The organism is Microbaculum mangrovi (assembly GCF_051390635.1).
Taxonomy (GTDB): Bacteria; Pseudomonadota; Alphaproteobacteria; order Rhizobiales; family Tepidamorphaceae; genus Microbaculum.
In genome coordinates this window covers 280,475-335,739 of record NZ_JBPODT010000005.1, presented here as the reverse complement: position 1 = coordinate 335,739, position 55,265 = coordinate 280,475, and the positions used below count along the sequence as shown (strand labels likewise).

53 protein-coding genes (2 of these 53 running past the window's edge) are annotated in these 55,265 nt (G+C 67.0%); 24 read left to right on the top strand and 29 right to left on the bottom strand.

The features are described 5' to 3' along the window. The 3 genes in view from ACSF9G_RS22295 to dsbD are tightly spaced (at most 17 nt apart) and all read right to left on the bottom strand, a layout consistent with a single transcriptional unit that may run on beyond the window. A protein-coding gene (locus ACSF9G_RS22295) for a DsbA family protein (RefSeq protein ID WP_436644416.1) crosses the window boundary here: on the bottom strand, positions 1-120 show its 5' end (the start). 486 nt of this gene lie to the left of the window's left edge; the window shows 120 of its 606 coding nt (coding positions 1-120); the start codon lies at positions 118-120; its stop codon lies off the left edge, out of view. A gap of 17 nt (positions 121-137) precedes the next feature. Continuing rightward, positions 138-944 carry a prolipoprotein diacylglyceryl transferase family protein gene (locus ACSF9G_RS22290; RefSeq protein WP_436644353.1) on the bottom strand — a complete coding sequence of 269 codons (807 nt, stop codon included), beginning with the start codon at positions 942-944 and terminating at the stop codon, positions 138-140. Next, on the bottom strand, positions 941-2,872 hold the full coding sequence (gene dsbD, locus ACSF9G_RS22285; protein ID WP_436644352.1) for a protein-disulfide reductase DsbD: 1,932 nt from the start codon (positions 2,870-2,872) through the stop codon (positions 941-943). The genes ACSF9G_RS22290 and dsbD overlap by 4 nt, the downstream gene beginning before the upstream one ends. 126 nt (positions 2,873-2,998) lie before the next feature. On the opposite strand from dsbD, the gene ACSF9G_RS22280 reads away from it, so the two are divergent. From ACSF9G_RS22280 to ACSF9G_RS22270, 3 genes are all read left to right on the top strand, one after another. Continuing rightward, a complete protein-coding gene (locus tag ACSF9G_RS22280; protein WP_436644351.1) occupies positions 2,999-3,751 on the top strand; it encodes a L,D-transpeptidase in 753 nt (250 codons plus the stop codon). Between the two features lie 66 nt (positions 3,752-3,817). Beyond that, on the top strand, positions 3,818-4,483 hold the full coding sequence (locus ACSF9G_RS22275) for a response regulator (protein ID WP_436644350.1): 666 nt from the start codon (positions 3,818-3,820) through the stop codon (positions 4,481-4,483). After that, entirely contained in the window at positions 4,480-5,838 is a 1,359-nt protein-coding gene (locus ACSF9G_RS22270) for an ATP-binding protein (protein WP_436644349.1), read from the top strand. Before ACSF9G_RS22275 ends, ACSF9G_RS22270 begins: the two co-directional genes overlap by 4 nt. Before the next feature lie 101 nt (positions 5,839-5,939). Here the strand turns inward: ACSF9G_RS22270 and ACSF9G_RS22265 are convergent, their stop codons facing one another. The 10 genes from ACSF9G_RS22265 to ACSF9G_RS22220 all read right to left on the bottom strand — a co-directional run bounded on the left by ACSF9G_RS22265 (position 5,940) and on the right by ACSF9G_RS22220 (position 17,677). Next, entirely contained in the window at positions 5,940-7,325 is a 1,386-nt protein-coding gene (locus ACSF9G_RS22265) for an aspartate aminotransferase family protein (RefSeq protein WP_436644348.1), read from the bottom strand. Further along, positions 7,291-8,886 (bottom strand): M81 family metallopeptidase, encoded by a 1,596-nt coding sequence (locus tag ACSF9G_RS22260; protein ID WP_436644347.1) that lies wholly within the window; start codon positions 8,884-8,886, stop codon positions 7,291-7,293. The genes ACSF9G_RS22265 and ACSF9G_RS22260 overlap by 35 nt, the downstream gene beginning before the upstream one ends. Continuing rightward, the gene (locus tag ACSF9G_RS22255) at positions 8,883-10,403 is read right to left on the bottom strand and encodes an aldehyde dehydrogenase (RefSeq protein WP_436644346.1); all 1,521 of its coding nucleotides are present in this window, start codon (positions 10,401-10,403) and stop codon (positions 8,883-8,885) included. Before ACSF9G_RS22255 ends, ACSF9G_RS22260 begins: the two co-directional genes overlap by 4 nt. Further along, complete coding sequence (locus ACSF9G_RS22250; protein WP_436644345.1) at positions 10,400-11,158, bottom strand: ABC transporter permease; 759 nt, start codon at positions 11,156-11,158, stop codon at positions 10,400-10,402. The genes ACSF9G_RS22255 and ACSF9G_RS22250 overlap by 4 nt, the downstream gene beginning before the upstream one ends. Then, a complete protein-coding gene (locus ACSF9G_RS22245) occupies positions 11,155-11,853 on the bottom strand; it encodes an ABC transporter permease (RefSeq protein ID WP_436644344.1) in 699 nt (232 codons plus the stop codon). The genes ACSF9G_RS22250 and ACSF9G_RS22245 overlap by 4 nt, the downstream gene beginning before the upstream one ends. Positions 11,854-11,938: 85 nt before the next feature. Further along, on the bottom strand, positions 11,939-12,718 hold the full coding sequence (locus tag ACSF9G_RS22240) for a transporter substrate-binding domain-containing protein (RefSeq protein WP_436644343.1): 780 nt from the start codon (positions 12,716-12,718) through the stop codon (positions 11,939-11,941). A 38-nt stretch (positions 12,719-12,756) separates the two neighbouring features. Then, positions 12,757-13,557, bottom strand: coding sequence for an ABC transporter ATP-binding protein (locus ACSF9G_RS22235; RefSeq protein ID WP_436644342.1), 801 nt, complete (start codon positions 13,555-13,557; stop codon positions 12,757-12,759). A gap of 136 nt (positions 13,558-13,693) precedes the next feature. Further along, complete coding sequence (locus ACSF9G_RS22230) at positions 13,694-14,491, bottom strand: IclR family transcriptional regulator domain-containing protein (RefSeq protein ID WP_436644341.1); 798 nt, start codon at positions 14,489-14,491, stop codon at positions 13,694-13,696. A 60-nt stretch (positions 14,492-14,551) separates the two neighbouring features. After that, entirely contained in the window at positions 14,552-16,168 is a 1,617-nt protein-coding gene (locus tag ACSF9G_RS22225) for a phytoene desaturase family protein (protein ID WP_436644340.1), read from the bottom strand. Positions 16,169-16,186: 18 nt separating this feature from the next. Beyond that, positions 16,187-17,677 carry a M81 family metallopeptidase gene (locus tag ACSF9G_RS22220; RefSeq protein WP_436644415.1) on the bottom strand — a complete coding sequence of 497 codons (1,491 nt, stop codon included), beginning with the start codon at positions 17,675-17,677 and terminating at the stop codon, positions 16,187-16,189. Between the two features lie 170 nt (positions 17,678-17,847). Between ACSF9G_RS22220 and ACSF9G_RS22215 the strand changes: the two genes are divergently transcribed. Then, the gene (locus ACSF9G_RS22215; protein ID WP_436644339.1) at positions 17,848-19,170 is read left to right on the top strand and encodes an aspartate aminotransferase family protein; all 1,323 of its coding nucleotides are present in this window, start codon (positions 17,848-17,850) and stop codon (positions 19,168-19,170) included. A 102-nt stretch (positions 19,171-19,272) separates the two neighbouring features. On the opposite strand, the gene ACSF9G_RS22210 is transcribed toward ACSF9G_RS22215, so the two are convergent. The 3 genes from ACSF9G_RS22210 to ACSF9G_RS22200 are packed head-to-tail and all read right to left on the bottom strand — an operon-like array spanning position 19,273 to position 22,237. Further along, complete coding sequence (locus tag ACSF9G_RS22210) at positions 19,273-20,628, bottom strand: TRAP transporter large permease (protein ID WP_436644338.1); 1,356 nt, start codon at positions 20,626-20,628, stop codon at positions 19,273-19,275. Next, positions 20,625-21,164, bottom strand: coding sequence for a TRAP transporter small permease subunit (locus tag ACSF9G_RS22205; protein ID WP_436644337.1), 540 nt, complete (start codon positions 21,162-21,164; stop codon positions 20,625-20,627). The genes ACSF9G_RS22210 and ACSF9G_RS22205 overlap by 4 nt, the downstream gene beginning before the upstream one ends. Before the next feature lie 32 nt (positions 21,165-21,196). After that, the gene (locus ACSF9G_RS22200; RefSeq protein WP_436644336.1) at positions 21,197-22,237 is read right to left on the bottom strand and encodes a TRAP transporter substrate-binding protein; all 1,041 of its coding nucleotides are present in this window, start codon (positions 22,235-22,237) and stop codon (positions 21,197-21,199) included. A gap of 220 nt (positions 22,238-22,457) precedes the next feature. Between ACSF9G_RS22200 and ACSF9G_RS22195 the strand changes: the two genes are divergently transcribed. Further along, positions 22,458-23,222 carry an SDR family oxidoreductase gene (locus tag ACSF9G_RS22195; RefSeq protein WP_436644335.1) on the top strand — a complete coding sequence of 255 codons (765 nt, stop codon included), beginning with the start codon at positions 22,458-22,460 and terminating at the stop codon, positions 23,220-23,222. Positions 23,223-23,231: 9 nt separating this feature from the next. Here ACSF9G_RS22195 and ACSF9G_RS22190 read toward each other — a convergent pair whose 3' ends face one another. Further along, on the bottom strand, positions 23,232-23,768 hold the full coding sequence (locus ACSF9G_RS22190; protein WP_436644334.1) for a winged helix DNA-binding protein: 537 nt from the start codon (positions 23,766-23,768) through the stop codon (positions 23,232-23,234). Between the two features lie 65 nt (positions 23,769-23,833). Between ACSF9G_RS22190 and ACSF9G_RS22185 the strand changes: the two genes are divergently transcribed. Genes ACSF9G_RS22185 through ACSF9G_RS22175 form a run of 3 tightly spaced genes read left to right on the top strand, consistent with a single transcriptional unit; the run spans position 23,834 to position 27,965 of the window. Next, entirely contained in the window at positions 23,834-25,519 is a 1,686-nt protein-coding gene (locus tag ACSF9G_RS22185) for an AMP-binding protein (RefSeq protein ID WP_436644333.1), read from the top strand. After that, entirely contained in the window at positions 25,516-26,685 is a 1,170-nt protein-coding gene (locus tag ACSF9G_RS22180; protein WP_436644332.1) for a thiolase family protein, read from the top strand. Before ACSF9G_RS22185 ends, ACSF9G_RS22180 begins: the two co-directional genes overlap by 4 nt. Positions 26,686-26,693: 8 nt before the next feature. Then, positions 26,694-27,965, top strand: a complete 1,272-nt coding sequence (locus tag ACSF9G_RS22175) for an SDR family NAD(P)-dependent oxidoreductase (RefSeq protein WP_436644331.1) — start codon at positions 26,694-26,696, stop codon at positions 27,963-27,965. A gap of 58 nt (positions 27,966-28,023) precedes the next feature. Here the strand turns inward: ACSF9G_RS22175 and ACSF9G_RS22170 are convergent, their stop codons facing one another. After that, positions 28,024-28,779, bottom strand: a complete 756-nt coding sequence (locus ACSF9G_RS22170) for a LuxR C-terminal-related transcriptional regulator (protein ID WP_436644330.1) — start codon at positions 28,777-28,779, stop codon at positions 28,024-28,026. 556 nt (positions 28,780-29,335) lie between these two features. Here ACSF9G_RS22170 and ACSF9G_RS22165 point away from each other — a divergent pair. The 4 genes from ACSF9G_RS22165 to ACSF9G_RS22150 are packed head-to-tail and all read left to right on the top strand — an operon-like array spanning position 29,336 to position 32,495. After that, a complete protein-coding gene (locus tag ACSF9G_RS22165) occupies positions 29,336-30,577 on the top strand; it encodes an acyl-CoA dehydrogenase family protein (protein ID WP_436644329.1) in 1,242 nt (413 codons plus the stop codon). Positions 30,578-30,593: 16 nt separating this feature from the next. Then, complete coding sequence (locus ACSF9G_RS22160) at positions 30,594-31,160, top strand: NAD(P)H-dependent oxidoreductase (RefSeq protein ID WP_436644328.1); 567 nt, start codon at positions 30,594-30,596, stop codon at positions 31,158-31,160. A 27-nt stretch (positions 31,161-31,187) separates the two neighbouring features. Then, the gene (locus tag ACSF9G_RS22155; RefSeq protein ID WP_436644327.1) at positions 31,188-31,991 is read left to right on the top strand and encodes an alpha/beta fold hydrolase; all 804 of its coding nucleotides are present in this window, start codon (positions 31,188-31,190) and stop codon (positions 31,989-31,991) included. Between the two features lie 60 nt (positions 31,992-32,051). After that, positions 32,052-32,495: a cupin domain-containing protein gene (locus ACSF9G_RS22150; protein WP_436644326.1), complete on the top strand. Its 444-nt coding sequence runs from the start codon at positions 32,052-32,054 to the stop codon at positions 32,493-32,495. A gap of 294 nt (positions 32,496-32,789) precedes the next feature. Here ACSF9G_RS22150 and ACSF9G_RS22145 read toward each other — a convergent pair whose 3' ends face one another. The 4 genes from ACSF9G_RS22145 to ACSF9G_RS22130 all read right to left on the bottom strand — a co-directional run bounded on the left by ACSF9G_RS22145 (position 32,790) and on the right by ACSF9G_RS22130 (position 36,665). Further along, positions 32,790-33,605 (bottom strand): ABC transporter permease, encoded by an 816-nt coding sequence (locus ACSF9G_RS22145; RefSeq protein WP_436644325.1) that lies wholly within the window; start codon positions 33,603-33,605, stop codon positions 32,790-32,792. Next, entirely contained in the window at positions 33,602-34,486 is an 885-nt protein-coding gene (locus ACSF9G_RS22140; protein ID WP_436644324.1) for an ABC transporter permease, read from the bottom strand. Before ACSF9G_RS22140 ends, ACSF9G_RS22145 begins: the two co-directional genes overlap by 4 nt. After that, positions 34,483-35,544: an ABC transporter ATP-binding protein gene (locus ACSF9G_RS22135; RefSeq protein WP_436644323.1), complete on the bottom strand. Its 1,062-nt coding sequence runs from the start codon at positions 35,542-35,544 to the stop codon at positions 34,483-34,485. The genes ACSF9G_RS22140 and ACSF9G_RS22135 overlap by 4 nt, the downstream gene beginning before the upstream one ends. 71 nt (positions 35,545-35,615) lie before the next feature. Next, on the bottom strand, positions 35,616-36,665 hold the full coding sequence (locus ACSF9G_RS22130) for an ABC transporter substrate-binding protein (protein WP_436644322.1): 1,050 nt from the start codon (positions 36,663-36,665) through the stop codon (positions 35,616-35,618). 153 nt (positions 36,666-36,818) lie between these two features. Here ACSF9G_RS22130 and ACSF9G_RS22125 point away from each other — a divergent pair, with 153 nt between their 5' ends. Both ACSF9G_RS22125 and ACSF9G_RS22120 read left to right on the top strand, forming a co-directional pair. Next, positions 36,819-37,586, top strand: a complete 768-nt coding sequence (locus ACSF9G_RS22125) for a FadR/GntR family transcriptional regulator (protein ID WP_436644321.1) — start codon at positions 36,819-36,821, stop codon at positions 37,584-37,586. A 1-nt stretch (position 37,587) separates the two neighbouring features. Continuing rightward, positions 37,588-39,306: an AMP-binding protein gene (locus tag ACSF9G_RS22120; RefSeq protein WP_436644320.1), complete on the top strand. Its 1,719-nt coding sequence runs from the start codon at positions 37,588-37,590 to the stop codon at positions 39,304-39,306. Positions 39,307-39,319: 13 nt separating this feature from the next. Here the strand turns inward: ACSF9G_RS22120 and ACSF9G_RS22115 are convergent, their stop codons facing one another. After that, positions 39,320-40,129, bottom strand: a complete 810-nt coding sequence (locus ACSF9G_RS22115) for an enoyl-CoA hydratase/isomerase family protein (RefSeq protein ID WP_436644319.1) — start codon at positions 40,127-40,129, stop codon at positions 39,320-39,322. Between the two features lie 230 nt (positions 40,130-40,359). Between ACSF9G_RS22115 and ACSF9G_RS22110 the strand changes: the two genes are divergently transcribed. Continuing rightward, positions 40,360-41,766, top strand: a complete 1,407-nt coding sequence (locus ACSF9G_RS22110) for an FAD-binding oxidoreductase (RefSeq protein WP_436644318.1) — start codon at positions 40,360-40,362, stop codon at positions 41,764-41,766. Between the two features lie 228 nt (positions 41,767-41,994). Here the strand turns inward: ACSF9G_RS22110 and ACSF9G_RS22105 are convergent, their stop codons facing one another. After that, positions 41,995-42,507: a MarR family winged helix-turn-helix transcriptional regulator gene (locus ACSF9G_RS22105; protein ID WP_436644317.1), complete on the bottom strand. Its 513-nt coding sequence runs from the start codon at positions 42,505-42,507 to the stop codon at positions 41,995-41,997. Positions 42,508-42,711: 204 nt separating this feature from the next. Here ACSF9G_RS22105 and ACSF9G_RS22100 point away from each other — a divergent pair, with 204 nt between their 5' ends. Genes ACSF9G_RS22100 through ACSF9G_RS22060 form a run of 9 tightly spaced genes read left to right on the top strand, consistent with a single transcriptional unit; the run spans position 42,712 to position 50,237 of the window. Beyond that, positions 42,712-43,359, top strand: coding sequence for a cysteine hydrolase family protein (locus tag ACSF9G_RS22100; RefSeq protein WP_436644316.1), 648 nt, complete (start codon positions 42,712-42,714; stop codon positions 43,357-43,359). A 24-nt stretch (positions 43,360-43,383) separates the two neighbouring features. Further along, entirely contained in the window at positions 43,384-44,556 is a 1,173-nt protein-coding gene (locus ACSF9G_RS22095; RefSeq protein WP_436644315.1) for a substrate-binding protein, read from the top strand. Positions 44,557-44,559: 3 nt separating this feature from the next. Beyond that, positions 44,560-45,321: an ABC transporter ATP-binding protein gene (locus tag ACSF9G_RS22090; protein WP_436644314.1), complete on the top strand. Its 762-nt coding sequence runs from the start codon at positions 44,560-44,562 to the stop codon at positions 45,319-45,321. Continuing rightward, positions 45,314-46,021, top strand: a complete 708-nt coding sequence (locus tag ACSF9G_RS22085; protein WP_436644313.1) for an ABC transporter ATP-binding protein — start codon at positions 45,314-45,316, stop codon at positions 46,019-46,021. The genes ACSF9G_RS22090 and ACSF9G_RS22085 overlap by 8 nt, the downstream gene beginning before the upstream one ends. 11 nt (positions 46,022-46,032) lie before the next feature. Beyond that, positions 46,033-46,878, top strand: coding sequence for a branched-chain amino acid ABC transporter permease (locus ACSF9G_RS22080; RefSeq protein WP_436644312.1), 846 nt, complete (start codon positions 46,033-46,035; stop codon positions 46,876-46,878). Continuing rightward, entirely contained in the window at positions 46,875-47,870 is a 996-nt protein-coding gene (locus tag ACSF9G_RS22075; RefSeq protein ID WP_436644311.1) for a branched-chain amino acid ABC transporter permease, read from the top strand. Before ACSF9G_RS22080 ends, ACSF9G_RS22075 begins: the two co-directional genes overlap by 4 nt. 5 nt (positions 47,871-47,875) lie before the next feature. Further along, entirely contained in the window at positions 47,876-48,457 is a 582-nt protein-coding gene (locus ACSF9G_RS22070; RefSeq protein ID WP_261617322.1) for an amino acid synthesis family protein, read from the top strand. Next, positions 48,454-49,038: an amino acid synthesis family protein gene (locus ACSF9G_RS22065; protein WP_436644310.1), complete on the top strand. Its 585-nt coding sequence runs from the start codon at positions 48,454-48,456 to the stop codon at positions 49,036-49,038. The genes ACSF9G_RS22070 and ACSF9G_RS22065 overlap by 4 nt, the downstream gene beginning before the upstream one ends. A gap of 23 nt (positions 49,039-49,061) precedes the next feature. After that, a complete protein-coding gene (locus tag ACSF9G_RS22060; RefSeq protein WP_436644309.1) occupies positions 49,062-50,237 on the top strand; it encodes an amidohydrolase family protein in 1,176 nt (391 codons plus the stop codon). 204 nt (positions 50,238-50,441) lie between these two features. Here the strand turns inward: ACSF9G_RS22060 and ACSF9G_RS22055 are convergent, their stop codons facing one another. The 5 genes from ACSF9G_RS22055 to ACSF9G_RS22035 all read right to left on the bottom strand — a co-directional run. Then, entirely contained in the window at positions 50,442-51,764 is a 1,323-nt protein-coding gene (locus ACSF9G_RS22055; protein WP_436644308.1) for an aspartate aminotransferase family protein, read from the bottom strand. 35 nt (positions 51,765-51,799) lie between these two features. Beyond that, a complete protein-coding gene (locus ACSF9G_RS22050; protein WP_436644307.1) occupies positions 51,800-52,840 on the bottom strand; it encodes a C-terminal binding protein in 1,041 nt (346 codons plus the stop codon). Between the two features lie 21 nt (positions 52,841-52,861). Continuing rightward, entirely contained in the window at positions 52,862-54,148 is a 1,287-nt protein-coding gene (locus tag ACSF9G_RS22045) for a TRAP transporter large permease (RefSeq protein ID WP_436644306.1), read from the bottom strand. Continuing rightward, positions 54,145-54,636 carry a TRAP transporter small permease gene (locus ACSF9G_RS22040; protein ID WP_436644305.1) on the bottom strand — a complete coding sequence of 164 codons (492 nt, stop codon included), beginning with the start codon at positions 54,634-54,636 and terminating at the stop codon, positions 54,145-54,147. Before ACSF9G_RS22040 ends, ACSF9G_RS22045 begins: the two co-directional genes overlap by 4 nt. Before the next feature lie 66 nt (positions 54,637-54,702). Next, a protein-coding gene (locus ACSF9G_RS22035) for a TRAP transporter substrate-binding protein (RefSeq protein ID WP_436644304.1) crosses the window boundary here: on the bottom strand, positions 54,703-55,265 show its 3' portion. 466 nt of this gene lie beyond the right edge of the window; 563 of the gene's 1,029 nt are visible here — the last part of the coding sequence; its start codon lies beyond the right edge, outside the window; its stop codon occupies positions 54,703-54,705.

The following is a 55,265-nucleotide window of genomic DNA, read 5'->3' as shown; positions in this document are numbered from 1 at the left end:
TTCGGAGTCGAACAGGACTTCCTGCACGCTCGGGTAGGCCTGCGCGTGCGACAGCGAGGGCAGCAGCATGGCGGCCGTTCCCGCGGCCGTGGTCGTCAGCATCTGTCTCCGGTTCATGATCGTACTCCGTTTTCGGTTCATTCCTGCTGGTCCCGCATCCCGGCGATACGGTCCATGAGCACCTCGCGCGAGATCTCGCCGACATGGGCGTGCGACAGCGTTCCCTCGGCGTCCAGGAAAAGCGTGGCCGGCAGGCCCCGCGCCGCGTAGTGCCGGGCCAGCGCGCCGGAGCGGTCGAGCAGGACGGTTTCGAGCGAGATCCCGGCATCCGCCAGATAGCGCCGGACCTGATCGGCGGTCTCGCCCTGGTTGGCAAAGACGAAGCCGACGCCGTCGGTCGTGGCGGCGACGTCGGCCATCATCGGCATTTCCCGTCGGCAGGGCGGACACCAGGTGGCCCACAGATTGATCACCTGCGGCGTGCCCCGGCCGGCGAGGAAGCTGTGGTCCGCGCCGGCGAGCGTTTCGAACGTCTCCGTGGGCAGCGCGATCGCCCTGGTGCCTCCGACGAGCTGCCAGGTGGTGTTCCAGACGATGAAAGCCGCGGCTAGCGAGGCGAGGGCCCAGGCGCGCTGGCGATTGGTCCGCAGCACCAGGAGGACGCTGAGCGCGATGGCCGCCAGGCCCGCCGGCCAGTAGAACCCGCCCTGCCACAGCGCGAAGGCGCGCAACGGGTCGTCGGCGAAGCTGCGCCAGTTGATCGCCACGTGGCCCAGCCGCGCGGCTGCGACGCCGCCGATCAGCACCCACCAGGTCCAGGCATCGAAGCGGCGATCGATCCGGCGCGCGATCGCTCCCGCGACGAGGATGAAGACAAGGGCGCCGAGAACTGTCGCGAAGCGGTCCGCGGCAAGGACGAACGGCCCGAGCGAGACGGCGTTCATCGGCCGGCCTCGCCGAGGCGTTCGGCCGACCGGGTCAGGAGGGCGACGGTGACGTCGCCGACGAGCCGCGTGCCCGGCACCTCTTGCGCCCGCGCGTCGAAGAACACCATGGTCGGGGGGCCGGCCACGTTTAGTTGCTCCATCAGCGCCGTATTCGTCGCGTTGACGTCGGTGAGATCGGCCTTCACCAGCTGGAACCCCGACAGGCCCCGCCTGACGGCGTCGTCAGGCAGGACGGAGCGCTCGATGGTGAAACAGGTCACGCACCAGTCCGCGGTGAAGTAGACCATCGTCGGCTTGCCGTCGGCGGACGCCAGCCGTACGCGCAGGTCGTCGGCGGACAAGACGGTCGCGAAGTCCAGGGGCTGTGCGGCCGGCGTCGTGGCGCCGCGTTGCGCCAGCGGCGCGAGCGGCTTCAGCGGATCCGTCGCTCCCGACGCCGCGCCGACCATCAGGATCGCCCCGTAGATCGATGCCACCGCGCCGGCGGCGCGCGTTGCGGCCAGGGCCGGGCCGGAGGCAAAACGGGCAGTGAACGCGAAACTCGCCGCGGCAATGAGCAGAATGGCCCACAGGGCGAGGTCGAGGCCGACCGGCAGCAGCGGGGTCGCCATCCAGATCGCGGTCGCAAGGAAACCGAAGCCGAACACCCGGTTGACGCTTTCCATCCAGGCGCCGGCCCGCGGCATTACCCGGCCGCCGAGCGTTCCCAGTACGATCAGGGGAATGCCTTTGCCGACGGCCAGACCGAACAGCGCCGCGGCGCCGAGCGCGATGTCGGCGGTCTGGGCGATGTAGAGGAGCGCGCCCGCCAGCGGGGCGGTCACGCAGGGGCCGACGATCAGCGCGGACGAGAAGCCCAGCGCCGCCGCCGCGCGTTTCGACCCGCGCGTCGACCCGTTCGGGCCGCCGGTGCGCGTCGCGACCCAGTTCGTCCAGCGGGCCGGCAACTGGAGCCTGAACAGCCCGAACATGGGCAGGGCCAGCACGACGAACAACGCCGCCAGCACGCCGACCGTCACCGGGGATTGCAGGGCCAGTTGCAGGTTGCGGCCGGACCATCCGGCGATGGCGCCGAGGATCGCGAAGGCGGAGGCCAATCCGGCGACGTAGACGGCGGACAGCGTGAAGCCGCGGCGCGCCGTCAGCCCTTCGCCCTCTCGGCCAAGCGCCGCCGCGAGGATCGGGTACATCGGAAAAACGCACGGCGTGAAGGCGAGCAGCAGGCCGAAGAGCGGGAACATGGCCAGGACCATGAGGGTGCCGCCGTCGCCCAGGAGCGACTGGACGAGGCCCGGGTCGTCCGCCAGCGCGAAGCCGGCCGGGGCCGTCGTGTCCTGTCGGGGGGCCTCGTCGGCCGCGTCGGGCGCCATGTTCCACGTGACGTCGGGCGATGCCGCAGGGGAGGAAAGGCCGGAGGACAGGCCGGGGGAGAGGCCGGGGACCAGACCGAGAGCCCGGCTGGGGGCCGGGCGCGCCGCCGGGTCGGTGATCGCCAGCGTGGAGACGTCGATACGGCGGGTTTGCGGCGCGTAGCAGATGCCGCCGTCCTGGCAGCCCTGGTAGACGAGTTCGATCTCGCCGCCGCCGGGGTCGGCGATGACGGCCTCGGCCCGTTCGAGATAGATCTCCGTCTGGCCAAAGGTCGGGTCGTCCTTGCGGATTCCCGGTGCCGTTACGATGGACAGCTGCGCGCCGTCGGCGGCGCGGGCCGCGATCTGATCCCGGTAAAGGTAGTAGCCGCTGGCGATGTCCCAGCTCACCACGATGGAGCCGGCGTCGCCGCGCGACACCTCGAGGGCAAACGCCTCGTCGGCGGCCAGCGGGGTTCCCGGCGATGCCGCCGAAGGAGCCGCCGTCCAAATCGCGGTTGCGGCAGCCACCGCCAGCGCCAGCGGTCCGATCGCGGCCAGAATCGCCTTTTTCATCACCTCCGCCTCGCAACGTGTCTGATCACAAATCCGTTCGCGTCGTCTGCTGGGGCGCGCAGCTTAAGGCAGCCTTAAGCTTGAGGCGGTTCGGAGCGCATCCGAGAAATCTAAAGAGGTAGCGAGATGACGCAGGATGCCGAGAACCCGGCGATCACGGTGGAGACCGGACGGACGGGAGCGAAAATCGGCCGGCGCGCGTTCCTGCTGGGCGGAGGCGCGCTGGTGGTTTCGGGATGCGTCGCGTCGCCGGCCAAGCCGCCTTCGGCCGATGTCGCGCTGGCGGCGCCGGCCGTGCCCGCCAGGCCGCCCATGTACGACGCCGTGCCGACCGAGCCGTTTCCGATCCCCGCGGTTGACGTCGGCGAGATGGACCAGCGGTTCTGGCGCGCGGATGTCGACTATGCAATGTCCTACGCCCCCGGCACGGTCGTCGTCGATACGCCGAACCGGTATCTGTACCACGTCAAGGCGAACGGCCGTGCCACCCGCTATGGTATCGGTGTCGGCAGAGAGGGCTTCTCCTGGTCCGGGCGGGCGATCGTCGCCTACAAGCGCGAATGGCCGCGCTGGACCCCGCCGGACGAGATGGTGGCGCGTCAGCCGGAACTGGAACCGTATAGCATCGCCAATGGCGGGATGGGCCCGGGCCTCAAGAATCCACTCGGGGCGCGCGCTCTCTATATACACGAGGGCGGCCGGGACACCCTGTACCGGGTCCACGGCACGCCGGAGGCCTGGAGTATCGGCAAGGCGGTGTCGTCCGGGTGCATCCGTCTCGTCAACCAGGACATCATTCACCTGCATGGAGAAGTCCGGGACGGCAGCCCGATCGTCGTGATCCCCGATCCGTCGATGGGGCATCTGCTGGTCGGATAGCGGTCTGCCGGCGGTGCCGTTAGGATGAAAACAGGGTGGTGAGGTCGCTCCCTTGGAGATCGCTCAATGAGGATTCTCGTCGTCGAGGACGACACCGTGCTGCTCGACGGCCTGACCGTGGGGCTCGGGCTGAGCGGTTTTACGGTCGATGGGGTCGCGACCTGCGAGGACGCGCGGATCGCGCTCGAGACGCAGCCCTATGATGCCGTGGTGCTCGACCTGATGCTGCCGGACGGATCGGGTCTGGACGTCCTGACCGCGCTGCGGCAGCGCAAGGACGGCACGCCGGTGGTGCTGCTGACGGCGCGCGACCAGGTGGCCGACCGCATCGCCGGGCTCGACGCCGGGGCCGACGATTATGTCGGCAAGCCGTTCGATCTGGACGAGCTGGCGGCGCGCGTGCGGGCCGTCGCGCGGCGGGGGTCGGGCCGCTCGACGCCGACGCTCGAGTGGCGCGGTGTGATCCTCGACCCGGCGCGCCAGGAGGCGACGGCAGACGGAAAAGCGCTGCCTCTCACCCGGCGCGAATTCGGCGTGCTGCGCGCGCTGATGGAACGTCCGGATGTCACGGTATCGCGCGCGACGCTCGAGGAGACCCTCTACGGCTGGCAGGAGCAGGTCGAGAGCAACGCCGTTGAAGTGCATATCCATCACCTTCGGGCGAAGCTCGGGACGGATTTCATCCGCACGGTGCGCGGCCTGGGATACCGCCTGTCGGGGGAAGCGCCATGAGGTCGATACGCGCGCGGCTGCTGGCGATCCTGCTCGGTTCGACCGGGCTGGTCTGGGTGCTGGCGGTGATCTGGATCTATCTGGGGACGCAGGCCGAGGTCGAGCGCGTCCTCGATGCCCGCCTGATGGAAGCTGCCCGGATGGTGAACTCGCTTCTGGCGGACCAGCGGATCGAACTGGCCGCAGCGGATGTCGACGGAAACCGGCCCGCGGTTTCGTTCGAGTTCGGCTCGCCGCCCTATGAAAGGCAGTTGTCCTGCCAGATCTGGTCGCTCGACGGGACGCTCGTGGGGCGGTCCGAGCACGCCCCCGAAGGGCGTCTGACGGAGGCGGTCGACGGGTTCTCCGAAACGGTCGTCGGCGATGAGACCTGGCGCGTCTACACGATCGAGAATCCCATTCTCGGCGTTCGCGTCATGGTCGGTGACAGCATCAGCATCCGGGACCGGCTGGTGGGCGACGTAATCACGGGGCTGGTGGTGCCAGCCGCGCTGATCCTGCCGTTCCTCGCGACCGCGATCTGGCTCAGCGTCAGGCGCGGAATGGCGCCGCTGAACGCGATGGCCGAAGCCCTGTCGTCGCGCGCCGCCAACGATCTGCGTCCGTTGCCGGATAGCGATCTGCCGCAGGAGATCGCGCCGGCGGTCCGCGCCCTCAACGGCCTGTTTACGCGCGTCTCCGACGCCCGGGAGCGCGAGAAGAGCTTCACCGCTGTTGCGGCGCACGAGCTGCAGACGCCTCTGGCGGGCCTCAAGACGCAGGCCCAGGTCGCGCTCGCCAGCGGCGACGGCGACGTCCACGCGAACGCGCTTCGCCAGATATCGACGGGCGTGGACCGTACCTCGCGCCTGGTCAAACAGCTGCTCGATCTCGTCGCCGTGGAGGCGGAGGGGCAGGTGCGCGCGACGATCGCCGGACGTCCGATCGAGACCGTCGAGCGGATCGTGGCCGAGTTGCCGCCCGCGGCGTCCGGCAGGGTCGAGGTCGCGGGCAGCGGGGCGGATCTGGAAGCGTCACTGGACCCGGTCCTGCTCACCCTTGCCCTGCGCAATCTCATCGAGAATGCGATCAACCACTCTCCCGACGGCGCAAAGGTGGTCGTTCACCTGTGCGAAACCGCCGGCGGCGTCGATATCGTCGTCGAGGACACCGGGCCCGGGATGCCCGAGAACGAACTGCCAAGGGCCGCGGACCGTTTCTTTCGCGGTCGCGCATCCGCCGGCGCGGGAAGCGGGCTGGGCCTGGCCATCGCCAAGGAGGCGGCGGACCGCATGGGGGGCGCGCTGCATCTGGAGAACCGCCAGCCGCACGGGCTCAGGGCCGTGCTGTCGCTGCCGGCGAAGGGCGCGGCGTAAGGCCGGCGACGGCGATGCCGCCGCCGGGTTGACGCATCAGGCCTGCCGCTCGAGGAGCCGTGCCGGCCTCCCGCTTCCGGGGGGCCGTGCCGGGACGCCGATCAGAGCGCCTGGTCGATGGAGCGCCGCAGGATCGCGACAAGTTCGTCGACCTCGGCGCGCGTGATCACCAGCGGCGGCGAGAACACGAGGCAGTCGCGCACCGCGCGCGTCACCAGGCCGTTCTCGAAGCAGGCGTTGCGTACCGGCGTCGCCATGCTGCCGACCGGCTCGACCGGGGCGCGGCCGGTCTTGTCGCGGGTGAGTTCGACGGCGGCCATCAGCCCGACGCCGCGCACCTCGCCCACCAGCGGATGGTCGAGCAGGGTCGCGAGCCGCTCCTGGAAATAGGGGCCGATGTCATCGCCGACATAGTCGACGATGCCCTCGCGTTTCATGATGGCGATGTTCTCGCGGGCGACGGCGGCGGCGACGGGATGGCCGGAATAGGTGTAGCCGTGCGGGAAGCGGCCCGGGGCGTCGAACACGACCTCCGCGACGGCGTCGTGGACGACGCTGGCCGAGATCGGCAGGTAGCCGGAAGACATGCCCTTGGCGATCGTCATGATGTCGGGGGCGATGTCGAAGGTCTGGCTGCCGAACCATCGTCCGGTGCGGCCGAAGCCGCAGATGACCTCGTCGACGATCAGCAGAATGCCGTATTTCCGGCAGATGCGCTGGACCTCGGCCCAATAGGTCTCGGGCGGAACGATGACGCCGCCGGCGCCCTGTACCGGCTCGCCGATGAAGGCGGCGACGCGCTCCGGTCCGACCGCGCGGATCGTCTCCTCGAGACCCCGCGCCGCCTCGATGCCGAATTCGTCGGCGGACAGGTCGGCGCCATTCGCCCACCAGAACGGGGCCGGCGCGTGGACGATGTCGGGGATGGGGACGCCCGGGATGTCGTGCATGCTCTCCAGCCCCGTCAGGCTGGCCGCGGCGATGGTGCTGCCGTGATAGGCGAGCTTGCGGCTGACGATGACGGTGCGCTGGGGCTCGCCGCGCTTCTGCCAGTAGCTGCGCGCGATCCGGATATTGGTATCGTTCGCCTCGGAGCCGGAATTGGAGAAGAAGACGCGGTTGAGCCCGTCCGGCGTCAGGGCCGCCAGCTCCTCGGCGAGCAGGACGGTCTCCGGCATCGTCGTCTTGAAGAAGCTGTTGTAGTAGGGCAGCTCGTTCATCTGCCGGGCGGCGACCTCGGCCAGTTCCTGCCGGCCGTAGCCGATGTTCACGCACCAAAGGCCGCCCATGCCGTCGAGCAGGCGCTGGCCGTCGGTGTCGGTCAGGTGGCAGCCCTGGGCCGACGCGATGACGCGCGCCCCGCCCTCCTGCCGCAGTTCGCCGTGATCGGTGAACGGGTGGAGATGGTGCGCCAGGTCGAGCGCCTTGAGCGTGGCGGTCGCGGGGACGGGATCATTCCTCAGATCGGGATGCGGTGTCGAAGACATGAGCGTTTTCCAGCTTGCGGGACGGGTCCACGGGGGTCAGGGGCCAGACGGATCTGTCTATACGGCGATAGGGGATGTGCGACAGCCGCATCGTGGCAATGCCGCCGGCGTCGACGAGCACGACGCCGCGGGCGATCGGGCCGAAGGCGGCGCGCAGATGGTTGCGGCTCTTCAGGCCGATGGTGCGCAACGAGGCGGGTTCGATGCCCACTGACCGGAACAGGTTCAGGTCGGTGACGGCGAGCGCGCGGCTGGCGACGACGATGCGCAGGCCGCCGGCTTCCAGAACCGCCATCGCGCCCATGTCGACGGTGAGGCCCCGCAGCATCGGCCCCTCGCATTCGAAGCGGCCGTCATGCAGGCGCGCGACCCTGACGCGGATATCGAGCGGCGGGCCGATTTCCGGCGCATGCCGGCCGCCGAGCGACAGGTCGAGCGTCGCGCCCTCTCCGGCCTCCGCCGCAAGGCGCACCGCCTCGGGATCGGCAAGTGTCGCGAACGCGGCGTTCTCCAGCCCCGCATCGACCATCGCCCGCAGCAGGTTGGGGGAATCGCCGTAGGCGCCGCCGGCGGGATTGTCGGCGAAATCGACCAGCAGGAGCGGGCGCGCGTCGTCGCTGTCCCGTTTCGCGAGGGCGATCGCGTCGGCGACCCCGGGGAAATCGAGCTGGGTCTGCGCTCGGCTCTCCCACAGGCGTTCGGCCAGGTCACGCGCGAACGCCACGGGATCCGGCGGGACGGGATCTTCCGGTGTCGGGGCGGTCTCTGTATCGGCGCGTACGGTCACGATCGCCGCCGGGCCGGCCTCGGCAACGTCGGACCAGGGGAAGCCGATCGTCAGGCCCGCCGAGACGACGCCGGGATGTTCCGCGATCTCGCTTGCGCGGGCAAGCAGCGCGTTCATCGGACCGGGCGGGTTGGTGCGGCCGTGATCGGCGGCGTCCAGCATCGGCGGGCGGGCGAGAACGCTTCGGGTCAGCCGACCGTTTCCGGGCCGCCGCGCCGCCTCCATCAAGGCGTCCAGGGCCGTGGCGGCGTCGATCGCGCAGTCGGCGTGGTCGATGTGCGGATAGGTCCGATAGGGAAAGAAGGCGTCGGCGGCCGCGACCATCCGCGTGGAGACGTTGGCGTGCATGTCGAGCGTGGCGACGATGGGAACGCGGGCCCCGTGCCGGAGGCGAAGGCCGTCCAGCAGCTCGCCTTCGGGATCGAGGCTGTCCTCGGTGACCATGGCGCCGTGGAGCGCCAGCGCGACGCCGTCGAATGGCCCGTCGATATCGAGGAGACGTGCCTTGAGCGCCGCCCAGTCGGGTGCCGCGAGCGGTCCGGACGGGCCGCCGGCCGCGGCGACGGCGACGACGATGTCCCAGCCGTGCAGGTCCGCGGCGCGCAGCAGGCCGCCGATCTCGGTCGCCGTGCCGGCGAGCCGCGCCCGCGCCGCGTCGGTGCCGTACAGGAGATAGCGCCCGGCGAAATCGGCAAGGCGGGTGGGAATGGCGTTGAAGGTGTTCGTCTCATGCAGGATGGCACCGGCAAGGACGCGTTTCTGCTTGAGGCTCATGAACTTGCCGAAAGGTCGACCCAGACGCTCTTGCGGTGGGTCACGTTGTCGAAGGCATGCAGGGACTTGTCGCGGCTCGTGCCGGAGGCCTTGGTGCCACCGAAGGGCACGGTGATGTCGCCGACCCTGAGGGTGTTGATCCAGACGAAGCCGGTATCGAGCCGGCTTTCGGCGTCCAGCGCCTTGGCGATGTCCCGCGTCCAGATCGCGGCGGCGAGGCCGTAGTCGCTGTCGTTGGCGATGTCGATCGCCTGGTCCATGGTCTCCGCGTCGATGACGCTGAGGACGGGCCCGAAGATCTCCTCGCGCGCGATGGTCATGGAATTGTCGACCCCGGCGAACAGGGTGGGGAGGATGCAGGTGTCGGGCGAAAGGCCGTCCGGCGCGGGGCCGTCGCCGGTGAGCCGGGTCGCACCGTCCACGAGGCCGGCCTCGATATAGCCGCGAACCCGTGCGGCATGTTCGGCCGACACCATCGCGCCGAACCGGGTCTCGGGCAATAACGGGTCCCCGGGCACGAACGACCGCGTCAGCGCGGTCAGCTTTTCCAGGAACGCATCGCGGATCGGCGTCTGAAGGATCAGGCGCGTTCCCGCGTTGCAGATCTGCCCCTGGTTCTGGAAGGCGCCCATGGCGCTCGCCTCGACGGCGCGGTCGAGGTCGGGGCAGTCGGCGAGCACGATGTTCGCCGACTTGCCGCCGCACTCCAGGCTCACCTTCTTCATGTTCGACTGGCCGGCATAGGTCAGCAGCAGCTTGCCGACTGCGGTGGAGCCGGTGAAGGTGAGCGCGGCGACGTCGGCGTGCAATGCCAGCGCCTTGCCGGCTTCGGGGCCAATGCCCGGGACGACGTTGAAGACGCCGTCGGGCAGGCCGGCGGCGCTGGCCAGCGCACCGAGCCGGAGGGCGCTCAGCGGCGACAGCTCCGACGGCTTCAGGACCACGCTGTTGCCGGCCGCCAGCGCCGGCGCGATCTTGGTCATCGCGGTGACCAGCGGGAAGTTCCAGGGCACGATCGCGGCGACCACCCCGACCGGCCTGCGCCGGACCATGGCGAGCGTGCCGGAGGTGGTCGGGGCGATCTCATCATAGAGCTTGTCGATCGCCTCGGCGAACCAGCGAAGGCAGCGCACGGCGGCGGGTACGTCGATCGACAGGCTGTCGCGGATCGGTTTGCCCATGTCGAGGGTCTCGAGCAGGGCGAACGTGTCGGCGTCGGCCTCGATGAGGTCGGCGAAGCGCAGGAGGGCGGCCTTGCGCGCCGCCGGCGCGGCGGCCGACCAGCGTCCGGACGCGAACGCCCGCACCGCCGAGGCGACCGCATCGTCCACGTCCGCCTCGCCGCAGGCGGCAACCTCGGCGATGATCGCGCCGGTGGCCGGATTGACGGTGGCGAAGGTGGCGCCGGAGCGGGCGGGGCGATGATCGCCGTCGATGAAGGCGCGCGTCTGCGGTGCCAGGGCGCGCGCCTCGGCATGCCAGTCCTTGCCGGAGGCGGGGTGATGGGGAGCGTTCATTTCGTCTTGCCGGATGCAACGGGAAGGGATTGGTCGGGAACGGGCTGATCTGGAAGGGGGACGGCCGCGCGCGGCTGACGGCGGTCTCCCGACAGGAGGTATTCGATGACCTTGAAGGCGCGGGTGACCACGAAGGTCATCGCGAGATAGATCAGCGCGGCCACGGAGAGCAGCTCGACCGGCATGTAGTTCACCGAGCTAATGGTGCGCGCGACACCGGTGAGATCGAGCAGGGTGACGGTGCTGGCGAGCGAGCTCGCCTTGATGAGCAGGATCACCTCGTTGCCATAGGCCGGCAGGCCGATGCGGACCGCCTGCGGCATGACGATGCGGCGCAGGCGGGTCAGGCGCGACATGCCGATCGCCATTGCCGCCTCGATCTGGCCGCGGGGGACGGCCTGGACGGCGCCGCGCACGATCTCGGCGCTGTAGGCGGCGGTGTTCAGCGAAAAGGCGATCAACGCGCACCAGAACGGTTCGCGCAGGATGACCCAGAGCGCGCTGTCCCGCACGGCGGAGAACTGCGACAGGCCGTAGTAGATCAGGAAGATCTGCACCAGCAGCGGCGTGCCGCGGAAGAAGAAGACGAAGCCGTAGGCGGGCAGCCACAGGAGCGGAGACCGCGACAGGCGCGCCAGCGCCACCAGGACCGCGATCACGAAGCCGATGACCACGGCGAGCCCGACCAGCTGGAGGGTCAGCCCGGCACCGCCCAACAGGGCCGGGATGCTGTCGATCATGACGCCGATATTCATGCCGCATCCATCGGCTGATTGCCGCGCGAGGCCCGCTGCTCCAGCGCCTGCAGCACCAGCATGCTGACGATGGTCATGGCCAGATAGATGAACGCGGCGGCGAGGAAGAAGGTGAACGGCTGGCGGGTGAAGCCGACGGCGTATTCGGTCTTGCGCATCAGTTCCTCCAGGCCGATGACGGACACCAGCGCGGTCTCCTTGAGGATGACGAGGAAGATGTTGCCGAGGCCGGGAAGGGCGATCCGCCAGACCTGCGGCAGCGATATGCGGCGAAAGGTCAGCCAGCGTCCCATGCCGAGCGCCCGGGCGGCATCGATCTGGCCCTTCGGAATGGACTGGAACGCGCCGCGGAACACCTCGGTGGCATAGGCGCCGAAGGCCAGCGACAGGGCGAAGACGCCGGCGACGAAGGCATTGAGTTCGATGTGCTGTTCATGGCCGAGCGAACGGGCGATCTCGTTGACCAGCCGGATGCCGCCGAAATAGATCAGCAGGATGAGCACCAGCGCCGGCACGCCGCGGACGATGGTCGTGTACACGTCGCCGGCGATCTGCGCGGTACGGCTCGAGGACAGCTTCATCATCGCAACGGCGATGCCGATGAGAACGCCGAAGAACGCGCTGAAGAGCGTGACCTGGATGGTCATCAGCGCGCCTTGGGCGAGCATGGGGCCGAAGCCTTGCAGGTCGGGCATGAGGCGGTCCTCGGCGGTTATCTGAGATCGACTGGCGCAAAGACGCGACCGGCGCGACGGCGCGGTCGCGTCGCTGCAACCCGTGTTACTCGGCCGGCTTCATGCTGAAGGGGAAGAAGCCGTCGTTGATCTCGTCATAGACGCCGTTCTCCTTGATCGTGGCGAGCGCGGCATCGAGCTTCGCCAGCAGCTCCTCGTCGCTCTTGCGCACGGCGATGCCGGCGCCCTTGCCCAGGATATCGGGATCGAGCATGGCCTTGCCCTTCATCTCGAACGCCTTGCCGTCCTCGGATTCCAGCCAGCGCGACAGGGCGATGCGCTGGGCGATCACGCCGTCGATGCGGCCGGTCACTAGGTCGAGATTGTGGTTTTCGACCTTGTCGTAGAGGCGCACGCTCGCGTCCGGAAAGCGGCTTTCGATCAGCGCGGCGTAGGTGCTGGCGCGCTGCACGCCGATGGACTTGCCGGCTAGGCTCTCGGCGGTCGGTTCGAGGTCGGAGTCCTTGGGAGCAACCAGCACGGCGCCGGCCTGGTAGTACGGCTCGGTGAAGTTCACGGCTTCCAGACGGGCCGGCGTGATCGACATGCTGGCCACGATGACGTCGTACTGGCCGGCATTCAGCCCGGCGATCATGCCGTCCCAGGCCTGGGCGGAGATCGTGCACTCGGCTTTCATTTCGGCGCAGAGGGCCTTGGCGATCTCGACGTCGAAGCCCTGAAGTTCGCCCTTCGCGTCGACGAAGTTGAAGGGCGGGTAGGCGCCCTCGGTGGCGATGCGCAGCGGCTCGGCCTGGACCGCCGCGGCGGTGAGGCCGACGCTGCAGGCGGCGACGATCGACAGAAGCGATTTCCTCAACTTGGACATTCCATTTCTCTCCGATTGGCTTGTTGGCGTTGTGGTCTTCAGGCGTCCGCGTAGGACTGTCTGACGAACTGCCGGCAGCGCTCCGAGCGCGGATTGTCGAAGACCTGGGCCGGCGTTCCTTCCTCCTCGACGCGCCCCTGATCCAGGAAGACGACCTTCGAGGAAACCTCGCGCGCGAAGCGCATCTCGTGGGTGACGATGATCATGGTGCGATGCTCTTCGGCGAGCGCGCGCATGACACGCAGCACCTCGCCGACCAGCTCGGGGTCGAGCGCGGAGGTGGGCTCGTCGAAAAGCAGGACGTCGGGCTCCATCGCCAGCGCGCGGGCGATGGCCGCCCGCTGCTGCTGTCCGCCCGAAAGATGGCTGGGATAATGATCCCGCTTGTCGTAGATCCCGACCTTCTCGAGCAGTGCCCCGGCCTTCTCGATGGCTTCGCTGCGCTTCATGCCGAGCACATGCACCGGCCCCTCGATCAGGTTCTCGATGACGGTGAGGTGGGACCAGAGGTTGAAGCTCTGGAACACCATTCCGACGCGGCGTCGGATGCGATCGGCCTGCTTGTTGTCGATCCTGCCCTTCGGCCCGACCCGCAGGGGCTCGCCGTAGATCCGGATGGTGCCGGAATCGTACCGCTCCAGCAGGTTGATGCAGCGCAGGAAGGTGCTCTTGCCCGAGCCGCTGGAGCCGATGATCGAGATCACGTCGCCCTTATCGGCGCGCAGTGAAATCCCCTTCAACACTTCCAGTGTGTCGAAGCGCTTGTGGAGGTCTTCCACGACAATCGGCGTGTCGGCTTCGGGCGTTTCGGCGTTCATGCGGGTCCCCTTGTTCCGCATCGTATCGCGACCCGATATGTTCGCCTAGCGGTCAATGGTTCACTGTACGTACACCGTAAGAAGGATGAGCGAGGCTGTCAAGCGCACGGCCGTGTTCTCCGGCGCCAGGGCGTCGAACCGGCGGATGGCGGGCGGATCAGGGCTTGGAGCGGATCGCGAATTCGATTTCGCTGGCCGCGTCGCGAAGGATCGGCAGCAGGTGCGTGGTCAGGCTTTCCATGGTGTGCCGTGTCGCCGGGACGCCCATGTTGATCGCGGCAATGAGCTTGCCGTCGCGCCCGCGCACCGGGACGGCGATGGAGCGGATGCCGATCTCGAGCTGGCCGTCGGCGGTGCAGTATCCGTCGGACCGGCCCTGCACGATGATGTCGCGCAGCTTGCGCTTGTCGGTCACCGTCTGTGCCGTGACCGGGCGGATCTCCACCGTGTCCAGCAGCGCGTCGAGCTCGGCATCGGACAGACCGCCGAGCAGCACGCGGCCGAGCGACGTGGACGTGGCCGGGTACCGGTTGCCCAGGGCGATGCTGATCGACATCATCCGATTGGCCGTGTGGCGCGCCACGTAGACCAGCTCGGTGCCGTCGAGCACGCCCATGGAGCAGGGCTCGCCGGCTTTCTTGGCCGCCGCTTCGAGAATCGGATTGGCGATGTCGATGAACGAGAAGGAGCTGAAATAGGCCATGCCCAGCTCCAGCACGCGCGGGCGCAGGCGGTATTCGCGCCCGTCGAAGCTCGCGTATTCGAGCGTGACCAGGGTCTTCAGGAAACGCCCGGCGGCCGCGCGCGGCAGCCCGGTCTTGCGCGCCACGTCGCTCAGCGTCATGGCGGGGGTGAAGCGGTCGAAGGCCTTGATGACGCTCAGCCCGCGCGCCAGCGAGCGGACGAAATCGGCACTGTTGTCCGATTGCGCGGCAGCGCCGTCGTCTTCGGCCATGGCGGGGTCTCCGAGAATCGTTATCCGACGGTCCTCGTTATCATGGCGCCCGCATGTTCGCTAGGTGAACTGCCGTCGCCGCTTGAGGATTTCCCGCGCCGCGTTCCGGCCGGGAAGGCCGGTGACGCCGCCGCCGGGATGGGTGCCGGATCCGCACTGGAACAGTCCCCGTATCGGGCTCGTGTAGGCGGCATGGCCGGCGGCCGGCCGCAGGCTGAAGAGCTGGTCGAGATGCATCTCTCCGTGAAAGATGTCGCCGCCGACCAGCCCGTATTCGGTTTCCAGGTCCAGCGGTGTCAGCGCCGAGTAGCCGAGCACTGATCCGGGAAAATTCGGCGCGTAGTCGCCAATCGTGTCGATCACCAGTCTGGCGACCTCGTCGCGATGGTCGTCCCAGCTCCGGCCGTCGGGGAGGTCGGGATTGAAATGCTGGCAGAAGAGGCCGGCGATATGGGCGCCGTCCGGCGCGAGCTCGGGCTCGATGGTCGTGGGGATGCACATCGAGATCACGGGGCGGCGCGACCATCCCTGGTGCCGCGCGTCGTCGTAGGCGCGCTCGAGATAGTCCAGTGACGGCGCGATGGCGATGGTGCCGGTGTGGTGGGCCTGTAGGTCGCGTCCGGGCCGCGCGGTGAAGTCGGGCAGTTCCGACAGCGCGACGTTCATCCGGAAGGTCCCCGAGCGACAGCGCCAGTTGCGCAGCCTACGCACGAACGTGCTGTCGAGCGTGCTGGTGTCCAGCATCTCGAGAAACAGCAGGCGGGGATTGACGCTCGACGCCACGATCGGCGCGCGCAGGACGGTTCCGTCGTCCAGCGCGACGCCCGCGGCGCGGCCCTTCTCGACGATGACCTCGCGAACGCCCTTGCCGAGCCAGACGTCGCCGCCGCGCGCCTCGAGCGACGCTTGCATCGCCTGGGTTATGCCGCCCATGCCGCCGCGCGGCTGGCCCCACTTGCCGCGCTTGCCGTTGACCTCGCCGAAGACGTGATGAAGCAGCACGTAGGCGGAGCCGATGGCATAGGGGCTGGCCATGTTGCCGACCAGGCCCTTGAAGCCGTAGACGCCCTTGAAGGCCTCGTTGTCGAACCGCTCGTTCAGGAAGTCGGCGAGGCTCTTCAGCATGAGCGCGGCGAAATCGGCGCGCTGCCCGGGCGAGAGGTGGCGCAGGTGCAGCCCGACCTTGCCGGTCTGCAGCAGCTGGCCCCAGCCGCCCGTCATTTCCGGAGGCCGTTCCCGCGCGACCGCGCGCATCACGGTGGCGGCGACATCGAGCAGGCTGGACAGCTCGGCATAGGCGTCGGCGTCGGACGGACTGGTGCGCGCCAGCTGGTCCATGATGCCGGCCTTGTCGCTGGTCAGCTCGATCGAACCGCCGTCGGGCAGGACGCTGAGCGTTCCTCCGGTCCGTTCCAGAATCTCCAGGCCGTGACGGTGCAGCTCCAGGTCGGCGATCACCTCGGGCGCCAGCAGGCCGACGAGATAGGAGCAGGAGGAGTTGCGGAAACCGGGGTGAAATTCCTCCGTGACGCAGGCGCCACCGACGATGTGCCGGCGCTCCACGACCGCCACCTTCATGCCGGCCTTGGCGAGATAGCCTGCGCAGGTCAGGCCGTTGTGTCCGCCGCCGATGATGACGGCGTCATAGGTGTGGTTCCCGGGAGACGGGGAGTTCATGGCGGGCAGGGCTCGCTGTCAGGATGGGACGAGAAAACGCGGGGGGACGTGCCGATAGGGCAGACGGGTCAGGTCCGTGGGGGCGGGCCCGGGGGTCTCGACGTCGACGATCGCGCCGCACAGGTGCTCGAAGCTCGCGCGGAAATGGTTCTTGGCCTTCGCGCAGAACAGCGCGATGTCGCCAAGGTCGATCCCGTGCAGGGCGCACCATGCCGGATCGTTGACGCTCTGCGGCGTCTCGCCGACGACCACCGAAATGTTGCCCGACCGCAGCAGCACGGTGCGCCCGATCGCCTCCGGCCGGCCGTATTCCATCGGGCCGGTGTTGGAAAAGCGGCCGTCGGTGAGCCGGACGATCTCGCCTTCGAAGGCAACGGGCGGACCGAATGCGTCGCTCAGCCGGCCGCCGAGGGTGACGTGCAGGGTCGTCCCGGTTCCCGCAGCGTGGGCCCTGGCGACGAGCTCCGGGTCGTAGAAGCTGGCGAAGAGGGCGGGCCACGGCGGCCGCATGTCGACCAGGGCCTGGAACAGGCCGGGGGTATCGCAGGCACCGCCCGAAAGCGGGTTGTCGGCGTTCTCTAGCACGGCGACCGGCCATGCCGTGCCGCGGTCGAGCAGGTCGCGGGCGTGCTGCAGGCCGTGCGCTGCATCGGGAAGCGTCAACACGAAGTCGGGGTGGCGGCGCTTGAGTTCCGCCGCGACCTCCCGGGCGGCCGCATGCGCGTCCAGGCCGGACGCCTCGGCTTCGTCGCGATAGCACACGGTCACCGAGGACGAGGTCCAGGGGGTATCGGCATAGGCGAAGCCGCCGAACACGGTGATGTCCTTCAGGCCTCGCGCCGTCTCGGTCTCCGCCGCGAGGCGTACCAGCGCGCCCATCGGATCGCCTGCCGTGCGCATGGCGTGGCTCAGCGGCAGCATCGGCACGGGCAGGATCAGGGATTTCAGCCGTTCGCCGCCCCGCGCCATGCGATCGAGCAGGTTGAGGGCCTTTGCCGCCGTCTGCGCCATGTCGACATGCGGATAGGTCTTGTAGCCGACGATGATATCGGCGCATTCGGCGATGCGCGGGTCGAGGCAGGCATGCATGTCGAAGGTGACCGCGACGGGCACCTGCGGCCCGACCGCTGCGCGGACACGCTTGAGAAGCGTGTAGTCGGGGCCGAGATCTTCCGTTCCGGCGATGGCGCCGTGCAGCGAGATGTAGACCGCGTCCCAGGGGCCGTCGGACACCCCCCGGACGATCTCGTCGATGATCGCATCCAGGGCCGCCTGCTCGACCGGGCCACCCGGCATGGCGGAGGTGCAGCGCAGGAAGGTCCCGTCCCACGACGGGTTGGCCTCCAGAAAGGCAACGGCTGCGCCCATTTCCGTCGCGGTGCCGCGGAAGACGTCGCGCGCTTCCGGCCCGGCCTGCCACTCGCGCAGGCGAAATCTGTCCAGTCCCGTCGGGAGGGGGGAAAACGCACTGGCTTCGTGCCAGAGCCGCGCAATCGCCAGACGCCGCATCGCGCTCACGCTCGACTTCCTTCGTGTCTGCCACCGTGAAGCCGGCTGCTTGGTGGCGATGGTTGTCCGTTCAGTGAATTTATGTTCACTATGCGGATAACCCTAATGACGAACCCGCGTCGCTGTCAATCGGCGCCGGCGTCGCCATGCCATTTCTGCGAGCCCTTGCGATGAGCCACGTCTTCCACCGTTCCGCCCGTTCCGTCCCGCCACTCGCCCAGTCCGCCGAGGGCAGCTTCATCCTGGGCGCCGACGGCCGGCGCTATCTGGATGCCTGCGGCGGCGCGGCGGTCTCCTGCATCGGCCATGGCCGCGACGAGGTCGCGGAGGCGATCGCGGCGCAGGCGCGCGGGCTCGCCTATGCGCACACCGGCTTCTTCACCAGCGCGCCGGCCGAGGAACTGGCGGACCTTCTGGTCGCGGGCGCGCCCGAGGGCATCGACAAGGTGTATTTCGTGCTGAGCGGGTCCGAGGCGGTCGAGACGGCGCTGAAGATGGCTCACCAGTATCACCGCGAGCGTGGCGAGCCCGGCCGCCGGCATGTGATCAGCCGTTGGCAGAGCTACCATGGCAACACGCTGGGCGCGCTTGCGGCCGGCGGCAATCGCGGCCGACGGACGGCCTATCGGGATCTTCTGGTCGAGATGCATCATATCCCGCCCTGCTATCCCTATCGCGGGATGGCGCGGGGCGAGAGCGCGGAGGAGTACGGCCGCCGCGCCGCCGACGACCTGGAACGGGCGATCCTGGACATCGGTCCGGAAACGGTTTCGGCCTTCATCGCCGAGACCGTCGTGGGGGCGACACTTGGCGCGGTCGCGCCCGCGCCGGGGTATTTTTCCCGGATACGCGAGATCTGCGATCGTTACGGCGTGCTTCTGATCCTCGACGAAGTGATGTGCGGCATGGGGCGGACCGGCCATCTGCACGCCTGTTTCGCCGAAGGCGTGGCGCCCGATGTGATGACGCTCGCCAAGGGGCTGGGCGCGGGATACCTGCCGCTCGGCGCGGTCTTGGTGTCGGGCCGGGTACATCAGGCGTTCGCGGACGGATCGGGCGGCTTTCTGCATGGCCAGACCTTTTGCGGCCATCCGGTGGCTTGCGCCGGTGCGCTGGCGACGCAGACGATCGTGCGCCGCGAGGGCCTGGTGGAGTGTGTGCGGGCGGAGGAACCGTTCCTGGAGGGCCTTCTGCGGGATGCCTTCGCACAGCATCCGCATGTCGGGGACATTCGCGGGCGCGGATATTTCTGGGCGCTCGAACTGGTCGAGGACCGGGACAGCAAGGCCCCGTTTCCGGCCGGCGCGCGCCTAGCCGCGCGCGTCAAGGCCGAGGCGCAGCAACTGGGCCTGCTCTGCTACCCGGGTTCGGGCACCGTCGACGGCCAGGTCGGCGACCATGTGCTGCTGGCGCCGCCATACACCGCCACGAGAGGCGAGCTGGAACAGATGGCGTCGTTGCTCGCGGAGACCTTCGATACCGTTTTCGACTGAGCGCCTACACGGTCGTAGCCGCCAGGCGGCGCGGCTTTCGGACGTGCGAACGGGGACGCGCGCGCACCCGCGTCGTTGCCGTGGTGGCGGCGAACCGCCCGGTCAGTAGGCGATTTCCGGCAGCCAGAGGGCGATCTGCGGAAAGAACCAGACGAGCGTCAGGCCGATCAGCTGCAGGATGACGAAGGGGATGATGCCGCGATAGATCTGTCCGGTCGTCACCTCGGAGGGCGCCGCGCTCTTGACGTAGAACAGCGCCATGCCCACCGGTGGCGTCAGGAACGACGTCTGCAGGCAGATGGCCATCAGCATCGCGACCCAGACCGGATCGAAGCCGAAGGAGACGACCACGGGGACGGTGAGCGGCGCGATGATCAGCACGATCTCCATCCAGTCGAGGACGAAGCCGAGCAGGAACACCGTCAGCAGCACGACGGCCAGGATGCCTTCAGGCGGGAAGGGCAGCGCCGACAGCGATCCCTCGATGACTTCGTCGCCGCCGTAGCCGCGCAGGACGACCGAAAAGCAGCTTGCGCCGAAGATCAGGGCGAACAGGAACGCCGTGGTGCGGCCGGTGGCCTCGCTGACCTCCCGCAGGGTGGTCCAGGTCAGCCGGCGGTCGATCGCCGCCAGGATGGTCGCGCCGAGTGCGCCGACCCCGGAGGCCTCCGTCGGCGAGGCGATGCCGAAGAAGATAGAGCCGAGCACGGCGAGCATCAGCGCAACGGGCGGCGCCAGCGCGCGCAGCAGTTCGTAGGCCGCGCCGATGTCGTCCGCCGTGTCCTCGGGCCTGGCACGCCCCCGCGGCGCGGCCGACGGCCGCAGAGTGGCCACCGCGACGATATAGACCGTGTAGAGCAGCGCCAGCATCGCTCCGGGGATCACCGCGGCCATGAACAGGTCGCCGACCGACAGGCGCAGCTGGTCGCCCATCACGATCAGCATGATCGACGGCGGGATCAGGATGCCGAGACAGCCGGAGGCGGCGACCGTGCCGAGACCGAGCGGAATGTCGTATCCGGCGCGGTTCAGCGCCGGCAGCGCGACGGTGGCCAGAAGAATGACGGACGCGCCAATGATTCCCGTCGATGCCGCCAGCACGAGCCCGATCATGACGACGGCGAGGCCGAGGCCGCCGGGCACGTTGCGCATGATGCGCGACATGGCGGCCAGCAGCCGCTCGGCGACGCCGGACCGTTCCAGCATGTAGCCCATGAACACGAACATCGCGATCGGGACGAGGCTGTAGTTGGACAGCGTCGAGAAAATTCGGTCGGTGGCGAAGCCGATGAAGTTCGTGCCCGCCAGGACCTTGATGCCGAACATCGGCAGGACGTCGCCCAGCAGCGCGAACAGCACGCCGACGCCGCCCAGTACGAAGGCCACCGGATAGCCGGCGAACAGGCCCGCCGCGAAGGCGGCGAACATCGCGATGACGAAGATGACGTCCTGGGTCACGAGTCGGCTTTCTGGCGCGATACGCGCGGCGGCGTGTTGAGAACGCGGATGCTGCGCAGGATCGCGGCGATGCCCTGGAGGCCGAGCAGCACGAAACCGGCGAACAGCACGAACTTGATGACGTAGCGCGCCGGCAGGCCGCTGGGCATCGGCGAGCCTTCGCCGATCGAATAGGAGTAGACGAAGTTGCCCCACGCGAACCAGGCGACGCCGATCACGAAGGGCAGCAGCAGCACCAGCCCGCCGATCAGTTCGATCCAGGCCTTGCGCCGGGTCGAAAACCGGGAGTGCCAGACGTCGACGCGCACATGGGCGTCATCGCGATAGGCATAGGCCAGGCACCCCAGCACGACGATGGCGTTGATGTGCCACTGAAGTTCCTCGAACTCGACGAAGCCGAGGTCGAGGCCGTAGCGCAGGCCAACGTTGAGAACGATGACCGCCATGAGCAGCGGAAGCAGAAGCGACGACGCGCGCCCGATCGGAACGGTCACCCGGTCGATCAGGCTGGCGATGCGGACGAGCGCGCGCGTCATGGTTGGATCCTAACGGATTCGGATGGCCGGCATCAGTTCGAACGTGTGTCCGACCAGTCGGCGTTGCCGGCGCGGTAGGCCTGGAGCGACTCCCAGACGCGCTTGAAGCTCTCGTCCTTGTCCGCCTGTTCCTGCATCACCTCGCCGGTGGCCGTGCGGAATTCCTCGATCAGCGCGGGCGGGAACTGCCGCACCTCAACGCCGTTCGCCTTGAAGGCGGTCACGGCTTCGGCGTTCTCGCGGAAGGTCGAGGTGACGCCCCACAGCATCGTCTCGCGGCAGGTCAGCTCGATCAGCGCACGCTGCGCGTCGCTCATGCCGTCCCACTTGGCCTTGTTGACGATCAGCTCGTTGATCGCGGCCGGCTGGTGCCAGCCCGGCAGGTAGTAGTTCTTCACGATGTTGTCGAAGCCGATCACCTTGTCGATTGCCGGCATGGAGAATTCCGTGCCGTCGATGACGCCGCGCTCGAGGTTCGGGTAGATATCGCCGCCGGACAGGAGGACCACCGAGGCGCCCATCTTCTTCATCACCTCGCCGGCCAGGCCCGCGAAGCGCAGCTTGAGGCCTTCCAGGTCGGCTTTCGACTCGATCGGGTTCTTGTACCAGCCACCGGCTTCCGGCTCCATCAGGCCGCAGGGGATCGTCACGACGCCCTGCTGGCCATAGATGTCGCGCCAGATGTCCAGGCCGCCGCCGTTGTATATCCAGCCGATGTACTCGATCGCGTTCGGGCCGAACGGCACGCCGCCGAACAGCTGAACCGCCGGGAACTTGCCGGCCACATAGAGCGGGCTGGTGTAGCCGGCATCGAGGGTGCCGCGCTGAACGGCGTCGAAGATCTCAAGCGTCGGAACCAGCTTGCCGGCGCCGTAGAGGTCGACTTCCAGCGCGCCGCCGGACGCCGCGTTGATCGTGTCGGTGAAATGCTGGGCGTCGCGGCCGCTGGCCGGCAGGGTGAGCGGCCAGGCGCTCTGCACCGTCAGGCTCGCGGTCTCCTGGGCCAGAAGCGGCGTCGAAATCAGGCCGGCCAGCGCGACGGCGAGCCCGGCGGTTTTCATGGTGCTGATCATGGTTCCTCTCTAGCGTGTTCGATCCGGTCCGGCGGATGGCCGAAGACCGCGTATCTCTCTGGGTGTCTCTCTGGCAGGCTGTCGTCCAATCGGACAAGCTCCTCCCTGCCGGCGGACGCTGCTAATTTTCATATCATAATTTAACTTTTGACAAGTGCATTTTGTTCGGTAATTTTTTCAATGAGTTTTTCGGCACGTACTTACAACCGAGGGTCTCCCCGTGAGCGAATCAAATCCCGCCGTCGCCCTGGTTACGGGCGCGGCCGGCGACATCGGCCGCGCCTGCGCTGCCGCGCTTGCAGGCGCCGGACACCGGGTGGCGTCGGCGGACCTGGCGTTCGGCCTGTCCCAGGCGCGGGAGGGGGCGGCAGGTGGTGCGGCCGGGCGATACGCCATAGATGTCGCCGACGAAACGTCGGTCGAGTCCGTCTTCGCGGCCGTGGAAGCCGATCTCGGTCCGGTCTCCATCCTGGTCTGCTGCGCCGGCATCATGGCCGAGGGCAAGGACGCCGCGCCCACGATCGCAGACCTGTCGGTGGAGACGTGGGACCGCATTCATTCCGTCAATGCGCGCGGGACGTTCCTCTGCGTTCGCGAGATGCTGCGCCGGCGCGCGCGGGTTCCCGTTGCGGACGGACGGATCGTCACGTTTTCCTCGGCGGCCGCGCAGCTCGGTGGCTACCGGGGTGATGCCTGCTACGTCTCCTCCAAGGCGGCCATTCTCGGCTTCACCAAGATCGCCGCGCGGCAGGCCGCAAGCCTCGGCATCACGGTGAACTGCGTCGCCGCCGGTCCCGTCGAGACGGGCATGTTTCACCGCGCGATGTCCCCGGACGCGGTTCCGGGGCTGGTCAGGAAGATCCCGCTGGGGCGCGTCGGCCGACCGGACGACGTGGCGGACGCGGTTCTGTACCTGACAAGCAAATCGGCCGGCTGGGTGACGGGGGCAACCCTCGACGTCAACGGCGGCTACCGGATGCAGTAGGCGATGCGCTCAGGGCTGACGACTCATAACCATGTCGCTGGATTGATCGTAGAGCCCGATCATGACGTGCATCTGCATGATCATGTCGTCCAGGTCTCGCGACGAGGGGGCGACATGCTGGAACAGGCGCAGCAGCACCTCGCGCCGCTTGCGCAGGTAGGCGTCGACGATCCGGTTGCCGTCCTCGGAGACCGAATAGGTCATGTTCTTGCGCGAGTTTCCCTGCTTCTCGATGAGTCCGAGCTGGCTGAGCTTCTTCAGCCCATACTGGATGTTGGGGAGGTCGTCGCGATGCAGCAGCCGGGAAATCTCCATCAGCCCCTTCGGATTGCCGTTCATGTGAATGGCGTGGAGCACCGAGGCCTCGGTGCTGGAGAGGCCGACGTCGGACACGGCGTCGAGGCAGTCGCGGCGCCAGCGCGCGAACGCGGATCCGAGATGCCAGATCGCGTATTCGAACTCGGAGAACTTGGTTTCGTAGTCTTGCGGTGCGGCCGCGGCCGTCTCGTCGTCACGTCCGCCGCAGGCGTTTCGGGTGTCGGCCATACCCAATCCAATCCTCAGAGAAAGCACGTGCACTGAATCCTATGGCGGTGGAACAAGAAGCAACCATGATCGAAAGTCAACGCGGATCGCCCGACGGAACGCCGGGCCGGACCGGCAGCGCGCCGGTGGACGGCAGCGTCTATGCCCTGCTGCTCAGGCAGGCCGCCCGCTTCGCGGACCATGATCTGTTCGTCCTGCCGGAAGCGGTCCGCGGATTGTGGGATTTCGACCGGAAAGCCTGGTCCTACGCCGACACGCTGGCCCACGTCGATGCCCTGGCGAATGCCTATCGCGAGGCCGGCTACGGCGTCGGACACCGGGTCGCCCTGCTGCTGGAGAACCGGCCGACGCATTTCTTTCACTGGCTGGCGCTCAACGCGATCGGCGCGAGCGTGGTTCCGGTCAATCCGGACTACACCCACGATGAACTGGTCTACCTGCTCAAGCACAGCGAGACGGTCCTGCTGGTCTGTCTGCGATCGCGTCTCGACCAGGCCAGGCCGGCGGCCGAAGAGGTCGGCGTCGCGATCGTCGACGTGGCATTCGACACGCCGCCGCGCTGCCCGGTACCGGCGCTGGCGGGCGATGTCGGCGAAGACAGCGAGTGCGCGCTGGTCTACACCTCGGGAACCACCGGAAAGCCGAAGGGCTGCCTGCTGTCCAACGGCTACTTCCTGGGCTGGAGCGAATGGTACACCGCGCAGGGTGGCCTGATCTCCCTGCGCGACGGCGAAGAACGGCTGATGACGCCGTTGCCGACGTTCCACGTCAACGCCATGGGCAACTCGTTCATGGGGATGCTCGGGTCCGGCGGCGCGCAGGTTATCGTCGACCGGTTCCATCCGCGAACCTGGTGGGAAATGGCGATCGAGACGCGGGCGACCTGTTTCCACTATCTCGGCGTCATGCCCGCGATCCTGCTGGCGGTGCCGCCGTCCGATCTCGACCGGTCGCATGGCTTTCGCTTCGGCATGGGCGGTGGCGTTCATCCCGATCATCACGGCGCCTTCGAGGCGCGGTTCGGCGTGCCGTTGCTCGAAGGCTGGGCGATGACGGAAACCGGCGCGGCCGGAATCCTGTGCGCCATGGAGGAGCCCCGCCATGTCGGCGAGCGCTGCCTTGGCCGTGCCGAACGCGCGGGACCGCCGACGGAAATGCGGATCGTGGACGATGCGGGAGACGATGTTCCCGACGGTATGCCGGGGGAACTTGTGCTGCGGGCGCGGGGCGAGTATCCGCGGCGGCGCTTCTTCTCCGGATACCTCAAGAACGAGGCGGCGACCGCCGAGGTGTGGAGCGGCGGCTGGCTGCATACCGGCGATATCATGCGCCGCGGCGACGACGGTTGCCTCTATTTCGTCGACCGCAAGAAGAACATCATCCGGCGCTCCGGCGAGAACATCGCAGCCATCGAGGTCGAGGCGGCGATCGTCTCCCACCCCTCGGTCGCGCAGGTCGCGGTCGTCGCCGTGTCCGATCCGTTGCGCGACGAGGAGGTACTCGCGGCGATCGTCCTGGCCAAGGGTGCGGACAAGAGCGAGACAACTGCACGCAGCGTTTTCGATCACTGCGGCGCCCAGCTCGCCTATTACAAGCTGCCCGGCTACGTCGCCTTCGTCGACCGGCTGCCGACGACATCGACGCAGAAGATCCGCAAGTCCGATCTCGGCGCGCTGGCCGTGTCGCCGCTGGAGCAGCCGGACTGCCATGATCTGCGCGAGGCCAAACAGCAGATGCGGGCGCGGCGATGAGCGGGCGGCGTCAGGGCTACGACGATGTCGTGCTCGCGGTTCCGGTGACGGTGCCCTACGAGCGGTTTTCGATTCACGGCGCGCACCGGTTCTTCGGTCGGTTGATGCGTGGACTGGTCGAGCAGTCGGGCCTGCCGAAGGAGCGGATCGACGGCGTGTGCGCCGCAAGCTTCTCGCTGGCCCCGGACAACGCGGTCGGGCTCGTCGAGCGGCTCGGGCTGTCGACGCGCTGGCTCGACACGATCCCGCTCGGGGGCGTCAGCGGGATCGTGGCGTTGCGGCGGGCGGCGCGCGCGGTCCAGTCCGGCGATGCCGACATCGTCGCCTGCATTGCCGCGGAGACGAACCAGACCGATTCCTTCCGCAGCAGCACCGCCACGTTCAGCCAGTCCGCGCAGGATGCCGTCTATCCGTATGCGTCGGGCGGGCCGAATGCGAGTTTCGCGTTCCTGACCGACAACTACATGCGGACCTACGGGGCGAAGGCGGAGGACTTTGGCCGCGTCTGCGTCGCGCAGCGCGACAACGCGACGGCCTATCCGCACGCGCTGTTCCGCACGCCGCTGACGCTGGCGGACTATCTCGCCGGTCCGATGATCGCCGATCCGATCCGCCTCTACGACTGCGTGATGCCCTGCGCGGGCGCTGAAGGGTTCCTCGTCATGACCGAGGCCACCGCCCGCGACCAGGGATTACCCTACGTCCGCTTGCTCGGCGCCATCGAACGGCACAATGCCTTCGCCGATGATCCGATCCAGGAGCGGGGCGGCTGGGCGAAGGATGGCGACACGCTATTCGCGCAGGCCGGCATCGACCGGGACGCAGTCGACTTCTTCCAGACCTACGACGACTACCCGGTAATCACGATGCTTCAGTTCGAGGACCTCGGGTTCTGCGGAAAGGGCGAGGCGAAGGACTTCGTCCGCCAGCACGACCTGACCGTTTCGGGGTCCTTCCCGATCAACACGTCCGGCGGCCAGCTGTCGGTCGGGCAGGCCGGCGCGGCCGGCGGGTTTCTCGGCCTGGTCGAAGCGATCCGGCAGCTTACCGGCGAGACCGTCGGCGCGGCGGTGGCGGAGGCGCGCGTCGGCCTCGTCAGCGGTTTCGGAATGATCAACTACGATCGCGGCCTTTGCGCCGGCGCGGCGATCCTGGCGGCAGCGTGACCATGCCTATGAAACCTTCCCACCGCTCAGCCGACATCAATCAGCCGGTCGCAATCGACGTCGTCGGCAGCCGATCGGGCGACGCGCCGCACGCGACACCGCAGCCGACCGTTCCGCCGCGTGCGCGCAGCCGTATCGGTCTCGGCTTTACCGCCGCCGCCGCCGAAGGGCGGCTGGCCATGCAGGTCTGCAAGGAGTGCGGCACCGTGCTGTACCCGGCGCGTGAACTCTGCACCGCCTGTCTGTCGGAGGCGCTCGAATGGCGCGAACAGACGGGTGCGGGGACGATACTCGCGGCCACTGTCGTGCGGCGGCCCTACGAACTCTATTTCCGCGAGCGGGCGCCATGGCGGACGGGCCTCGTCCGGCTCGATTGCGGTGTCACCGTGGCCGCGTTTCTGTACGGCGCCTGTCCCGAACCGCGGGGCCGGGTGCGGGTGCGTGCGCAGCTCGACCGCGCCGGCCAGGGGGTACTGGTCGCTCTACCCGAAAAGGATGATCCCGACATGGCGGACGATGCTTTGTTGCGCGAACTCTCGAATACGCCGAAGGGCCGGAGAATCCTCGTGACCGATGCGGCGACCCCGCTGGGCGGTGCAATGGTGGCCGAACTGGTATCGGCCGGGGCGGCGCATGTCTGGGCCGGCGTCGCGCCCGGCAAGGACTGTGCCGTTGGTTCCGACGCCGGGTCCGGGTCGGTAACGGCGGTGCCGCTGGATGTCACGGACCCGGACACGGTCGACGCGCTGGCAGATCGGATCGGCCGCGACGTCGATATCCTGATCAATACCGCCGAATACCACGATACCGGTTCGGGCATTCCGGACCCGGCCCGCGCCCAGGCCGAGATGGAGACGAACTACTTCGGGCTGTTGCGTCTCTCAGAGGCGTTCGCCCCGGCGATGCGCGCGCGCGGCGCCGACATGCCCGTCAACGCGGTCGCGTGGGTGAACATCCTGTCGGTCTTCGCGTTGTCGAATTATCCGGCGCACGGAACGTTCTCGGCGTCGAAGGCGGCCGCACTGTCGCTTGCGCAGAAATTGCGGGCTGAGATGCGTCCCGCGGGGCTGCGTGTCGTGAACGTCTTTCCCGGTCCGCTCGACGATCTGCCGAACCAGCTCGAACTGCCACCGAAGATCGCGCCGGGAAAGCTGGCGAAATCGATCATATCCGCCCTGGAGAAGGGGATCGAGGACCTCTATCCCGATCCGATCGCGCGCGAGTGGTATGCGCGCTGGCGCAGCGATCCGAAGGTCCTCGAACTCGAACTGACCGGTTAGGTCGCCGCGCTTCCGTCCCGCGCGTCGGGCCGGTCGTGACGCTTTTGTCTTGGCGCCGTTACTGAACGGCCACCGTGCTCAGGAGCAGGGCGGCAAGTTCGGTGCGGTTCTGCGCGCCGAACCGGCGGCACAGGTTCGTCACGTGTTCCTTGACCGTCTGATCCGAGATCCCGAGCTGTCGGGCGATCACCTTGTTTGTCTGCCCCTTGCACACCAGCCGGGCGACCTGTGCGGAGCGGGGCGGGAGCGTCGCCGACAGCCGTCCTCCCGACCTGACGGCCGGCAATCCGGGTGCGGCGGGCTCGGCGGTCGTATCCGCGTTGAGCCGGCCGTTGCGGGCGAGACTTTCCAAAGCCAGCGAGCAGGCACGGCAGAGCATGCTCATCTGCTGTTTGACGAGTGGCGTATACGGCCGGCCTTGTTCGGCGGTCGCGGTATAGAACACGCCGATGACCGCGTCGTCGCAACGCAGAGGTCCGCACATGTTGCTGCTGAAACCCCAGAACCGGAGCAACTCGTAGGACAGGCTGTTGCGCCAGGACTGCGTACCGTGCAGCGTCACCCCGTCGACAACGCCGGCGCCATCGAGAATGCTGTCGACGAAAGGGTCGGCCGTACTGAAGTGGCGCTCGTAGTCATCCAGGAAACCCTCCGGGGCTTCGCTGCTGAAGATAAGTTTCGGCTTGTCGGGGCTCAACAGGTAGAGGCCGATCGTACGAGACCCGCTAAGCCTGCCGACCGCGCGCCCGCACGCGTCGCCCAGCACCTCTATGCTGCGGCTCTCGGCAATCGACATGATGCTGTCGGCCAGCATCCCTACTGAAGTCTCACCGTACTCCTGCTCCCGCGGCATAGCCCCTCCCGAGACCCGGAACCGCCAAGGCGCGGCCCTGGCGGCGCGTAGAAATTTCACCGCTGGGATGCGGCCCCCCCGTTCCCCGCGAAGGATCCCATCAGCCGTGCCGCAGGGTCAAGCAGCAATCCGGGGCGGTCCGGCCGCCGAACGCACTTCACACAACGTAGCGCAGTCTAGCGGTGTGATTCCCGGAAACCGTACCCCCCCAAGCGGGGGGATTGCTGTCGCCCGGTCCAGCCCCGAGCATTGCAGCGCATAACCGACTGGACGGCGCCGGAGCCGGGACCCCGATGAACGGGAAACCCGGCCGCTGGATGCGCCGGCCGGCAGGAGGAAAACTGCGAAACGGCCGTTCCGCGGCCGCGTCCCTTGGCGCGGCGCACCGGGAAGGCGTGTCCGCCCCCACCCGCCTCCTGCCGATCCAGATCAGTTCACGCCATCGCCGGCGCGCCAGACGGCGCGGGGGCGACCGTTCGAACCGAAGTACGGATAACCGTCAGGAGGAATCCCACCCATGAGTCTGTCCCTCGCTCCCAACGAAAACACCCCCAACGACAACGGAAGCGGACTTACGATCGCCGATTTTCATGCACGTATTGATGCGTTGCTGCCTTTGATAGAAGAGAAGGCGAACGAGGCCGAGGAACTCGGGCACATGAGCGACGAAGTGGTCGCCGCGATGCGTGAAGCCGGCATCTACACGATGATGTTCCCGAAGGCCGTCGGCGGGGCGGAGGTCACTCCCTTCGAGGCGCTGACCGTCTTCGAGCGCGTGTCCTACGCGCATGCCTCGGCCGGCTGGTGCTCCATGGGCAACAATGTGGAAGGCCTGACGATGGCCATCTACATCGAAGACGAAGGCATCGACACGGTCTTCAAGAACGGTCCGGACATCACCATCGCCGGCAATGGCGTGCCACGCGGCTTCGCCCGCCCGGTCGACGGCGGCTACATGATCAAGGGCAACTGGGCCTACGGCAGCGGCATTCATCACGCCGAATGGATCCACACCGGCTGCTTCATCACCGACGAAGCCGGCAGCATGGTGTTCAAGCCGAACGGCCAGCCCAAGATCATCATCTGCCACCACCCGCGCTCGACCATCAAGCTGCTCGGCAACTGGGACGTGCTCGGCCTGCGCGCCACCGGTAGCTTCGACTACACGATCGCGGACGCCGAGGAGCTCTTCGTTCCGCGCTACATGACCTACGACTTCGATATCGGCGCGCCGCTGCGTGGCGGTCCCCAGGGTGGGCTCGGCCTCGCCGGTTTCACCGCGTTGGGCCATACCTGCTGGGCGCTCGGCGTCGGGCGCAGGATGCTCGACGAACTGGTCAAGGTGATGGTCCAGCGCACCGATGCGTTCGGCAAGTCGGCGGACAGCCCGAGCTTCAGGTTCCAGTTCGCGCAAGCCGAGGCCAAGTTCCGGGCCGCTCACGCGATGGTCTACGAGACCTGGCGGAACGTGTCGGATACCTGCGTCGCCGGCGAATTGCCGACGCAGCATCAGATGACGATGGTGAAGCTGTCACTTCGCCACATCCATGACGTCATCTCCGATGTCGCCACCTTCGCCCACCGGTCTGCCCGCGGCGCGTCGCTGCACAAGACGCCGATGCAGCGCTTCTACCGCGACGTCCACTCCGGCACCCAGCACATCCTGATGGCCGACCAGATCTTCGAGGAATGCGGCCGCGCCCTCCTGGGTCTGACCGATCCGGACGCGCAGTGGACCGTGTTCGGCGTGGCCGACTGAGATCGTGCCTTCGGACATGAACCGCCGGGTCGCGACCGGCGACGGGTGCGTCGTCGGTTTCTGCGGCACAAGCTGGCGACCGGCGAAGGCGCGTGCCCTCGTCGAGGCGGTCGCCGGCGACCTCGCTTCGCGCCACGGGATCGGGCTTGACATCCTCGATCTCGTGGACGCGGGCCCCGGCCTCGGGGCCTTCTCGCGCGACGACCTGGGCGCGGAAGCGCTTCGGGTCGTCGAGGCGATCGAAGCCGCCGACGCTCTGGTGATTGGCGCTCCCGTCTTCCAGGGATCGTATCCGGGGCTCTTCAAGCACGTCTTCGATCTGGTGCGGCCGGATGCGCTGAAGAACCGGCCCGTCCTGCTGACCGCCTGCGGCGGCGGCCTGCGCCATTCGCTGATGGTGGAACACCAGCTCCGCCCGCTGTTCGGCTTCTTCGAAGCCAGCACCGTATCGACCGCGGTTTATGCGGGCGCCGCGGAATTCACGGATGGGCGGCTCGTCTCACCGGCGGTGCATGCCCGCATCGTCGACGCCGCCGACCAGTTCGCCGCCCACCTGAAGAGCCGAAGCGCCGTGGCGGCGTGACACGCAACACCCAAGGAAACCAAAACCATGAGCGAAAGCGAACCGAACGCGGCCCCGGACATGAGCGGCTTCGACCGCAAGACCTATAATATCAACGGAGTCGAAACCGTCGTCCTGTCGATCGGCAGCGGGCCGGCCCTGGTGTTCCTGCACGGCACGGGCACCTTCACCGGATTCGAGGTGGCGCGGCAGTGGGCGGCGACGCACACGGTGCTGATCCCCTATCACCCGGGGTTCGGCGAGTCTGGCGACGACCCGTCGCTGACGTCGATCGAGGACTATGTCCTGCACTACGCCGACCTGTTCGACGCGTTGGACCTGTCGGGTTTCGACCTCGCCGGGTTCTCCCTCGGCGGTTGGATCGCGGCGGAGTTCGCCATCCGACAGCCGGAGCGGATCCGGCGCCTTGTGCTTGTCGGGCCCGCGGGCCTGGTCGATGAGGAGACCCCGGCGCCGGATCTTTTCTCGATCGCGCCGCCGGAGCTGCCGGCCTATCTGGCCCACGACCCGGCTGCGGCGCTGAAGTATTTTCCGGCGGCGCCGGATCCCGATTTCAACGCCCGTCTCGGCCGCGAGGTCGGTGCGGTCGCGACGATCCTCGGCGGCAATCCGCAGGGCAATCCCAAACTCGCCCGGTGGGCGCACCGGATCGCGATGCCGACCCTGCTGCTGTGGGGCGCGGAGGACCGGTTGCGGCCCGCCGGCCAGAGCCGGACCTGGCTGACGCTGCTGCCCGACGCACGTCTCGAACTCGTCCCCGCGACCGGACATCTCGTGTTCGAGGAGACGCCGGCCGCCGGCCGGATCGTCACAGACTTCCTGGCCGGTTGAACCGGCGCCTATCAGCGCGGTCCGGATGACCGGGCCCAATCAAACGGAGGAGTGTCCACCATGATCGAAATGCCCGCCGGGATAACGGCTGCCGAAGATGCCTTCGACGACACCGTCTGGGAGATCCTCGGGCAGACCTACAGCCTCAAGCAGGTGTCGCCGGATTCGATGGCCTGGCATGCCAAGTTTCCGCCCGGCACCTTCGTGCCGCCGCACGTCCACCCGACGCAGGACGAGTTCGTCTACGTGCTGTCCGGCCGCTACGACCTCTGGCTCGACGGCAAGGAGTTCGTCGCCAACGCCGGAGACCTCGTCCGCATGCCGAAGGGACTTGCGCACGGCATCTTCAACAAGTCCGATGCCGATGCGACGAGCCTGTTCTGGGTCGCGCCGACGCGGTCGCTGAAGGAATTGTTCGAACGCATCCACAACGTGCCGGATCCCGCCGAGGTCGTCCGGATCGCAGCCGAACACGAGGTCGATTTCCTGCCGCCGCCCGCGTGATAGGGGTGAAATGAACCGGAAGGGGCCTGTCGGACCGGCCGGAGCCGGTCGCGGGAGACATCCGGTGTCGGCTCGTGTCCCGAGGCGGTCTCTTCCGCCATGTCTATCCGATCCCGTCGGCCTCCTCCAGATCCCGGCAGGGCCCGCCGATGTCTGCCCGATGCGTGGCGTCTCCGAACCGAGCTTCTGCGAAGACAAGGGCCAGGTCCGGTGGCATGGATGGGCCTGATGCCCGGCCTGATACGAGAGGCGTCGCAGAAAGGCGCCGGACTGCGGCGGCCGGCCTGTCCCCCGCTAGAAGCGCAGCGACCGCAGACCCACCGTCCGATCGACCAGGGCGATGGCGGCGAACGTGACGACGATACTGATCGATGCGATGGCCGCGGCGGTCGGGTCGAAGTTCCAGCGAAGATAGTCGAACAGCTCGAGCGGCAGGGTATTGCGCCCGATCGGCTTCAACAGCAGCGAGATGTTGAAGATGTCGAACGAGATCACGAAGGAGAACATGCAGCCGGTGATCAGGCCCGGCTTGATGCCCGGCAGCGTCACGCGCCGGAACGTCATCCATTTCGACGCGCCGAGGCTGCGCGCGGCTTCTTCCTGTGACCTGTCGAAGTTGAACAGGGCCGAGGAAACATTCAGGAAGACGTAGGGAAAGGTGACGACGGTGTGGCCGATCTGGATGGCGATCGAATGGTCGGTGCCGGTGCCCACCTCGTAGAAGAAGAACAGGAGCGCGATCGCCGTGAGGATTTCGGGGATCAGCAGCGGTCCGGTCATGAAGGTTCGCAACGGATCCTTCCATCGTCCCGCATGGCGCGCGACATAGAGGGCGGCGAGCGTGCCAAGCGTTCCACTGACAATCGTCGAGACGGCGGCCAGCCGGATCGAGTAGAGGATCGCATCGACGATGCGGTCGTTCGTGAACAGCGCACCGAACCAGCGCAGCGAGACGCCTTCGAGCGGGAACGCCAGGAACTCGCCGGAGTTGAGCGAGAGCATGACGACCAGAACGATCGGAGACATCAGGAAGACATAGATGGCCCCGACGAGGACGAGGAACGCATAGTCCCATACGCCCCGCGTGCCGATCCCGCCGCGACGGCTCATGGCAGCCTCCGCATCATCCGCGCCGTCATCCGGTAGAACAGGACGACGGCGAGCAGCATGGTCGCCGCCATGATCAGGGCCAAGGCGGCGCCGGCCGGCCAGCGGAAATTGTCGACCAGATACTGGACGACAAGGACCGACATCGTGCGTCCGCCGGTGCCGCCCAGCATCGCCGGCGTGACGTAGGCGCTCATCGACAGGACGAAGACCAGGACGGCGCCGGCCTGGATGCCGGGCAGGCTCAGCGGCAGTGTCACCTTCAGAAAGGTCTTCATCCGCGACGCGCCGAGGGATCGCGAGGCCGCCGCGAGATCGGGGCTGATGGCCTGCAGGTTGCCGAGCAGCGGCAGGATGACGAACGGCAGGAACACGTGGGTCAGCGCGATGGTGACGCCGAGCGAGTTGTTCATGAGCTGGAGCGGGAAATCGATGAGGCCCAGCGCACGCAGCGTCTGGTTCGCCACCCCGTTGTTGGACAGGATGATCATCCAGGCGAAGGTGCGCACGACGAGTCCGACGAGCAGCGGCGAGAGGACGAAGATGTAAAGCAGGCTGTTCCACCACGACCGGGAGTAGGCGAGGTGGTAGGCGACGGGATAGCCGAGCAATAGCGCCAGCGTCGTCACGACCAGGCCGATCAGCACCGTTTTGCCGAGAATTCCCAGGATATAGGTGTCCGTCAGCGCGTTGGTGTAGTGCGACAGCGTCAGCCCTTCCCCGTAGACCGCGCTGGTCGAGGCCTCGTGCAGGCTCATCGAAACGATGGACAGGTAGGGCAGCACGAAGAAGACGCCGAGAAGAACGAGCGCCGGCAGGATCTGCCAGGCGGGCCCGACGGATCGCCGGCCGCCGGTCGCCGCGTTCGCCGTTCGCGCGCTCATGCCGCGATCAGCCAGGTGTCGCCGGGAGCGAAGCAGACCGAGATATCGCTGCCGGGGGCTACGGGCTGTTTGCCGCTGACGTCGATCACCATGGTTTCGTCCTGCCCGACGTCTATCGTCAGCTGTTGGGCATTGCCCTGATAGACACTCTTGCGCACCGCGCCCTGCATGATGTTCTCGTCGTCGCCGCGAGGCTCCGTACGGATGTTCTCCGGACGGATCATCACGTGCACCGACTGGCCGCTGGCGAGGCCTTCCGGGCCGGTCGCCGCCATGCGGCCGCGGCTGGTTTCCACGACATAGCCGTTTCCGCCCAGCGCCGACGCGACATTCGCCTCGATCGTGTTGGACCGGCCGATGAACCGGGCGACCGCGATCGAGGTCGGGCGCTCGTAGATGTCGCGCGGCGTGCCGCTCTGGGCGATCTCGCCGGCCTGCATCACGACGATCATGTCCGACATCACGATCGCTTCGGACTGGTCGTGCGTGACATAGACGCTGGTAATACCGACACGCTGCTGCAGATCGCGGATGAAGAACCGCATTTCGTCGCGCAGGGAGGCGTCGAGATTGGCGAGCGGTTCGTCGAGAAGGAGTACCGACGGCTCGATGACGAGGGCGCGCGCCAAGGCGACGCGCTGCTGCTGGCCGCCGGAGAGCTCGCGGGGGAAGCGCCCGCCGAACCCTTCGAGCCGCACCATCGCAAGCACGTCGGCGACGCGTCGACGACGGTCGGCGGGCGGGACCTTCCGTGCCTCGAGCCCGAAGCCGATATTCTCCTCGACGGTCATGTGCGGAAACAGCGCGTAGGACTGGAACACCATTCCGACGTCGCGATGCTCGGGCTCGACGCGGGTGACGTCCCGCGTGTTGAACAGAATCCGGCCGCTGTCGGGCACCTCGAAGCCGGCGATGCAGCGCAACGTCGTGGTCTTGCCGCAGCCGCTCGGGCCCAGCAGGGAAACGAACTTCCCTTCCTCCAGGAAGATCGAGATGTCTTTCAGGATGTGCTGGTCGCCGTAGTGCTTGTGTAAATGGTCAATCGTAAGCGCGGACATGTCTGGCCTCACCCGGTAGTCGAATGCCCCGGGCGGCGTGGCCACCCGGGGTGCGTCGGTTCTGGCCGACGTCAGGCCATTTCGCGGTTCCAGCGATCGGCGATTTCCGCCGCCTTGCTGACGTAGCTGTTCCAGTCGAAGCTCCTGATCTCCGACATGCGCGGCCCGACGATCGGCAGCCGCTTGGCCAGCTCGCCGTCGATCTGTGCGTCCTTGTTGCTCGGCGATGTGTAGAAGGCCTCGGCCATCTGCTGCTGCACCGCCGGGTCGACGATGTAGTTCAGATATTGATGGGCCTCTTCCTTCTCGGAACCGGTCTTGACGAGATTGAAGGACTGCTCGAAGGCGACGACACCTTCCTTCGGCGCGACGATGTCCACGGGCGCGCCCTTGTCCTGCAGCACCATGATTTCGGTCCAGTCGACCGGCGCGACGACGTAGTCGCCGCGGATCAGCCCGGCGGCAACCTCGCCGCTCCAGGACGCCTGCGTGAACGGCAGCAGTTCCTTAAACTTCGCGAAGGCGACGTCATAGTCGTCGTCCGAGCCCCCGTAGATTTCCGCGATCAGCCGGAGCATGAGTACGGCGCCGGTATTGCCGATCTGGTATAGGCCGATCTTGCCCTTGAACTCCGGGTTGTCCCAGAGATCCGTCCAGGAGGTCGGCGGCGTCTTCACGAGATCGGTGCGGTAGGCCAGGCCGATCGGCGAGATGATGCCGCGCACGCCGTTGATGTCCGGGTTGACGAACTGCGGATAGACGTTGGCGACGTTGGGAACCTTCGCGGCGTCGAAGGGCTCGAAGAAGCCTTCCGCCCGCAGCACGGCGGCGATGTTCTCGTTGCCCATGAAGATGCTGTAGGGCGATGCGTCGCCGCCGGCGCGGATCTTGGCGACGAAGTCCTTGCCAAGCCCGACATCGAGGCGCGGCTCCGTTCCGGTCGCTGCGGTGAATCCTGGAACAAGTGTTTCCTGCCAGAACTTAGCCCAGAGGCCGCCATATGTCGGTATAACGAACTGGGAGGCGGCCGTGGCACGGAACGGTAGGCCAGCAGCGGCGAGTGCGGCCCCGCCGGCGGCCAGGAAGCCGCGCCGGGTAAGGTTAGGGTGTGCGATCTTCATCTGTCCTGTTCCCGTTCTTGATTGTTACGTTTGGCTGGTGGCATTCGGCTCTGCCAGCAACAGCAAAACGCTTGCACTTTTTGAACATAAGGTCAATCTAATATTGTAATATAGAAATATGCATATAAAGTGGTCGGTATCTCGGGTGGAATGATGGAAAATCGCGCAACGAAGACTGACAGGTTCGCAGAGCGCACAAGCCTTGCGCGCCACGTTGCTGGCACCCTGCAGGACGAGATCGTCGAGGGACGGCTGTCCGTCTCGGAGCGGCTGCCCTCCGAGGCCGAACTGGCGGAGCGGTTCGACGTATCGCAGCCGACGGTCAGGGAGGCCCTCAAGATCCTGGCCGCAAAAAAGCTGATCCGGTCGAAACGGGGGCCGAACGGGGGCGTCTTCGTCAACGCGCCGTCGATCTCGGTGGCCAGCCAGATGCTGCAGGAGATCACGACCTGGTTCGTGGGCCTTGGCGTCTTCGACCTCAAGGAAATCGTCGAGACGCGCCTGCTTATCGGACGGATCTGCGTGCGTCTCGCCGCCGAACGTGCGACCGAGGACGATCTCGCCGTGATGGAGGACACTCTCGCGGCGTTTGCGGAAGCCGGACTGTCCGACGAGGATTTCTGCCGCCTCGACGTCGCCTTCCATCACGCCATAGCGCAGGCGACCGGAAACAACGAGATCCGGTTTATCATGCTCGTGGTCAACGACTCGCTCATTCCGGCCACGAACATGATCTCCTTCGCGTTCCGCGAGCGGGACCGCGTCGTCGGTATGCACGCCGATATCCTGTCGGCATTGCGCGCGAAAGACGTTGACGCCGCGGTGACGGCGTTCGAGGGGCTGATCGCCTACCAGTCGAAGGTCTACGACAAGGCGCTCGCCGCGCGCGAAAAGGCGGCGTCCAGCCAAGCCACCCGGTAAGATGACCCTGTTCGCCGACAACCTGGTTCTTCGCATCGACGACGATGCGGAGGGCGACCGACGCTGTCGCAGCTCGCTCGATCTGCCGTCCGACCTGCCGGACGTCTTCGACCGGCTGGAGCAATGGGCGCGCTCGATCCCCAGCCGACCCCTGCTGACCGAGCCATCGCGGGGTGGTCGCAAGGTTCTGACCTACGCCGATGCGCTGCGTGCCGCCGAGGTCGTCCAGGCGCGGCTTGCGAATGAACACGGCCTTTCCGCCGGTTGCCGACTGGCAAGCCTCGTGCCGGCCGGTAGCGACGCTCTGGCCCTGAAGCTTGCCTGTCTGCGGGCGGGTATCGTCCATATCGCCCTGCCGCCATTCCCCTTTCGGGAGGGGAAGCCGAACGAGACCGGCGACTATCTGCTCGCGACGGGCCGGCCGGACATGATCGTGGCACCGGACGATCATCCCGCGATATCCGGTATCGGGGCTGTCCCGGTTTCCAGTCTTACGGTGGCGATGGCCGAGGCGAGCGGCGAACGGTCGGCGCGGGTGACAACCAAGTCCTCGGACTGGGCCGAGATCTTCTTCACGTCCGGCAGCACCGGACAGCCGAAGGGAGTGCCGATCACCCGGGGCATGATCGCTTCCAATCAGGTCGCCTATTCGCTTCTCTGGCCGTTCCTGGCCGCGGAGCCGCCGGTCGTCCTCGACTGGCTGCCGTGGCACCATGTCTTCGGTGGGCTCGACAACATCTACAAGGTCATCTGGCATGGCGGCACGATGCACGTGGACGTACCGCCGTCGCCCGCGACGATCCGGGAGACCGTGCGTCTGCTCGGGGAACTCGGCGCGACCCTGTACATCGCCGTGCCGCGCGGCCTGAAGGATCTGATGGACTGCCTCGAGAAAGACGAGGCCGCCGCTGCCCGGGCCGCTCGCCGGCTGAGGGCGATCTATTTCGCGGGTGCGGGTATAGACCAGGGGCTCTGGGCCCGGCTGCGCGCATTCTGCGACGGCCTCGGCACGGTCGAGATCCTGTCCGGCTATGGCGCGACCGAAGCCGCGTCCACGATCTGCCTGTGCCCCGGCCCGCTCGAACGTCCCGGGGAGCTCGGTCATCCGTTACCCGGCTATACGGTCCGGCTCGTCGAAACGGACGGCCGGAGCGAGCTGCGCATCAAAGGCCCGAACGTCGCCCCGGGCTATCTCGGTCCGGACGGACTGAGACCGCTGCCGTGTGACGAACGGGGTTTCTACCGAACCGGCGACGCGGCGGTCCTGCATCGGCGTGGCGACGCACAGGAGGTATTGCTGTTCGACGGGCGGCTTTCCGAAGACTTCAAGCTGTCGAGTGGTGTGAAAGTGCGGGTGGGGATGCTACGCGCGGCGCTGCTCGCCCGCTGTGCGCCGCGCGCGGACGATGTCGTGATCGCCGGGGAAAACGCCGACGAGCTGGTCGCGCTAGTCTTTCCCGCCGCCCCACATGCCGCGGATCCGGATCTGATCGAGCGGATCGCCCATGCCCTCGGCGCCTGGAATGCCGAGAACCCGTCCGGGTCTACCGCGATCGCCCGTTTCGCGATCGCGGCGAGCGGTGCGGACAGGGAGGCCGGCGAGGTCTCCGACAAGGGGCAGATCGTGCAGAGCCGCTATCTGCGCAATCATGCCGATACGTTCGCGCGGCTTCTTGCGGGGGACGGGCACGCGCCGGCGGCGGCGCGCAGCCCCGGATAGTCTCGCCGTGGCGTCAGTCGAGATCGCGAAACGGCTTTTCGCGCATCGCGAGGAAATCCTTCAACGGCATCTCCTTCAGCATCCGCATCCAACGACGACCTTCTTCGCTGGCATGCAGGATGGCCGTCGTCTCGCGGTTGTAGCTCCACGAACTCGGCAGACCCGCGGTTTCCTGATGGTGGTTGAGCGCGGCCTTGGCGAACTTAATCGCCGATCCAGGCATGCGAGCGCACTTGCGCGCGAGCTTCTCGGCTTCTTCCGTCAGGCGGTCGGCGGGCACGGCGCGGTTGACGAGGTGGATGCGTTCGGCCTCGCGTCCGTCGATCATGTCGCCGGTGTACATCAGATAGCGCGCGTGCGGCATCGGCACGGTCCACGGCAGCATCAGGGTCGGCGGTGCCGAAACGTGGCGTACCTCGGGCTCTCCGAGCTTGGCGTCCTCGGCCGCGATCGTCATGTCGCAGCACAGCATCAGCTCCAGTCCGCCGGCGAGCGCGTAGCCGTTCACCGCGGCGATGATCGGAATCGGCGCCTCGCGAATGAGCTGCATGCGCCGCATGTTGGCGCCGATGTCCTCGCGCCACCCTTCCGCGTCGAGGTCGAAGTCCTCGCCCTCGAGATCGAACCCGGCGGAAAAGGCGCGGCCGGCGCCGGTAAGGATCACGGCACGCACGTCGGGGTCGGCCACCGCGCGCTTGACGGCAGCCTCGAGCGCGTCGCCGAGCGCCTGGTTCATGGCGTTCATCTTGTCGGGGCGGTTCATCGTCAGGGTAACGAACGCGTCTTCGTCATCCTTGTTCCACAGCAAGATCTCGTCGCTCATTCGTCGCTTCTCCTGTCTTTCCTCTGCACGCCGACGGACGGCGCAACGGCGCCGCTTGGTTTCCCCGCGTGCCGGCAGGACACGAAGCCATACGGCCATGCGGCAGAAAAAGCCATGCTTGTGATATTGAAATATCGAATTAGCGCGCGCGCCGTCTGGCACTGCCCCGCTGTTCGCCGCCAACCGAAAGACGCGGGCGCAGCGCGCTTCGAGCCGAGGACTTGAAAGACATGGGGGCAACCCATTCCGAACGCTGCGGTGAACTGCTTTCGATGCTGTCGGGCCGGCTGTCCGCCGGCACGGTGGTTGCCGGACCGGACGTCGGTCCGCAGTACGCGCGCGACGCCACGGCCACACCGGGCCTGCGTCCGGAACTCGTCCTGCGGCCGGGAACGGCCGAAGAGGTCGCCGCAATCCTCAAGGCCTGCGACGAGTTGAGACAGCCGGTCGTGGTGCAGGGCGGGCGAACCGGTCTTGCGGGCGCCGCGAGGCCGCTCGCCGGTGAGGTCGCCCTCTCGCTCGAAAGGCTGACCCGGATCGAACCGCCCGATCCCGACGCGATGTCGATCGTCGCCGAGGCGGGTGCGACGATGCAGGGGGTGCAGGACGCCGCCGATACCGCCGGGCTGTACTTCGGCGTCGATATAGGTGCGCGCGGCACGGCAACGGTCGGCGGCAATCTCGCCACGAATGCCGGCGGCATCCGCGTCCTGCGATACGGGATGTATCGCGCGCAACTCCTGGGCCTCGAGGCCGTTCTGGCCGACGGCGCCATCCTCGGTTCGATGCGTGGGCTTCAGAAGGACAACACGGGATACGATCTCGGGCAGCTTCTCGTCGGCAGCGAGGGGACGCTCGGCGTCATCACCCGCGCCTGCCTGCGCCTCTTCCCGAAGCCGGAAACGGCGACCAATGCCTTTTGCGCCGCGGTTTCGGTCGACGCTGCGATCACGTTGCTCCACCGCCTCAGGCAACGGCTCGGACCGTTCCTGTCTGCCTACGAGGTCATCCTGGGCGATCTCTACGGTCCGGTTTCGGAAATCCTCGGGGCCGCCGCCCCGATGCCGGCAACCGCTCCGATCTACGTGCTCGCCGAGATGCAGGGCAACAATCCCGACGGCGACCGTGATCTGTTCCAGGACGCGCTGATGGCGGCAGTCGAGGAGGGGCTGCTGTGCGATGTCGTCGTCTCGCAGTCGGGTCGCGATTATGCGGGACTTTGGGGCGTGCGGGAGACGTGCAGCGAGTTCCTGTTCGCGCTGGGTGGCGCAAGCGGCTTCGACGTCAGCGTGCCGGTCCGACGGATGACCGCGTTTCTCGATGCGGCCGGTGTAGCGCTGGCAAGGGTGGACCCGCAGGCGCAAGCGTACGTGTTCGGCCATCTGGGTGACGGCAATCTCCACTACATCGTTCGCACCGACCGTCACGGGCCGGTTGCCGACACGGTCCTGTCGTGCACTGCCGCGCACGGCGGCAGCGTCTCGGCCGAACACGGTATCGGGATCGACAAGAGACCCTGGCTCCGCCTCGTTCGCAGCGAGGCCGAGATCGACGCGATGCGTCGGATCAAGCGGGCGCTCGATCCCAACCTGATCCTGAACAGGGGCCGGGTGTTCGAGACGCTGCTTTCCGCGTAGGCGCGCCGGGGCGCGCCAGTGACACGTCGGTTCGAGGCGTTCCGCTCCGTCGTTCGGCGATGAAGCACCCTCGGTACCACTGCCGCGGAGGCGGGCTTCGGACGGGTACGGCGAGGGGTGGAGGCCGGCGATCCTGCAACGCGGCCAAGATTGGCTGTCCCGGTGCCCCTGGAGGCACATCGCGGTCGCGATGGAGCGTGCGGTCCGATCGACGCTCGGCGGCGAACCCTATAGTCCGGCGCACATCTTATTGAGCAACGTCTTCAGCCGCTTCAGCTCGTTCTCCGACAGGCCGGTGGAGATGAACTCCCCAATCCTGTTGCCGTGTTCGGTCAGATGGGCGGCCAGTTCCTTGCCCTCGGGCGAGAGGTAGGCGCTGCGCGATCGCTTGTCCCTCGGATTGACCTTCACCTGAACCAGCCCGCGCCGGGAGAGCCGGGTGATCATTGAAGCAAGCGTCGGCATGTCGATCGAGGTGAAGTCCGACAGGGCGCTGAATGACGTGCCGGGAAACCTGTGGATTGTCGTCAGGACGGCGAACTGCGTCGTCGTGAGATTCTCGATCTCAAGCACATGCGCGACATACCGGTTGAACCGGCTTACCGCGACCTGGTTCGTTGTCCGCAGGAGGAAGCCGATATTCTCCCGCAGGTCGTATTCCGCGACATCATCGAGGCGCGTATCGCCTTCGGGGGTCTCCGGCGGCCGGCTTTCCCGATGCGCGTCGAGGGATTCCGTCATCGCCCTATCACTTCCGGTTTCTACGAATAAGTTCGTCTACGTCATAGTATGTGGTGCGGTACGAGGGTGCAACCAGCATAAGTATCTAATCGGTTTGCGATTCTCGCTCTCGATTTGCAATTTTTAGTTCGTGTACGAAATAATATTTGACTTGAGTCCGTGTCCGCCCCTAGCCTGATCCCGCAAGCAGGAGGGAGGGCTGAGATGGACGCATTCTCTGCGAAACGGAGTGGTCAGACCGGGATGGACATCGTCCCGGAGAATACCGCGGTCCTGATCGTCGACATGTTGCGGGATTTCTGCGACCCGGCCGGCGCGATGCCGCTGGGCGGCGCGGACCGGCTCTATCCGATCCAGAATGGGATCGTGTCGACGGCGCGGTCGGCGGGCGCGATGATCGGCTGGGTCGTGGACGCCCATCGCCCGGGCCTGCGTCGGGACCGTGAATTCCTCAAGCGCACGCCGCATTGCATCGAAGGCACCGCCGGAGTCGATGTGATGCCCCAGCTCGACCGGCAGCCCGAAGACTTCACCTTCCTCAAGCGTCGTTTCAGCGCGTTCTTCGCGACCGACCTCGACCTGACGCTCAAGGACAACCTGATCGACACCGTGATCGTCTTCGGCGTCGTCACCAATATCTGCGTCCGGTCCACCGTCCACGACGCGTTTTTCAACGGCTACCGGGTGATCGTTCCGCACGATGCCTGTGCCGCGACCGGGCCGCGGGAACAGGCTTCGTCGCTCTACGATATCGCAACCCATTTCGGCACCGTCACCGATGCCGCGGCCGTACAAGCCGCATTCCGGGACGGGGCCCTGATCACTTCTCTTCCCGAATTCGAGACGAACTGAACATAACATCAAGGGAGAACGGACATGAACAGCAAGGCCAAGGGACTAACCCGCCGCGACGCTCTGGCGCTTGGCGGTGCGGCCGCGGTGGCGCTCGCGACGCCGGCGCTGGCACAGAGCGCCCCCATCCGGGTGGGCGTGCTGCAGCCGATGACGGGCGGACTCGACGCGTTGGGCGCGCAGGGTACCAACGGCGCGATGATGGCGCTTCTCGATGCCAACGAGGCTGGCGGTGTGAACGGCCGGATGTTCGAGATCGTGAGGGCCGATACGGCCACCGATCCGAAGACCAGCGTGGAGCGGGCGAACGACCTCATCCGGCGCGAGAAGGTCTCGGCCATCATCGGGCCGGTGACCAGCGCCAACCGCGACGCGATGCGGCCGACCATCGAGCGGGCGAAGATGCCGCTGCTCTACGCGACCGACTACGAAGGCGGCGTCTGCTCGCGCTACATCACCTGCTATAGCGCGCTGCCCGACCACTGGGTCGTGCCGATCGTCAAGTTCGCTAAAGAGAACATCGGCGACAGCTTCTATCTCGTCGGCTCGGACTACATCTGGCCGCGCAAGATGAACGAGGCATTCGTCGGCGAAGTCGGCAAGCTCGGCGGCACGGTCGCCGGCGAGGAATACACCCCGTGGGGCGCGAAGGACTACACCGCGACGCTCCGCAAGATCCGCGACGCCGGCGTGAAGACGGTGGTGGTCACGATCGCGGGCGCCGATGCGGTGACCTTCGTCAAGCAGTTCTTCGCCGCCGGGATGAACAAAGATATCCGGATGATCTTCTTCGGGTTCTCCGAGAATTACCTGGCCGGCCTGTCGGCCGAGGAAAGCGACGGGATCATCGCGCCGACGAACTTCACCTCGTCGCTGACGTCGGACGATGCCGAGCAGCTGAAGAAACTGGTCGGCGCGCGGTTCGGCGACGATGCCATCGTCAGCAACACGGTCGATGCGCACTGGACCCTGACGCGGATGTATATCGAGGCGATCCGGCGGGCCGGCGGCGACGACAAGGAAGCCGTGACCGACGCGATGGTCGATCAGCTCATCCGTTCTGGCAATGGCGAGGTCTTTCTGCGCCCCAGCGACCGGCACACGGATCTGAACGTGCTGATCGTCGAGGCCCGGGGCGGGAAGATGGAGACGCTGGCCGATCTCGGCCGGATCTCCGCCGCGAACCAGTGCGGATGAGCGGTGGCTGCACCTAGACCCCTACTGAGTGTGCAGGGGCTGGCCAAGCGCTTCGGCGGCGTGGTCGCTCTGGCGGATATCTCCTTCGAGATAGAAGCCGGGTCCCTGCACACGATCCTCGGACCGAACGGCTGCGGTAAGACGACCCTGTTCAACCTGATCGACGGGTCGCTGAAGCCGACGGCCGGGCAGATCGTCTTCGATGGCGAGCGGATCGACGGCGAGGCGCCGCACCGGATCGCCCGTCGCGGAATTGCCCGCAAGTTCCAGGTGCCAGGGGTCTTCAGCGAGCTTTCCGTCGCGCAGAACCTGGAAATCGCACTGGCGCGGATCGGGGGCGGATATTCGGTATCGGCGCTCGTCACGGCGCGTCCGGACCGAGACCGGCGCGACGAACTGGCCGAACTCGCCGGCCTGACCGACAAGCTGGGATACAAGGTCTCCGAGATCGCCCATGGCGAACGCCAGCGGCTGGAGATCGCGATGCTTCTGGCCGGAGACGTCCGGCTTCTGTTGCTCGACGAGCCAACGGCCGGCATGTCGGTCACGGAAACCGAATCCATTGCCCATCTCGCGCGCCGGCTGTCGGAGGAGCGCAAGCTGGCGGTGCTGGCGGTCGAGCACGACCTCAGTTTCGTGCGCGCCCTCGGCGCGCCGGTGCTGGTCGCAAACGAGGGGCGGATCATCGCTCGCGGCGACTATGAGGAAATCCGAAAGGACCCGCGGGTGATCCAGTCCTATCTCGGGATGGCTGCCGATGCTTGAGATCAAGGATCTTTGTGCCGGCTATCCCAGCGGTGGCCGCGTGCTCGAGAATCTCAGCCTCTCGGTGCCCCAGGGGTCCATCGTCGCGGTGCTGGGCCGCAACGGCATGGGCAAGACCACGCTGTTGCGCACGATCTGCGGGCTGATCCGCAGCAGCGACGGGGAAATCAGGCTCAATGGCACCGACATCGCCGGAAAGCATGCCTATCAGCGGGCGCGGCTGGGGGTCGGGTTCGTCCCCCAGGGGCGCGAGGTCTTCGGGGAATTCACCGTCGCCGAGAACCTGACCGCAGGGCGTATCGCGAAGCCGGGTTTCTCGGGGGGAGTTCCCGCCCACCTGCTCGAGATGTTTCCGATCCTGGCCGAGCGGGCGAAACAGAAGGCGGGCAGTCTTTCGGGCGGACAGCAGCAGCAACTGGCGATCGCGCGCGCCCTGGCCGGCGAACCTCGCCTGTTGCTGCTGGATGAGCCGTCCGAGGGCATACAGCCTTCGATCGTCGCGGACATCGCCGCGAAGCTGCGGGACATCGTCGGCTCGACCGGGCTGACCGTGCTCATGGCCGAGCAGAACCTCGAAATGGTCGCCGCCTGCGCCGACACGGTCGCCTTCATCGACCACGGCGCGATCAAGGAAAGCGGGATCGACGCCGCCGGTATCCGCTCGGACCACGAGCGGCACGCGAAGTACCTCTCGATCTGAAGGGGCACGCAGTGGAATTCATCCTCGACACACTCAACTACTTCTCGGTCCTGATGCTGGTCGTCCTGGGGCTGGTGGTGATCTTCGGGCTCATGAACGTCATCAACATGGCCCATGGCGAGTTCCTGCTGATCGGCGCCTATACGGTGGTCGCGGCAACCGGCGCGGGGCTCAATTTCTGGGTCGGGCTGCTGCTGGCCCCGTTGGTTGCCGCGCTGGTCGGGCTCATCGTCGAAGTGCTGGTGGTCCAGCGGATCTATCACCGCTTCCTCGACACCATCCTGGCCACATGGGGCATTTCGCTCGTGCTGAAGCAATCGGTCATTCTGATCTTCGGCCCGACGGCGCAAAGCGTGTCCAATCCTCTGCCCGGGTCGATGTCGGTGTTCGGCGTCGACTATCCGCGCATGCGCCTGGTGATCATCGTCGCCGCGATATCCCTGTCGGTCGCGCTCTACCTCGCGCTGTTCCGCAGCAATATCGGCCTGAAGCTGCGTACGGTCATCGCCGACCGGGACATCGCCGCCGCGCTCGGCCTGAACACCCGCGCGATGGATCGGGCGACCTTCAGCCTCGGCGTCGCGCTGGCCGGCTTCGCCGGCGCGATCATGGCGCCGGTGATGAGCGTCGATCCGCAGATGGGCGTCGGTTTCCTGATCCCGTCCTTCCTGGCGATCCTCCTCGGCGGCGTGAATTCGCTGATCGGCGCGGTCGTCGGCGTCGGCGCGATCTCGGGAGCCACCAACTTCATCAGCGTCTGGCTGTCGCAGGCCGACACACAGATCATCGTGTTTCTTCTGGCGATGGTGGTCATCCGGTTCTTCCCCGAAGGCATCCTCAAAGGGAGGAAGAAATGACCGCGGTGCGCCGTCACGGGCTCTTTCTCACGGTCGCGATCTGGCTTCTTCTACTGCTGGCGGGGCTGGTCGTCGACGAATGGGTGCTGGCCCTTCTCGCGACCTACTTCGCCTACGGGATCTTCGCCATGGGCCTCAGCCTGATCTGGGGGCAGGCCGGTGTGCTGAGCTTCGGACAGGCGATCTTCTTCGGTGCCGGCGCCTACAGTTTCGCGCTGGTCACCCTGGGAATGCTGCCGTGGTTGGGCGATTCCATCGCCATGGGGTTCCTCCTGGCGCTGGCGGTGCCGACGCTGCTGTCGGGCCTCGTCGCATGGGTGACGTTTGCCGGCCGCGGCCTTTCGGGCGCGCATTTCGCCATCGTCACGCTCTGCGCCGCCGCCGTTGCCGAAACCGCCGTGACGCGGGCCGACTTCCTGGGCGGCTACAACGGGCTTTTCGGTGTTCCGCCGATGATGATCGGTGGGGAAATGCTCGAAGTGAGCGCGCAGTACTTCATCATGCTCCTGGTGGCTCTGGGCGTATTCGCCGTGCTGAGCCTGATCATCCGGTCGCCCTACGGGACGCTTCTGCAGGCGATCCGCGAAGATGAAAACCGAGTGGCCCATCTGGGCTACGACACCAGGTGGCTGAAGTCGGTCGCCTTCATCATCGCAGGCGCCCTGTCGGGTCTGGCCGGCGCCCTTTTCGCGATGCAGTTCGGCTTCGTCTCGCCGTCGCTCGTCGGCTTCGCGCTCAGCACCCAGGTGCTGATCTGGGTGGCGGTCGGCGGCCGCTCGGTGCTGATGGCCGCCTTTCTCGGCGCACTCATCGTCCCGGGAGCCGAGAATACCCTGTCGAACATCCTGGGCGATATCTGGCTGCTGCTGATCGGTGCGTTGTTCGTGTTGGCCGTCGTTGCGTCGCGCAACGGTGTTCTCGGCGCGCTCCTGCGGCTGCCCGACCCTGCGCGGTTCGGCAGAAACGCCGGTTCCGAAACTCAGAAAGGCTAGAGGTCATGGCAAAGGTCCAACCACGCAAGATCCTGATCGCCGTCGAGGAGATCTACCACGAAGGCGGTCCGGTCGCGGAAACACCGCTTTTGCGCGGGGCGATCATGGCGGTGATCAAGAACCCGTTCGCCGGACGCTACGAGCCGGACATCCAGTGGTTCATGGAAGACCTTAAGCCCCTGGGCCGGGAGATGGCCTCTCGCCTGGTCGAGCGGCTTGGTGGCGCTGAGGCCATCGAAGCGTATGGCAAGGCGGCCCTGATCGGCGAGAACGGCGAGTTGGAGCATGGCGCGCTTTGGCATGCCCCCGGCGGCTATGCGATGCGCGAGACCCTGGGCGATGCCAAGGCGATCGTTCCCTCGTCGAAGAAGGTCGTGGGGGTCGGCGGGCGCCTCGACGTACCCGTCACCCACATCAACGCGTCATACGTGCGCAGCCACTTCGACTCCATGGAGGTGTCGATCAACGACGCGCCGCGGGCGGACGAGATGGCGCTGGTGCTGGTGATGACCACCGGCCCGCGGATTCACTCCCGCTCGGGCGGGCTCGAGGCATGGGACATCAAGGGAGAGGACGGACTGAAATGAAGGTCAGGATTCGCAAGATCGCCATACATGTCGAGGAAACCCATATCGAGATGGGGCGCGAAATCTCCCCTCCCACGCGCAAGGCCGTTGCCGCGGCGGTGATCGCAAATCCCTTCGCCGGCGCCTATCAGGAAGATCTCTCGGAGCTGATGGACATCGGTGCCGAGCTCGGAGAGCTTCTGGGCAACCGCTGCGTCGCGGCGCTGGGGATTAAGCCGTCCGAGGCGGAGAGCTTCGGCAAGGCCGCGATGGTCGGCGAAGCCGGAGAGCTGGAGCACGCGGCCGCCATCCTGCATCCGAAACTTGGCGCACCGCTGCGCAAGGCCGTGGAGAAGGGAGCGTCGCTGGTTCCCTCGTCGAAGAAGATGGGCAGCCCGGGACAGGTGCTCGACGTGCCGCTGGGCCACAAGGATGCCGCCTATGTCCGCAGCCATTTCGACGGGGTCGAGATTTCGCTCAACGATGCGCCGCGCGCGGGGGAGATCCTGGTCGCCGTCGCCGTAGCCGACAGCGGTCGCCCGCTGCCCCGCGTCGGCGGCCTCACCGCGGCCGAAGCCGAGGGCAAGGACGGGTTGCGCTGAGCCAGGAAGCCAAGAAAACACCCATGACCGATACACCGACCAAACTCGTCATCCGCAATATTGGCCTGATCCTTTCGGGCAAGCTGGAAGAGCCGATCCATGATGGCGATTGCCTGATCGCCATCGACGGCCGGATCAGCGCCTGGGGGTACGAAAAGGACCTCGACACCGAGGGCGCGACCACGGTGATCGACGCCAATGGCGTCGCCCTGTGCCCGGGTCTGATCGACAGTCACGTTCATCCCGTCGTCGGCGACTACACGCCGCGCCAGCATCAGTTGCACTGGATCGACAGCACGCTGCATGGTGGCGTCACCACGATGATCTCGGCCGGAGAGGTCCACATGCCGGGCCGTCCGAAGGACATCGTCGGGCTGAAGGCCATGGCGATCGCGGCGCAGCGCTGGTACGAGAATTTCCGGCCCTCCGGCGTCAAGGTGCTGGCCGGGGCGCCGGTCATCGAGCAGGGCATGGTCGAGGAGGATTTCCGCGATCTCGCGGACGCCGGGGTCAAGCTGATGGGCGAGGTCGGGCTCGGCAGCGTCAAGGACGGCAAGACCGCCCGACAGATGGTCGAATGGGCCCGGCAGTACGGAATTCAGAGCACGATCCACACCGGCGGGCCGTCGATTCCCGGTTCCGGCCTGATCGACGCGGATATGGTGCTCGAGACCGGCACCGACGTTGTCGGCCATATCAATGGCGGCCACACTGCGCTGCCCGATGACCAGATCACCTGCCTGTGCGAGAAATGCAGTGCCGGCCTGGAAATCGTCCATAACGGCAATGAACGCGCCGCCGTACTGACCCTGAACACCGCGCGCGAGCTGGATAAGCTCGATCAGATCATTCTGGGCACGGACGGGCCGGCGGGCTCCGGCGTTCAGCCGCTCGGCATCCTGCGGATGGTGGCGATGCTGTCGGCCTTCGGCAACGTGCCCGCCGAAAAGGCAATCTGTTTCGCGACGGGCAACACCGCGCGCATGCGCGACCTGGACGTCGGATTGATCGAAGAGGGTAAGTCGGCGGATTTCGTCTTGATGGACAAGGCCCAGCACGCGCCGGGCAAGGACATGCTTGAATCGATACGGGAAGGCAACCTTCCCGGTATCGGCATGACCGTCATCGATGGAATCGTCCGAAGCGAACGGAGCCGGAATACGCCTCCGGCCGCGCGATTGCCGTTCGTCGTGGATTGAAACCAGGTCATTCCTGGGGACGCTTGAGCCGGCACCGGCAATCGAGGAGCCCGTATCCAGGGGCCCGTAGCGTCCTGGTCCGCCGGCTGTAAGCGACGATGTCGGGCGGCGGGCATCGATCCTGTGATCCCCACCAAACCGACCGGGCGGTTCAACGCCCGGTCGACAGGGGCAGATGGCGGCTATGCAGCCGCCTCGATAGCCTCAGGCGCGAAGGTGCGCCAGGTCGGGGCCGATCTCGGCCAGGGTCTTGCGCACCGCGGCGAGGGTCTCGTCCACCACGTCCTCGGTATGCTCGGTGCAGAGGAACCAGGCACCGCGTTCCAGCGCGCGCACGCCGTTGCCCAGGAGGGCGGCGGTGAAGTGGCGATAGGCCGCTCGATCAACCTTGGCCAGGCCGCGGTAGTTCTCGGCGGGCTCCGTCAACCCGAGCGCGACGGTGAAGATCTGCGGATAGCCCGTGACGGTCGCGGGCAGGCCGGCCTCCGCGAACGCTTCGGCGATCCCGTTCATCAGCCGCGTCCCGTTGCGTTCCATCGCCTCGAAAGTCTCGCTCTGTACGAGCCTGTCCATGGTTGCGATCGCCGCGGCCATGGCGACGGGCTGCGCGTTGTAGGTACCGCCGTGCATGATGTGGCCGGTCGACAGCTGGTCCATGATCTCGGCACGGCCCGCCACGGCAGCGACGGTGAAACCGTTGGCCATGGCCTTGGCGAAGGTGGCCAGGTCCGGCGTGACGCCGAGGCGCTTCTGAGCGCCGCCCGGGCCGACGCGGAAACCGGTGATGACCTCGTCGAATATCAGAATAGTGCCGTGCTTCGTGCAGGCTTCGCGGACGGCCTCCAGATAGCCGGGCTTCGCGAAAATGCCACCGCTGTTGCACATGGTGGCTTCCATGATGACCGCCGCCACGTCGCCCTTGGCGATGCGGGAAACGATCTGCTCCTCCTGGTTCCAGGAGAGGACTTCCAGGTTCTCTCCGGCGGCCGGGTCCTGCCCGGCGCTGGCGCGGTACTTCGTCGGGTTTTCCTCGGGGCCGACCTCGTCGAAGGGGGTGCCGTTGCTCCAGAGAACGGAGTCGAGCCAGCCGTGGTAGTGACCCTCGAACTTGATGACGGTCAGCCGCTCGGTCACGGCACGGGCGAGGCGCAGCGCCAGCTGGACGGCCTCCGATCCACTGCCGGCGAACCGCACGCGCTCGGCGCACGGAACCATCGCGCTCACCCGGTGCGCGGCTTCGTACTCCAGCTCGCTCTGTCCACCGTAGAGCAGGCCCTTGTCGAGCTGGCCGTGGGCGGCGGCGATCACGTCGGCCGGGCTGTGGCCCAGGATCATCGGACCGAGCGCGAGGTAGTAGTCGATCAGCCGGTTGCCGTCGATGTCATGGAGATAGGGGCCCTCGCCACGCTCGAAGACCAGCGGCGTCGGCGCGACGCCGAGGCGGAAGTTGCTGTTGACGCCGCCCGGCACGATGGTCGCGGCCTCGCGGACACGCGCTTCGGAACGGGAGAAAGTGAAGTTGCTCATCATCAGGCTTTCAGTTTGAGTTCGGATGAGAATGGTTAGGCGCGCCGGCGCGCGGCTGCGGTCTGGTCGAGCAGGTCGCGGTTCACCAGGTCCCGGGAGTCGCCTTCCTGCAGATACCCGAGCGCGACCACGGCTGATTTCCGGCGCAGGTCGATCAGGCTGGACGGGCTGTAGAAGGCAGCATGCGGCGTCAGGACGAGGCGGTCGCGAATCGGGCTGTCGGGCGCCCGCCACGCAGCCACCAGCTTGCTGTCGGGAGACGGGGGCTCCTGTTCCAGCACGTCGAGGCCGGCCGCGGCGACATGGCCGGACAGGAGCGCGTCCGCCAGCGCATCGAGATCGACCGACGGGCCCCGCCCGGTATTGATGAGGATGGCTTCCGGTTTCATCTTCGCGAACGTCGCCGCGTTCATGATGTGCCGCGTCTCCTCGGTCAGCGGCGTATGGAGCGAGACGATGTCGGCGGCGGCCAGCAGGTCGTCCAACGTCGCGCACCGCTCCAGCCCGACGGCGAGTTCGGTGCCCGTGGGCTTATAGGGATCGAAGAAGATCACGCGCATGCCGAGCGCCTTGGCGCGAAGGGCCGTCGCTGTTCCGATCCGGCCGAGACCGACGACCCCGAAGGTCTGGGTCGACAGCCGCCGCACCGAGGGGGCCGTGTCGAAGCGCCAGCCGGCCAGGGGATCGGCTTCGATGGCGCGGTTGTAGAAGGTGATGCCGCGCAGGAACGCCAGCGTCAGCGCGATGGCATGGTCGGCGACATCGGTGGTGCCGTAATCCGGCGTGTTGCACACCGCGATGCCGCGCTCGCCGGCCGCCTGAAGGTCGATATTGTCGAACCCGACACCGGCGCGCACGACGACGCGGCACTTCGACATCCGGTCCAGAACGGCGGCCGTGACCGCGACCTCATGGTAGCAGACGAGGCCCGACGCCCCCGCCCAGACATCGTCCGGGATCGAGGCCGTGTCCGCGGGCAGGTAGGCGCGGACGCCGAACGCGCTGCCATAGACCTCCGCCTCGATATCCGCGGGCAGCGGAAACTGGGCATCAGGGTGCAGTATGTACTCAGACATTATTAGCCGTACTCCAGGGGATCAGCGGATCAGCCCCGCGACACGCGGTAGCCAAAGAGAGATGAATGGCACGTAGGTGATGATCGCCAGCGCCAGGATCTTCACCACGAAGAAGGGCATGAGGGCGCGGGCGATCGCTCCTATCGGCCGCTCCGTAACCGAAGAGATCACGAAAAGGTTCGTGCCGATGGGGGGCGTGTTCAGCCCCACCATCAGATTGACGATGACGATGATGGCGAAGTGGATCGGGTCTATGCCGAAAGCGACGGCGGCCGGCTGCAGGATCGGCACGAAGATCAGGATCGCCGGCACCGTATCGACGAAGCAGCCGACGACGATCAGGAACAGGTTGACCGCGATCAGGAAAACGATCGGGTTGTCGGTCAGCGTCATGAACATTTCGCGGGCGGCGTTGGGCACGTTCTCGATGGCGAGGAACCATGCGAACAGGCTCGATGTGCCGACGACGATCATCACCGTTGCCGTGGTCACGGCGCTTTCGCGAAAGACCTCGTAGAGGGTCGAGAAGCTGGTGCTCCGATAGAACACGACGTTGAGGAAGACCGCGTAGGCGACCAGAACGGCGGCAGCCTCGGTGGTGGTGAAGACGCCACCGCGCACCCCGCCCACGACGATGAAGGGCGCCATCAGGACGGGCAGCGTTTCCACGGTGACGCGAAGGATCGACTTGTCACGGTTTCGCGGGACCGGGGGCGGCGCGATGCGATTGGCGGACACGAAGATGTAGAGCGCCAGCAGGCAGATGATCAGTAATCCCGGAAGGATGCCGGCGAAAAACAGGGCGCCGATGGATAGCTTCGTCGGGATTGCATAGATCACCATGATAATGCTGGGCGGGATAATCGGCGCGACGATGGCGCCGGATATGGTCAGCGCGGCGGCGAAGTCGGGGGAATAGCCGCGTTCGCGCATCATCGGCGTCATGACGGAACCGAGGGCGGCGGTGTCGGCGGTCGCCGACCCCGAAAGCCCCGCCATCATCATGTTGGCGAGAATGTTCACGTAGGCGAGCCCGGCGCGCACGCCGCCGACCAGCAAATCGACGAATTCGACGAGCCGCCGGATGACGCCGCCGGCAACCAGCAGGTTCCCGGCGAGGATGAAAAGGGGCAGCGCCAGCAGGCCGTAGCTGTTCATTCCGGCGAACATGCGTTGCGCGGAAATGGGAGCGTTGCCGATCCCCGTGAGCAACAGCCCGGCGAAGGCGATGAACCCGACGGCGAAGGCGATCGGAGTCTCGACGGCCAGGAGGACCGCCAGCAGAAGCAGGATGAGTCCGACTGTCACGGGTTGGCGCTTCCAGCGTTTTGGTCCCGGCCGTCCATCTCCGTGCCGAACAGGAGCTGCTTCGCGGAAACGGCGACGGCCACCAGCGACATGGCGCAGGACACCGGGATGATCAGATAGGGAATGGCCATTGGCAGGCGAAGCGCCGTCGAGGGCTGGTTCCAGGCCGCGGCAGCCAGCAGGAAGCCGCCATAGCCGATGTAGGCCAGGAACATTGCGACGGCGAGCAGCCCGCATGCGCGCAGCAGCCTCAGGGCGAGCGGCCGTTTGTCCAGCCACTGGATGCGGATGTGGGCCTGTTCGCCGAAGGCGCGATACATTCCGAAGAAGGAAATCCCGACCAGCAGGAACTGCGAAAGTTCCTCCGGCCAGGCAAGCGGTGCATGCAGCAAGTAGCGGAGCGCGACCTGTACCACGAGGACCGTTGCGATAACTGTGAGCGACAGTACGAGCGCCGCATCGACAACGCGATCGATGGTTCGAAACATGGATGCCTGCGCCTCATCTGTGCCCCGGTCCGGCCGCAGGCCGGACCGGGTGAATTGACTGCGCGATTACTCGACGGCGGCGCGGGTCGCGGCGCGCATCTGCTCGATCTCGGAATAGACCGCGTCGACAAATGCCGGGTCGAGTTCCTCCTGCAGATAAGCCCGCATCGGCTCCTTGACGGCGGTGCGGAAGGTCTCGACTTCCTCGCCGGAAGGCGCATAGACCTCCATCCCCAGCTCACGCAGCTTGTCAACAGCGCTGACGCGGGCCTGGAAGTTCCGCTCGCCATACTCGGTGTTGGCCGCCATGCGGGCGCCCGTCACGACGATCTCGCGAAGATCGACGGGGAGGCTCTGGAAGAACGCCTCGTTCATCATGAGCGTGTTGAGGCCGAGCTGGTGGCTGTCCAACGTCATGTGCTTCTGGACCTGATAGAACGAGTAGTCGAGGGCAACGCCGGTCGGGTTCTCCTGACCATCCACCACGCCGGACTGCATGGCGCCATAGAGTTCCACCCACGGAACCGGGGTGGGCGAGCCGCCCATGGCCTCGACCATCTTCAGCGACATCGGGCTCGGCGGCACGCGCATGCGGATGCCTTCCATGTCGGCCGCGGTCTTGATCGGAT

What these genes read in the sequence shown, in the direction of transcription:
- ACSF9G_RS22290 (WP_436644353.1), bottom strand. Translation starts at nt 944, where the DNA reads ATGAACGCCGTCTCGCTCGGGCCGTTCGTCCTTGCCGCGGACCGCTTC.
- dsbD (WP_436644352.1), bottom strand. Translation starts at nt 2,872, where the DNA reads ATGAAAAAGGCGATTCTGGCCGCGATCGGACCGCTGGCGCTGGCGGTG.
- ACSF9G_RS22280 (WP_436644351.1), top strand. Translation starts at nt 2,999, where the DNA reads ATGACGCAGGATGCCGAGAACCCGGCGATCACGGTGGAGACCGGACGG.
- ACSF9G_RS22275 (WP_436644350.1), top strand. Translation starts at nt 3,818, where the DNA reads ATGAGGATTCTCGTCGTCGAGGACGACACCGTGCTGCTCGACGGCCTG.
- ACSF9G_RS22270 (WP_436644349.1), top strand. Translation starts at nt 4,480, where the DNA reads ATGAGGTCGATACGCGCGCGGCTGCTGGCGATCCTGCTCGGTTCGACC.
- ACSF9G_RS22265 (WP_436644348.1), bottom strand. Translation starts at nt 7,325, where the DNA reads ATGTCTTCGACACCGCATCCCGATCTGAGGAATGATCCCGTCCCCGCG.
- ACSF9G_RS22260 (WP_436644347.1), bottom strand. Translation starts at nt 8,886, where the DNA reads ATGAGCCTCAAGCAGAAACGCGTCCTTGCCGGTGCCATCCTGCATGAG.
- ACSF9G_RS22255 (WP_436644346.1), bottom strand. Translation starts at nt 10,403, where the DNA reads ATGAACGCTCCCCATCACCCCGCCTCCGGCAAGGACTGGCATGCCGAG.
- ACSF9G_RS22250 (WP_436644345.1), bottom strand. Translation starts at nt 11,158, where the DNA reads ATGAATATCGGCGTCATGATCGACAGCATCCCGGCCCTGTTGGGCGGT.
- ACSF9G_RS22245 (WP_436644344.1), bottom strand. Translation starts at nt 11,853, where the DNA reads ATGCCCGACCTGCAAGGCTTCGGCCCCATGCTCGCCCAAGGCGCGCTG.
- ACSF9G_RS22240 (WP_436644343.1), bottom strand. Translation starts at nt 12,718, where the DNA reads ATGTCCAAGTTGAGGAAATCGCTTCTGTCGATCGTCGCCGCCTGCAGC.
- ACSF9G_RS22235 (WP_436644342.1), bottom strand. Translation starts at nt 13,557, where the DNA reads ATGCGGAACAAGGGGACCCGCATGAACGCCGAAACGCCCGAAGCCGAC.
- ACSF9G_RS22230 (WP_436644341.1), bottom strand. Translation starts at nt 14,491, where the DNA reads ATGGCCGAAGACGACGGCGCTGCCGCGCAATCGGACAACAGTGCCGAT.
- ACSF9G_RS22225 (WP_436644340.1), bottom strand. Translation starts at nt 16,168, where the DNA reads ATGAACTCCCCGTCTCCCGGGAACCACACCTATGACGCCGTCATCATC.
- ACSF9G_RS22220 (WP_436644415.1), bottom strand. Translation starts at nt 17,677, where the DNA reads ATGCGGCGTCTGGCGATTGCGCGGCTCTGGCACGAAGCCAGTGCGTTT.
- ACSF9G_RS22215 (WP_436644339.1), top strand. Translation starts at nt 17,848, where the DNA reads ATGAGCCACGTCTTCCACCGTTCCGCCCGTTCCGTCCCGCCACTCGCC.
- ACSF9G_RS22205 (WP_436644337.1), bottom strand. Translation starts at nt 21,164, where the DNA reads ATGACGCGCGCGCTCGTCCGCATCGCCAGCCTGATCGACCGGGTGACC.
- ACSF9G_RS22200 (WP_436644336.1), bottom strand. Translation starts at nt 22,237, where the DNA reads ATGATCAGCACCATGAAAACCGCCGGGCTCGCCGTCGCGCTGGCCGGC.
- ACSF9G_RS22190 (WP_436644334.1), bottom strand. Translation starts at nt 23,768, where the DNA reads ATGGCCGACACCCGAAACGCCTGCGGCGGACGTGACGACGAGACGGCC.
- ACSF9G_RS22185 (WP_436644333.1), top strand. Translation starts at nt 23,834, where the DNA reads ATGATCGAAAGTCAACGCGGATCGCCCGACGGAACGCCGGGCCGGACC.
- ACSF9G_RS22180 (WP_436644332.1), top strand. Translation starts at nt 25,516, where the DNA reads ATGAGCGGGCGGCGTCAGGGCTACGACGATGTCGTGCTCGCGGTTCCG.
- ACSF9G_RS22175 (WP_436644331.1), top strand. Translation starts at nt 26,694, where the DNA reads ATGAAACCTTCCCACCGCTCAGCCGACATCAATCAGCCGGTCGCAATC.
- ACSF9G_RS22170 (WP_436644330.1), bottom strand. Translation starts at nt 28,779, where the DNA reads ATGCTGGCCGACAGCATCATGTCGATTGCCGAGAGCCGCAGCATAGAG.
- ACSF9G_RS22165 (WP_436644329.1), top strand. Translation starts at nt 29,336, where the DNA reads ATGAGTCTGTCCCTCGCTCCCAACGAAAACACCCCCAACGACAACGGA.
- ACSF9G_RS22160 (WP_436644328.1), top strand. Translation starts at nt 30,594, where the DNA reads ATGAACCGCCGGGTCGCGACCGGCGACGGGTGCGTCGTCGGTTTCTGC.
- ACSF9G_RS22155 (WP_436644327.1), top strand. Translation starts at nt 31,188, where the DNA reads ATGAGCGAAAGCGAACCGAACGCGGCCCCGGACATGAGCGGCTTCGAC.
- ACSF9G_RS22150 (WP_436644326.1), top strand. Translation starts at nt 32,052, where the DNA reads ATGATCGAAATGCCCGCCGGGATAACGGCTGCCGAAGATGCCTTCGAC.
- ACSF9G_RS22145 (WP_436644325.1), bottom strand. Translation starts at nt 33,605, where the DNA reads ATGAGCCGTCGCGGCGGGATCGGCACGCGGGGCGTATGGGACTATGCG.
- ACSF9G_RS22140 (WP_436644324.1), bottom strand. Translation starts at nt 34,486, where the DNA reads ATGAGCGCGCGAACGGCGAACGCGGCGACCGGCGGCCGGCGATCCGTC.
- ACSF9G_RS22135 (WP_436644323.1), bottom strand. Translation starts at nt 35,544, where the DNA reads ATGTCCGCGCTTACGATTGACCATTTACACAAGCACTACGGCGACCAG.
- ACSF9G_RS22130 (WP_436644322.1), bottom strand. Translation starts at nt 36,665, where the DNA reads ATGAAGATCGCACACCCTAACCTTACCCGGCGCGGCTTCCTGGCCGCC.
- ACSF9G_RS22125 (WP_436644321.1), top strand. Translation starts at nt 36,819, where the DNA reads ATGGAAAATCGCGCAACGAAGACTGACAGGTTCGCAGAGCGCACAAGC.
- ACSF9G_RS22120 (WP_436644320.1), top strand. Translation starts at nt 37,588, where the DNA reads ATGACCCTGTTCGCCGACAACCTGGTTCTTCGCATCGACGACGATGCG.
- ACSF9G_RS22115 (WP_436644319.1), bottom strand. Translation starts at nt 40,129, where the DNA reads ATGAGCGACGAGATCTTGCTGTGGAACAAGGATGACGAAGACGCGTTC.
- ACSF9G_RS22110 (WP_436644318.1), top strand. Translation starts at nt 40,360, where the DNA reads ATGGGGGCAACCCATTCCGAACGCTGCGGTGAACTGCTTTCGATGCTG.
- ACSF9G_RS22105 (WP_436644317.1), bottom strand. Translation starts at nt 42,507, where the DNA reads ATGACGGAATCCCTCGACGCGCATCGGGAAAGCCGGCCGCCGGAGACC.
- ACSF9G_RS22100 (WP_436644316.1), top strand. Translation starts at nt 42,712, where the DNA reads ATGGACGCATTCTCTGCGAAACGGAGTGGTCAGACCGGGATGGACATC.
- ACSF9G_RS22095 (WP_436644315.1), top strand. Translation starts at nt 43,384, where the DNA reads ATGAACAGCAAGGCCAAGGGACTAACCCGCCGCGACGCTCTGGCGCTT.
- ACSF9G_RS22085 (WP_436644313.1), top strand. Translation starts at nt 45,314, where the DNA reads ATGCTTGAGATCAAGGATCTTTGTGCCGGCTATCCCAGCGGTGGCCGC.
- ACSF9G_RS22075 (WP_436644311.1), top strand. Translation starts at nt 46,875, where the DNA reads ATGACCGCGGTGCGCCGTCACGGGCTCTTTCTCACGGTCGCGATCTGG.
- ACSF9G_RS22070 (WP_261617322.1), top strand. Translation starts at nt 47,876, where the DNA reads ATGGCAAAGGTCCAACCACGCAAGATCCTGATCGCCGTCGAGGAGATC.
- ACSF9G_RS22065 (WP_436644310.1), top strand. Translation starts at nt 48,454, where the DNA reads ATGAAGGTCAGGATTCGCAAGATCGCCATACATGTCGAGGAAACCCAT.
- ACSF9G_RS22060 (WP_436644309.1), top strand. Translation starts at nt 49,062, where the DNA reads ATGACCGATACACCGACCAAACTCGTCATCCGCAATATTGGCCTGATC.
- ACSF9G_RS22055 (WP_436644308.1), bottom strand. Translation starts at nt 51,764, where the DNA reads ATGAGCAACTTCACTTTCTCCCGTTCCGAAGCGCGTGTCCGCGAGGCC.
- ACSF9G_RS22050 (WP_436644307.1), bottom strand. Translation starts at nt 52,840, where the DNA reads ATGTCTGAGTACATACTGCACCCTGATGCCCAGTTTCCGCTGCCCGCG.
- ACSF9G_RS22040 (WP_436644305.1), bottom strand. Translation starts at nt 54,636, where the DNA reads ATGTTTCGAACCATCGATCGCGTTGTCGATGCGGCGCTCGTACTGTCG.